Origin of the sequence: Aeromonas sp. ASNIH4, assembly GCF_002934425.1 — a bacterium.
Lineage (GTDB): Bacteria > Pseudomonadota > Gammaproteobacteria > Enterobacterales > Aeromonadaceae > Aeromonas > Aeromonas hydrophila.
Map to the genome: position 1 here is coordinate 4,360,001 of NZ_CP026217.1, position 57,671 is coordinate 4,417,671.

Here is a 57,671-nt window from a genome sequence, read left to right on the forward strand (position 1 = left end):
GTTAAAGAGCGTCACGCTTGTCGCGTTGAGGAGGCGCATATTACGCTTCTCACTTCGAAAGTCAAGCGATTGCTTTCGCTTTTCTTTCGGCGCCCACTTCGTAAGGAAGCTGGCTCATCAGGTTGACGTGTTCCGCCGTGCTGGTAGGGGCGCATTATAGGGAGCCGCGCCGCGATGACAAGGGCTTTTTCACCGAAAAGAACCGTTCGCTCAGATATGCAGCAAAGCGGTTCTATTTCACTCGCATCACCACCATTTTGGGCTTTCATTGGATTTAAATTGAACATTTGAAAAGCCACTTTATAATTGGCTTTTCAAATGTTCAATTTAGGTTTCATTCATGCACCAAATCCTGGATAGCCGCAAAGAGGAGAAAATCGTTCCTCTGTTCCGCCTCGGGTTTCGGCCTTTCTTCCTGTTCGGCGCCTTGTTCTCGGCATTGGCAATGCTGGGCTGGCTCGGGCAGCTCAACGGCTGGTTCGTCCTGCCGGGGATTGGCAACCCCATCTGGTGGCATGCCCATGAGATGCTGTTTGGGTTCGGAGCCGCGATCGTCGCGGGGTTCCTGCTGACGGCAGTACAAAACTGGACCGCTCACCCCGGGGTTAGAAGCTGGCCCCTGGTGCTGGTCGTCATGCTGTGGGCATTGCCGAGGGCCTTGCTGCCCTGGTTGGGCGAGCACAATACCCTGCTGATGACGGCAGACCTGCTCTGGCTGCCTCTTTGTGCCTGGTATCTGGCCAAACCCATCGTGGTAACCAGGCAGTGGCGCAACCTCTTCTTTGTGCCGCTGCTTGTCGTGCTGACACTGCTCAACGCCGCCAGCTGGCTGTGGCAGGCGCAGTGGGCTGATATGGAACATCTACTCATTACTACGGTGCTCTTGTTTACGACCCTGATCGCCGTAATGGGAGGGCGAGTCATCCCCTTCTTTACCGCCAGAGCTACCAGGATGGAAAAAGCTGCACCTATTCTCTGGCTGGAGCGGGCTGCCCTTGCCACGCTGTGGCTCACCCTGGTGAGCTGGCTGCTGCTGCCCACCCCATGGGCCACCAGCCTCTACTTGCTTCCTTTATATATAGTAGCGGCCGTTTTGCACTTGTGGCGCCAATTGCGTTGGCGGCTGCCTTCCACTCTTGGCCAACCCCTCTTGTGGTCGCTGCACCTCGCCTACCTGTTTATTCCTCTCGGCCTGCTCGCCCTTGGTGCTCTGGCTGCCGGCCTGCCCATCAGCCTGTCGCTGGCCAGCCACCTGCTCAGTGCCGGCTGCATGGGGACCATGATCCTGGGGATGATAGCCCGGGTCTCCCTTGGTCACAGTGGCCGGGCCTTGCAGGTGGGGCGCAGGATCCAGTGCGCGTTCGCACTGGTGATCATGGCCGCCCTGATCCGGGTTCTGATCCCGCTGCTTTGGCCGACCGATACCTTGCACGGCTGGAACCTGAGCGGCCTGGCCTGGAGCCTGGCGTATGGTCTTTTTGTCTGGGTCTATGCCCCCATATTGACCAGCCCCCGGGCTGATGGGCGCCCAGGCTGACCCAGGTGGGTCAAGATCTGCTGGCCGGATAGTGGATCAGATTGTGGAAGATGGCAGGAGCCACTCCCAGATTGCGATAGCCATGGGGGCGGTCGGCCGCGAAGCGCACCGCCTCCCCCTGCGTCAAGGAGCGCCACTCCCCCTCAACCAGCACTTCCATCTGGCCACTGATGACGATGACATGTTCGGTCACCCCGGGTTCATGGGGTTCTGATTCTCGCTGATAACCGGGCAACAGAGTCAGCTCAAACAGTTCGAATCCAAAGCGCCCCTCATAAGGGAAGAGAGGGGCGACCTGCATGCCCTCTCCCGCCGGCTGCTGGCGAATCGCATCTGCGGTGCGATAGAGCACCTCCCCCTGCTCTGCCGGGGTCGGCTCGATGAAGCTGGAGAAAGAGACCCGAAAGCCGGTGGCAATCTTCCACAGGATGGCCACCGTCGGGCTCGACTCTCCCCGCTCAATCTGGCCCAGCATGGCCTTGCTCACTCCCGTCTCCCGCGCCGCTACATCCAGGCTCCAGCCCAGTTCGCTGCGCAAGCCCTTCAGACGTTGGGCCAGATGCTGATTCATCTCTTGCATGACTGCCTCTTTATTGTGCTTGCTTGAATCGCCTTGTGCGCTATAGCGCACAGCGATATAGTCTGAAGCAATATTGTACGCAATAACGCTCAAACCGTCACAACTCCACAAGGACGTCACCATGCCCTTTGCCCTTCCTCATCTGGTCGCCGGCTTCATCGCCGTGATGGTCGGTTATACCAGCTCGGTCATCCTGATCATTCAGGCAGCCACGGCAGCGGGGGCCGATGCTGCCCAGCTCGCGTCCTGGCTATGGACGCTGGGCATCGGCATGGGTATCAGTTGCATCGGCCTCTCCCTCTATTACCGCATCCCCGTCTTGACCGCCTGGTCGACCCCGGGTGCCGCCCTGCTCATCACCAGCCTGGGTCACTTCACTCTGGCCGAGGCCATCGGCGCCTTCGTTATCTCTTCTCTGCTGATCACCCTGTGCGGCATCAGCGGCTGGTTCGAGCGGCTGATGCGTCATATCCCGGCCCAGCTGGCGGCGGCCATGCTGGCCGGGGTATTGCTCAAGTTCGGGCTGGATCTGTTCAAGGTTGCGCCAGCCGATCCCTTGCTGCTAGGCAGCCTGCTGCTGGCATTCCTGCTCGGCCGCCATCTCTGGCCACGCTATACCATGGTGCTGGTACTGGCGACCGGCATCCTCATCTGCCTGCTGAGAGGTCAGCTGCAGCTTGACACCATCCACTGGCAACTGGCCGGCCCGGTCATGACCTGGCCAGAGTTTTCCCTTGGTGCCCTGTTCGGCATTGCCTTGCCACTGTTCATCGTCACCATGACCTCCCAGAACATGCCGGGCATTACCATTTTGCGGGCCCACGGCTATCAGCCCGCCACCTCATCCCTCATCACCTGGACCGGCCTCACCGGTCTGCTGCTGGCGCCCTTCGGCGGCTATGCCTTCAACCTGGCGGCCATCACTGCGGCCATCTGCATGGGGAAAGAGGTGGATCCGGACGCCAACCGGCGCTGGCCCGCGGCGGTGTGGGCCGGCGGCTTCTACCTGCTGACCGGCTGTTTCGGGGCCACGGTCGCTGCGCTGTTCACGGCCTTCCCGGCGACACTGGTGACCTGTGTCGCCGGGCTGGCGCTGCTCGGCACCATCGGCAGCAGCCTGCACACCGCATTGCAGCACGACGATGCCCGTGAGGCCGCCCTGCTGACCTTCATCATCACCGCCTCCGGCATCAGCCTGCTCGGTATCGGTGCCGCCTGCTGGGGACTGCTCGTCGGCATCATCCTGTATCAAGTCAACCAGCGGAGAAACTGACCTGACCATCTGGGGAGCCCCCCGTGAGACACCGCACATAATTCAGAAAAATTGGTTCACAGCTGAAACTAATTGCCATTAAGTGGTGCCGAGGCACTTCTTCTTCCCCGATGCGTGCCTCATGTCAGACTCATAAACTGGAGAATAATAATGAGGAATCAGGCTGTCATTTTGTTACTGGCACTGCTGGGCGCCACCACCGCCCACGCTGCCGACACCGATCGGGAGCTGGCACGCCAGCTCGCGCTGCAGCAGAAGAACCTGCTGCCGCTGCTGAGCAATCAGGAGTACCAGAGCCCGCTGCCCAACTTGTTGCAAAAGGCCAGTCCGCGCCTGAAACGCCAGGCTCGGGATGCCAACCAGGCAGCTATCAGCCGGCAAGGGCTGGACGGCGAGGTCAAGGAGCTGATGCAGTTGCGACTGGCCAACCCGGAGCAGGCCGCCGCGCTGCAGCAGGGTGTCGAGCCGCTGGTCGCCTATGTGCCGAGCGGCGATGAGAAGAGCTGGAGCGCCATCGAAGCCTTCGACAGCGCCGGCAACCCCGTCTATCTGGATGTGGACAAGGCACCTGCCCGTCCAGTCCTGGTCGTGGAAGCTGATCCCGTCAAGGCCAAGAACGCCGGCCTCAAGGTGATCCGCAAGGCGCTGGCTGCCGCCGACATGCAGGTGGCTCCCCGTGCGGCTGCCAGCACGGCACCGCTCAAGACCAGCATCCTGAAGAAAATTCGGTTGAAGGATGATCAGGAGCCCTGGCTGCTGGGTGCGGCCGAGGTGTATGCGGTGGTCGCAGGGGTCAATCCCAGCCGGGATGAGCCCGTGGTCGACATCGTCGACATGCCCTATCTCGACTATGACAACACCGACTACACCCCCAACCAGATCCTGGTCTACTGGGATCGCTATCGCTGGGGTGCCGTCGACATCGTCATGATGGAGCAGGACGACAACGTCAACTACAAGGAGCTGAGCGGCCTGTTCATCGATGCCCTCAAGCTGGCCTTCACGGCTGGCGGCGTGCCCGAGGCACTGCCCTTCCTCGACCTCGGCGGTCGCATCGTCAAGGCGCTGCCCGACTCCTGGATGACCAACAACGATGACTATCTGGATACCTTCTACACCCTGGAGCAGGATCAGAGCTATCACCAGTATCCAGGCGCAGCCGGCAATGCGGTGATCGACCTCGAACCCAAAGAGATCGCCCCCACCAGACCCTGATTGGTCGCCATAACAAAAAAGCCAATGAGCGACTCATTGGCTTTTTTTGTACCCGCGATCCGTTACTGCTGGCCTTTCGGCCTCACCCCCAGGGTGTGGCAGATGGCGTAGGTCAGCTCGGAGCGGTTCAGGGTATAGAAGTGGAAATCTTTCACACCTTCCTGACTCAGCACCCGTACCTGATCGATGGCGATGCTGGCCCCCACCATGTTGCGGGTCATCTGATCATCATCCAGCCCCTCGAAACGTTGATGCATCCAGCGCGGGATCTTCACGTTGGTGAAGCCGGCAAACTTGGCCAGGGTCTGGTAGTTGGAGACCGGCAGGATCCCCGGCACGATTTCGGCATCGATGCCGATGGCGGCACAGCGATCCCGAAAGCGCAGGTAGGTCTCGACGTCAAAGAAGAACTGGGTAATGGCGCGGTTGGCACCGGCATCGATCTTGCGTTTGAGATTGAGCAGATCCGACTGCGCGCTGCGCGCTTCCGGGTGGCCTTCCGGGTAGGCGGCCACCGAAATATCGAAGTCCGCTTCGGCCTTGAGCAGTGCCACCAGATCGGTCGCATACATCTCCGGCTTCTCCAGCCCCTGGGGCAGGTCGCCGCGCAGCGCCACGATATGGCGGATGCCGCTGTTCCAGTAATCGCGAGCAATGGTGCGCAGCTCGTCGCGGCTGGCGTCGATACAGGTCAGGTGCGGGGCGGCGATCAGACCGGTCCGCTCCTTGATGTCCTTGATCACCTTGTGCGTGCGATCCCGGGTGCCAGAGTTGGCGCCATAGGTCACCGACACAAACTTGGGCTCCAGTACTTTCAGGCGCTCGATGGATTGCCACAGGGTATTTTCCATCCCTTCGCTGTTGGGCGGAAAAAACTCGAAACTGACCGATATGTCGCCACTCAAATCTGCCAGACTCTGGTTGAGTGCCTCAACCTGACGTGCGCTGTGAAATCCCATCTGCTCTCTCCCTGCCCTGCAATCCATTTCTCTACGTCAAAACGGATGTTTGGACGTCTAAACGTCTTTATATCTTTATGAGAAAATGGCACAAAGTCAACCCTGTTTTACAGCGAGAGGAAGGCCGCCGATTTTTATTTGGCAATAAAGCCAAAGTAACGATTGGCACCCCATCCCAAAATCCGACGAGTCGCGTTATGATGAACGCAGATCGTCCTGGACGTTCTGAATCTGCGTGTGATTGTTTGGCCGGAGGTTTCTCCGGCCCCTTTTCAACCTCTTCCCCTTCCTGCCGATAACCAATTGAACCATTCGCAGGAGCATCATCATGGACACCCATCCCGGCTTTGCCACCGACTTGCTGTTCGATCGCTATCAAGGCAACGTGGTCGACCATGAGCAGTTCTGGGCCGTGCGCACTCCCGATGCTCCCGATTACTACTTCGGCAACTATTTGCTGCTCCCCTTTCCCCCCAGCGATCACGACAAGGGCTGGCTCGAGGCCAGTTTCGACAAGCTGATCGGGCAGGATCCCCGGGTCAGACACCGCACCTTCCAGTGGCCTCTCGCGGCCGGCCAGAACAGCCGGGTTGCCGGCTTCGTGGCGGCGGGATACCAGTACATGGAGTGCGTGGTACTGGCACTGGAGGCCGCAGACTGGCAACCACCAGCTGCGACGGTGGCTGCGCGTCCCTTTACCCCGGCCGACTGGGACGAGTGGCTGGCCTTTGAACTGGAGGAGCGGGACCCCGGTCACTCGGAGCAGAGCTACCTGCCCTATCTGCAGTCACGCCGCCAGTTGTACGAGGCGATGATCGGGGACGGGCTGGGTCAGTGGTGGGGGATCTGGCAGCAGGAGCAGCTGGTCGCCAGCTGCGGCCTCTTCTTCACCGAGACTCTGGGCCGCGCTTCCAGCTGGTGCGCACAAGGCAGGCATGGCGCAATCAGGGGTTGTGCCGTCAGTTGCTGAGCCAGGTTGCCAGGCACGGGCTGACACGGGTCGACCGGCTCATCATAGTGGCCGACGAGCACTATCACGCCCAGCGCGTCTATCGCTCGCTCGGGTTCGCCCCGGTGGCCCGCATCGGCAGCCTCTGTCGCTGGCCCCACCCGGTGCAGTGACATCGCTGATTGGCGGCAGCAAAGAAAACGGGAGGCTGATGCCTCCCGTTGTTTATCTGCCGGCAGCTATTGCTGCGGTGTTTCCAGCTCGTTGGAGAGCGCTTGCTCCACCTCGGCCGACGGAGCCGGCAACGGCGCGGCCGCGGCAGATGCCGCTGCGGCAGGCGTTGCTGACGGCGCCGGGGTGGCAGGTGTCTCTGTCATCGCCGGCGTCGCGGTGGATACAGCAGCAGGAGGCTCGGTGGTCGCAGCAGCGGCCGATACTGCGGGCGCGGCGGCCGGGACATCACACTGGCAATCGGCCCCTTTCACCTTGTTGCCCTGATGAGGCGGATACCAGCCCTTCAGGCCCTGCTCCAGCCGATCGGCTGCCGCCTTGGGCTCCATCTTGCCGAGCAGCACGGCCTGACTCACCTCCGCCAGCTCGTCGCCCAGCTTGGGCGTACCGCGAGAGAGGATCTGGGTGGCCACCCGGATGGTGGAGTCGCACTGATCCCGCCACTCCATCATCTCCTTCGCCGCCGGGTTGGTGACCTCGAAGAAGTGATTGGAGAGGGAGAAGAAGCCGGGCAAAGAGTTGGTATAGAGCTCGGCGAACTGCGGCGTGGTCAGCCACTGCAGGAAGGCCATTGCCGCCTCCTTGTTCTTGCTGGCCGGGTTCATGCCCATCCCGATGTCGGTGTGATCGGTAAAGAAGCAGCCATCGCCCTGTTTTGCCACGGGCGGGCGCATCACGCCAAAGTCCACCTTGTCGGTGAAGGGGGCGATCTCCCAGGAACCCGCCACGTAGAAGGCGGCCTTGCCCGAGGTAAACAGCTCGTTGGTCGCAGCATAGTCGCGACTCTCGCCGCCTTCGCCGAGGTAGGGACGCCAGCGCGCCAGCTCCTCGAACACCTTGACGTAGGGCGGGTTGTCAAAGCGCTCCTGCCCCCCGATCAACGCCAGCCGACCATCCTCCCCCTTCCAGTAGTTGGGGCCTATGTTCTGAAAACCGAGCTCTGAGGATACCCAGCTTTCCGAGCCGCTCATGGCGAGCGGCACATAGCGGCCATCGGCCTTCACCTTGTCCAGCGCCGCGAAGAAGGCATCCCGGGTTTGCGGCACGCTCAGCCCCAGCTCACTGAAAATCTTCTTGTTGTAGAAGAAGCCGTGAATCACCGAGGCCATCGGCACGCAGAAGGTCTGGGCGCCGGAGTCAGTCTGCCAGGGGGACTGGGCAAAACTTGGGAAGTTCTCCATCCCCGACATCTCGGTCAGCTCCGCCAGGTGGCCCGCCTTGAACAGGGCGAGCGAGTCATCAAACGGCCGGCAGGTGATGAGATCCCCCGCCTTGCCCTCTTTCAGACTGGCCCACAGGGTCGGCATGTAGTCGACGTTCTGCACCCCGTTGAACTTCACCTGGATGCCCGGGTGGGAGGCCTCGAAGGCAGGAATGATCTTCTGCTCCCACAAGGCCTTGTCATCAATCCGCCAGCTCTCGATCACCAGCTCGCTGGCCATCAGCTGACCACACAACAGGAGACTCAGGGCCCCGATCCACTTGTTAGACATAAGCCCTCCTAAACCTTGAAATGTGCGATCAATTGCTGCTGCTTGGCGACCAGATCCGCCAGCACTTCACTGCTGCCGGCCGACTCCCGCGCTTCCCGTTCGGTCTCGTAGGCCACCTCGGCGATGCCGGAGATGTGGCGGGCCACCCCCTGGCTGACCGAGATCTGCTCCTGGGCCGCATGCGCCACCTGATCCGCCATCGCCTTGATGGCGCTCATCCGGTCGGCGATGGATTGCAGGGCCGCATCCATCTCCCGGGTCTGCTCGACACAGTTGTGGGTCTGCTCCTGACTGCGTCCCATCACCTCCACCACCAGCTTGCTCGAGCTCTGCAGGTTCTCGATCATCGCCTGGATCTCTTCGGTCGAGGTCTGGGTCCGGTTGGCCAGTGCCCGCACCTCGTCTGCCACCACGGCAAAGCCACGGCCGGCATCGCCGGCCCGTGCCGCCTCGATGGCAGCGTTCAGCGCCAGCAGGTTGGTCTGCTCGGCAATGCTGCGGATCACATCGAGGATGCTGCCGATGTTGTTGCTGAACTCACCCAGCTTGTAGGTGATGCCAACGGCCTCTTCCATGGCACCTGCCAGTTGCTCCGTGATGCGACGGGTGGTCGCCACCTTCTGGCGACCGCTGCGGGCTTCATCATCAGCCAGATCCACTTCCCGCTTGGTGCCATCGGTGGAACGGGCCACCTCGGTGGCACTCACCTCCAGCTCGGTGATGGCGGCAGCCACCTGATCGGTCTGGCTCTTCTGGTCCTGTACCCGGGACACGGCCCTTTCGCTTATCTCGGCGGCGCGGCTTGCCTCCTCCACCAGATGACGGGAGCCGGCATTGATCTGGGAGAGCAGCTCGCCGGTTTTGCCGGCCAGGGTATCGATGGAGCGGGAGAGTGCGCCGAATTCGCAGCTGCTGCGATAGTTGATGCGGCGGGTCATATCCCCGGCCGCCATGTAATCCAGCTCCTTGTTGATCATCTGCAGCGGACGCTGAATGCTGCGCGCCGTGGTATAGCCGATGATGAGGGCGGCGGCGGCCGAGATGGCGGCCACCACCAGGATCCAGAAGCTGGCGCTGCTGACCGCATCATCCGCCGTGGTGCGGCTCTGGCTGGCAATCGAGCCGGCCGACTGCCCCATCTCGTCGAGCAGGCCCAGGCTGTTGATCAGGCTGGCATCAAGTTGCTGATTGAGGGTCTGCAGCGAGGCGGCCAGCTGCTGGGCATTGCGCATGGTCGCCAGCAGCCCCTGCTGGCCAAGTGCCAGCTCCTGCATCCGGTCGAGGTTGGAGACGAAGCGCTGCTTCACGTCATCCGGCACCAGCACCCGATCGAGCCGCTTGCGGGCCATCTCGATGTCCTTGCTCAGCACCTTCTCCAGCTCGTTGAGATCGGTCTTGGCATCGGCCCGGCGAATGTTCTTCAGATCGCGCGCGATGCCCGAAGTGATCAGCTCAGCCTTGTTGCGCATGGAGCGTTTGCTGGCGGTCTGCTGCAGCAGCAGATCGGCAGCCCACTGGTAGGTGTCTTCCAGCCGGATAAAGGCAATCTCCAGCTTGTGGCGCTGATCCTGGGCATTGACCCACTGGCTGTGCTGGGAGAGCACCTGTTCAGCCAGGCCGTAGAACTGCTTGGTGGCGGTATCGACCTGCTGAAAACGAGAGCCGGCCTCGGCCACCCCGCTAAACCTGTCCATCTCCTGGCTCAGCTGACTGAAACGCGCCTGCTGCTCCTTGAACTGGCTGGCCAGCTGCGGCAGCTGGCTTGCATCCTCGTTGGTCCGGTAGACCAGCACCCAGCGGTTGCTGTCCTGCAGGGCGCCTTTCAGGCCGGCCACCGCAATCACCAACGGGGTTGCCCGGTCGGAGACCTGTGACAAGCCGTCATTGATGCCCCTGATCTTCAGGGTGCTGATCACACCCAGCAGGATCAACAGCAGCAGCATCAACACAAATCCGGCGATGATCCGCTGCACAATAGATAAACCCATGGAGACATCCTCACTCGTGGGGGAAAGGTAACGTGAACATAGACACTATCGGCACAAGGGGCGAATTATAGAGGGGAGACCGAGGGTATTTTATTGATCTATATGGGGTTGGATCACAGTTGATGGGGGACGCTTTGCGCGTAAAAGGGCCCGGACTGTGCCGGGCCAAAGAGACATGCTAGCTGTAACGGCCCGTGGGGGGGCCAACCCTGTGTCCTATCAGAAGCGATAGCCGACACCAAACATGAAGGCCATCGGATCGATGGAGGTGTTGATGGTACCCACGGCGGTGTGCACGTCGGTATCGATATCCATGATCCAGGCGGAGGCGTTGACGAACCAGCGATCATTGATCGCCATGTCCAGGCCGACCTGACCGGCCATGCCCCAGGAGGAGTCCACGCTCACGTCGGTGCCATCCAGCGCGCCGCGGCCCTGCTCATCAAAGAAGGTGGTGTAGTTGATACCGGCACCGATATAGGGGCGTACCTTGCTGTTGGCATCACCGAAGTAGTATTGCGCCATCAGGGTCGGCGGCAGGTGCTTGACCTTGGCCACTTCACCCAGACCGGCGGTGGATACCGAGTGGGAGAAGGGCGTGGCTGCCAGCAGCTCGACACCCCAGTTGTCAGTGATCAGATAAGAGAGCGTCAGACCCAACTGCATATTGCTGTCGATTTCCAGCTCGCCGGTACCCAGCACGTTGTCACTGCTCGTTTGCGGAGAAACAAAGGCCAGGCCGCCACGCACCAGAATATCACCAGCCTGGTGGGCCATGGCGACGGGAGAAGCGAGCGCGGCCGCGATCATCAGAGGAAGGATCTTTTTCATCACGTTTTCCTTTTAGTTTTCGTTTTATATGTTGCAAGCCTGAAAACTATAAAGGGATGTGAATGCAGAGTTATTGATTTAGCTCAAAAGTTACCAAGAAATAGATAGATGTGTACAGCAGCTTAAGACTCACAAGATATGGCTGATAATTGGAGAAATAAACAATAAAAACATACTGATACGTCAATTCAAAATCAAACCAGCCACATTAAAGAATAATTTAAATGCATCTTATTGGGGCTTTAAACGGCTAAAAACGGTTGTTTCACTCGCCCAACCAGAGTATTTTTGCGAGCCATGTAGCCGGGCTGTAAGAAATTCTTTATGAAACCACAAACCAGAAGGGACAAAATAGTAGCCATACTGGCGGCCATCTGGGGTATTGGCTCCTTCCTGTTTATTTTATTGGGATTCGTTCTCGGCATGGCGCTATTAATTCTGACCCACTAGGCCGACTGGCTGGTGTGAGATGCCTGACACCGCAGCCACTCCCCCGCCACAATCTGCTCCGGGTTCAAATCCCACTGCGCCGGCCCTAGCTCCCCGCTATATCCGCGCCAGCGATTCCTGCCCTCCTGCTTGGCCCGGTACAGCGCCATGTCCGCCAGTTTGAAGCTCAGATTCCAGAACGAATCCTCCAGCTCCCGATGCAGGGGGTAATCGCAGAATCCCAGTGAAGCCGTCATCCAGAGCGGCAACTCTTCGCGCCCGAAGCGGCAGTCGGCAATCTTGCGGCGCAGACGCTCGACCCGCTGGGCAACCCGTGTCGGCTCATCGCCGGTCAGCAGCAGCAAAAACTCCTCGCCACCCAGCCGGATCAGCGGCTCCTCCTCAGCGAGGGCCCCCCGCAGCAACTCCGCCAGCTGGCATAACAGCAGATCGCCGATGTCGTGGCCGAAGCGATCGTTGACCTGCTTGAAGTGATCCAGATCCAGGATCAGCAACACCCTGCCTGCCGCCAGCGCATCGCGATTGAGCAACCATTCATCGAGGTAGCGCCGGTTGAAGGCGTGGGTCAGCGGATCCGTATAGGCGGCGGTCTCCATCCGGGATGAATAAGCCTGCAAGGCGCTGTGGTGCAAGCTGATCCTGGCTGCCATCTCCCGGAACTTGCGACTGAGCAGCGCCATCTCCTGACTGCTGTCGATGATCGGCAACACGCTCACATCCTGCTTTTCGGCAAACTTGTGCAGCGCCCCCACCAACTCGCCGATCGGCCCGAGCACAATGGCGCGCAAGCGGGCCAGCGCCATCAGAATGCAGGCGAAGCTTATCAGCAGCATGCCGATGAAGGTCCAGATCGCTCCCTCCATCGCCCCCCGCAACACGTCACGCTCCTCTTCCACAATCAGGGTCAAGACGGGGGTGCCGTCGTTGTCCAGCAGCAACCCCTCTCCCCTGACACGCTGCAACCCCAGATCCACCAGCCGGTAGCTCATGTATGGCTTGAACGGCTTGAAAGAGCCCAGATGCTCGCCAGATCTGGGCTGGGCAATGGTCAAGGCGAGCGCGGTCCGCGCCGCCAGATCGTCCAGATAGCGTTCATCCAGCCAACGGGTCGCCAGCAGATAGCCATTGGGTTTGGCATCGCCGAGGGTATTGGTCACCGGCTGCAGCGAGAAGATGAGCGGCCCCCATAACGAGCCTCTCACCCCGCTCAGACTGTGGATCCCCCCCTGCCGCGATTCACGCAGCAGTTGCAGCTTGAGGTCATCCAGAAAGAAGGGAAGCAGGGTGGTGTCCGTATCAGGTGCCTCCGGCAGCAGGGTGCGAGTCCAGATTTCAGAGCCCTGCAAATCCATATAACTCAGCACGTTGAGCTCAAAGTCCCGCATCGGGGTGTCGACCAGCAGATTGGAGTGGATGTAGCCCTGATTGGGCCTGGCCAGGAAGTGGTAGCTCTCGTCCCAGATCCCCCAATCCCGGGTGAAGGCATTGATGGCATTGATGTCACCCTGCACGGCCCTGACCACCCGTTGCAGATGATCCTGCATCCGCCGCTCCTCGACCCGCTGCGCCGCCGGCACCTGGGCCAGCGCGATCACGATGAGCAACATCAGGATGGCGCCTGCCCAGACGGGGAACATGGAGTAGGCCAGCAAATGATCGATGGAGCGGGATGGTTGAGCCATGGACGCCAATATCCTTTGAATGGCAATGCGAAACGGGAAGGGCCTTGCCCCAAGTATGGAGTATCGGCCCGTCTGGAGGTCACTGAATTACCACAATAAAAACAAGGGGCCCAGGGCCCCTTGTCACATTATTGAACGGATTATCGCGCCAGCAGCGGCGCCAGGAAGCGGGCCGTATGGGAATCCTCGCAACGGCTCATCTGCTCCGGCGTCCCCGTCACCAGAATGCGGCCGCCACCGGCCCCCCCCTCCGGCCCCAGATCGACGATCCAGTCGGCGGTTTTGATGACGTCCAGGTTGTGCTCGATGATGACGATGGTGTTACCGCGATCCCGCAACTGGTGCAGCACCTTGAGCAGCTGCTGGATGTCGTGGAAGTGCAGCCCGGTGGTCGGTTCGTCCAGGATGTAGAGGGTCTGACCGGTATCCCGCTTGGAGAGCTCGCGCGCCAGCTTGACCCGCTGCGCCTCACCGCCAGAGAGCGTGGTGGCCGACTGGCCGAGGCGGATATAGGAGAGGCCCACGTCCATCAAGGTCTGCAATTTGCGCGCTACCGCCGGCACCGGATCGAAGAACTCGCGGGCATCTTCCACCGTCATCTCGAGGATTTCGTGGATGTTCTTGCCCTTGTACTTAACCTCCAGGGTCTCGCGGTTGTAGCGCTTGCCCTTGCAGACGTCGCACGGCACGTAGACATCCGGCAGGAAGTGCATCTCCACCTTGATGACGCCATCCCCCTGACATGCCTCGCAGCGGCCCCCTTTCACGTTGAAGGAGAAGCGGCCTGGCTGATAGCCGCGCGAACGCGCCTCCTGGGTGCCGGAGAGCAACTCGCGGATCGGGGTAAACAGGCCGGTGTAGGTGGCCGGGTTGGAGCGCGGAGTACGGCCGATGGGGCTCTGGTCGATATCCACCACCTTGTCCAGATGCTCCAGCCCCTCGACGCTCCGATAGGGCGCAGGAGTGGACTCGGTGGCCTTGTTGAGCTCGCGGTGAGCGATGCGGAACAGGGTGTCATTGATCAGGGTCGACTTGCCGGAGCCGGAGACGCCGGTCACGCAGGTCATCACCCCGATCGGCAGATCCAGGTTGACGTTGCGCAGGTTGTTGCCGCTCGCCCCCTTGAGTTTCAGCCACTTGCCGGTGAGCGGGGTGCGCTCGGCAGGAATGGCGATCTGCTTGCGACCGGAGAGGTAGTCCCCGGTCAGTGACTCTGGATTATTGATGATCTCTTCCGGCGTGCCCTGGGCGACGATGGCACCGCCGTGCACCCCGGCCCCCGGGCCGATGTCGAGCACATGGTCGGCAAGGCGGATGGCGTCCTCGTCGTGCTCCACCACGATCACCGTGTTACCGAGATCACGCAGGTGAGTGAGGGTCTTGAGCAACCGCTCGTTGTCACGCTGGTGCAGGCCGATGGAGGGCTCATCCAGCACATACATAACCCCCACCAGACCGGCACCGATCTGGCTGGCCAGCCGGATCCGCTGGGCCTCGCCGCCGGAGAGGGTCTCGGCGCTGCGCGACAGGCTCAGATAGTTGAGGCCCACGTTCACCAGGAAACCGAGGCGCTCGACGATCTCTTTCAAGATCTTCTCGGCAATCTGGGCGCGCTGGCCGGTGAGGTTCAGCCCTTCGAAGAAAGCGAGCGCATCGCCGATGGACTGCTCGGCGATGGCCGGCAGGTTGCGGTTGTCGACGAACACGTGACGCGCCTCCTCCCGCAGCCGGCTGCCACCGCAGCTGGCACAGGATTTGTTGGCGATGTATTTGGAGAGCTCTTCACGCACCGAGTTGGATTCGGTCTCCCGGTAGCGCCGCTCCATGTTGTGCAGGATCCCCTCGAACGGGTGCTTGCGCACCACCACGTCGCCGCGATCGTTCATGTAGCGGAACTCGATCTCGGTGCGACCGGAACCGCGCAGGATCACCTCCTGGGTCTTGATCGGCAGATCCTCCCACGGCGTCTCCAGATCGAACTTGTAGTGCTCGGAGAGGGATTTGAGCATCTGGAAGTAGTAGAAGCTGCGCTTGTCCCAGCCGCGGATGGCGCCATTGGCCAGGCTGATGGCCGGATCGCCGATCACCTTGGCCGGGTCGAAATATTGCTGCACCCCGAGGCCGTCACAAGTCGGACAGGCACCGGCCGGATTGTTGAAGGAGAAGATGCGCGGCTCCAGCTCCGACATGGAGTAACCGCACTCCGGGCAGGCGAAGTTGGCGGAGAAGGTCATGGGGGCAACCCCCTCCTCCCCGTCCATCGGCACCACCAATACGATGCCACCGGAGAGGGTCAGCGCCGTTTCGAACGACTCGGCCAGACGCAGCGCCAGGTCATCGCGCACCTTGAAGCGATCCACCACCACCTCGATGGTGTGCTTCTTGTGCAGCTCCAGCGCGGGCGGGTCGGAGAGATCGCACACCTCGCCATCGATGCGGGCACGGATGTAGCCCTGGGCCGCCAGATTCTCCAGCAGCTTAGTGTGCTCCCCCTTGCGATCGCGCACCACCGGGGCCAGCAACATCAGCTTGCTCCCCTCCGGCTGGGCCAGCACCTGATCCACCATCTGGCTGATGGTCTGGGCGGCGAGCGGAATGGCGTGAGTCGGGCAGCGCGGCTCACCGACCCGGGCGAACAGCAGACGCAGGTAGTCGTAGATTTCGGTGATGGTGCCGACGGTCGAACGCGGGTTGTGGGAAGTGGACTTCTGCTCGATGGAAATGGCGGGCGAGAGCCCCTCGATATGGTCGACGTCCGGCTTCTCCATCAGGGAGAGGAACTGGCGGGCATAGGCGGAGAGTGACTCCACATAGCGGCGCTGCCCCTCGGCATAGAGGGTATCGAACGCCAGAGAGGATTTGCCCGAACCGGAGAGGCCGGTGACCACGATCAGCTTGTCGCGGGGCAGGGTCAGATTGATGTTCTTGAGGTTGTGGGTGCGAGCACCCCGGACCACGATCTTTTCCATCTTGTTGCACGCTCGATACGGAAACCTGAGCGAGTCAGTATGGCATAGAGACTACTGGATGAATAGACAGGTTTTATCCATCATCCCCATCGATTTCAGAGATACTCCTTGGCCCAGCTCACCGCCTGCAGGCGGTTCTTCACGTTCAATTTCTTGAAGACATTGTAGAGGTGGGACTTGATGGTGTGCTCGCTCACGAACAGGCTGTCGGCGATCTCGGTATTGGAGGCCCCCGTCATCAGGTAGCGGATGATCTCCTGCTCGCGCACGGTCAGCAACGTCTGGTTGCGCAGGTGGTGTTCCCCGCCCTTGCGGTAGTAGTTGACCAGATCGCACAGCAGATGGCGCGGGATCCAGTACTCCCCCTCCAGCACCTTGCGAATACCGAGCACCAGCCGATCCAGCGGATCCTGACAGAAGAAGAGCCCGCTGGTATGGGGCCACATCAACAGCAGCTCCCGATCCGTACTGGTGGGGGCATTGAGCAGCACGGTATTGGCTTCCCCGAAGCGGCTGGAGATCTCCCGTGGCCACCCCGTTTGCTGGCTCGACTTGAGGTAATCCAGATCCACCAGAAACAGCGGATGCGGCTCGAGTTCATCCACTTGAGGCAGGGCTTCCAGTGCGCTCACCAGCAGGATGGGCAGAGCCAGCTGTTCGACCAGGTAGCTCTGAAAGCTGGTCGCCTGCGCATTGTCTTCGGTTACCAATACGATGGGATATGGGGTGATCATGAAGCGCTGGTCCTTGAACATTCCGGCCATGGTGTTTTTCGGCAGCAGAGAGTACCAAGCCCCCCCGCAGGCTGCAGCATTAAAAAAGTATTAGACGCCGATGCGCCTCCTTTGAAACTCACCAATTTTCCAAGCAATACAAATAACTAGCCGCCCCCCCCCATTTGGGTGAAATACTGGCCCCTGGCCGGACAGAGGCTGTCACACCGGCCTCCGGCCCCCCTTCTCGCCTCGACCGTTCGATGATATGACTCCCCGTTGCTGTTCACTTGCTGGCCAAGGTCGGCCTCGTGTAAGTTAATCCTTCGTTCGGCGGACACGGGATGGCGCGTCAGGAAGATGTGCGCTCTTTCTCCCCAGCTGTTACTATTGCGGGCAAAATCTGAAAACGGGGAGACGGCCAACTGGCGCGCTGAACCGGACACAGTCATCACATGATGTGGCGGGGCCGCCCAGCAGCGTCGCCTATCTCACAGAAAACAAACGATATGTTGAATTGGCCCGGGCATATGGCTCGGCCGGTATATAAAGGGTGGAAGAGAGATTATGGCCAGTCGAGGCATCAATAAAGTCATTCTGATCGGTAACCTGGGGCAAGACCCGGAAGTGCGCTACATGCCGAGCGGCGGTGCCGTGACCAATATCACCCTGGCCACCTCCGACACCTGGCGCGACAAGCAGACCGGTGAGCAGAAAGAGCGTACCGAGTGGCACCGCGTTGTCTTCATGGGCAAGCTGGCTGAAGTAGCTGGCGAGTACCTGAAGAAAGGCTCCCAAGTCTATGTTGAAGGCAAGCTGCAGACCCGCAAGTGGCAGGATCAAAGCGGCCAAGAGCGTTACACCACCGAAGTGCTGGTCGATGGCTTCAGCGGCGTGATGCAGATGCTGGGTGGCCGCCCGCAAGGCGGTGCCGGCCAGGGCATGGGTGGCCAGTCTCAGGGCAACTGGGGTCAGCAGCAGGGCATGCAGTCCCAGCAGCCGATGAACCAGGCGCGTCCTGCCCAGGCTCCGCAGCAGAACATGCAGCAACAGGGCGGCTACGCTCGTCCGGCCCAGCAGCCGCAGTCTGCACCGCCGGTGTACAATGAGCCACCGATGGACTTCGACGACGACATTCCGTTCTAAGCAACGTCAGATCCCGGAGGCCCTGTTCATGCAGGGCCTTTTTTTGCCTGTTATTGACGCAGACGTGGCGCGCAATCCAGCCTCCTGGCCGGTCTTGCCAGCCATACGTCCCCATATCATTCGCCTTGGGATTATGATCGGGGCAATCCAGTTGCCAGAGAGAACGCATGGGGTCTTGGTATCGAATCTTGTTGTGCGTGGCGGCTTGCGCCACTCTGTTGCTGCCATCCTTGCTGCTGGCCGGCGAGCCATTGCGAGTGGGGGTCAGCTTCGCCATCCCGCCCTATGTGATCGAGGAAGAGGGTCGCGGGATCGAGCTCGACCTGATGAGAGAGGCCTTTCGGGACAGCGGCTATGAGCCTCAATTCGAATATCTGCCGCTGGAGCGCACCTTCCGCATGCTGGAGTCCGGCAAGCTCGATGCCATCATCAACGTCAAACCCGGCATGTTGCACGATGTCTTCCTGTCGCAGCCGGTGATCGCCTTCCACAATCGGGTGTTCGCCCTCGGCAAAACCCACATCAGCACTCTGGACGACATGAAGACGCTGAGGGTGAGTGCCTTCCAGCGTACCCGTCAGGTGTTGGGAGGTGCCTTTGCCAGCATGGCTGACCAGAATCCCCGTTACGAGGAGGTCGCCAAACAGCAGGGGCAGGTGCACAGGTTGATGCTGGGGCGGGTGGATGCGGTGATCCTGGAGCAGCGGGTTTTCTATTACTATCTGGCACAGCTGGCCAACAGCAAATATGGGGCCGAGCTCTATGCTCCCGGCCGGGTCCGGCAATACGATCTGTTTGCGCCGACTCACTACCATTTTGCCTTTCGCCAGGCGGCGCAGCAGCGCTGGTTCGATCGCCGGCTCGATGCCATGCGGGCCGATGGCCGTTATCAGCAAATATTTACCCGCTACGGGGCCACTCCCTGAGCCTCCTGAAAACATAAAAGCCAGCCCGAAAAGGCTGGCTTTTTGTTACTGGCTCCAAAGGAACTACAGCATGGGGAGCGTTACTTCATCGCGCCGCCATTTTTCAGATCTGCTTTCTGACGTTTGGCTTCGCGCTTCTCTTTCAGTGACATCTGCGGTTTTTTCTTGGCATCTTTGCCGTTGTGATGTTCTTTGTTACTCATCATCAAACTCCAAAAATGTTACCCAGACAGTTGGAACCCAGGTTCCAGCATGCCATCCGAATCGTAGACTACAGTACGCTTTCAGTGACGATCCTGCGATCGCACTCAGTCCAGCATACCCCTAATCTTGCGCAAGAATCCACCCTCATCCCATCACCCAGTGGCAGCAGGTGTTCACCGGCTTCCGCTGACCCGATCCGGGCGGGGAATGAACGGCCGGAGAGGCGATATATTCCTTATAAAATAACGCCACACAGATTTATTTCATGGCGGCATGAAATAAACCACTGAAAACCAAAATGAATTATTTTTAAATAATGAGAGATAATTTAGATAAGCATTCTCACTATCGTCAGAAACAAAAAGTTACAACCCAAAGCAGCACCACTCTGGACAAGCTGATATTATCCATCCCTATTTGTGAAAATATTCCAGCGAGAATAAGGACGTCCCATGACCAGAAAAACCAGAGCGGCCTTGGTCTCAGTTTGCTCCAATATCACCTTGATTATCATGAAGATATTTGCCGGCATACTGAGCGGATCCGTCAGTATTATTTCCGAGGCCATTCACTCGGCCATGGACCTGGTGGCAGCGTTGATCGCGCTGGTGGCCGTACGCAAATCGGATATTCCCCCCGACCAACGCCACCCCTATGGTCATGACAAAATTGAAAATGTCTCCGGCGTGATCGAAGCGCTGCTGATCCTGCTGGCAGCCGGCTGGATAATATTCGAAGCCGTCGGCAAATTGATCACGCCAACCCCGATCGAGGGGGTGGGTCTCGGTGTGCTGGTCATGTTGTTCTCGGCACTGGTCAACAGCGGTGTCTCCGCCTACCTCTACCGGGTGGCCAAGGAGGAAGAGTCCGTGGCCCTGGCCGCCGATGCACTGCATCTGAAGGCTGACGTACTGACCTCGCTCGGGGTCGCCGTCGGCCTGCTCGGTATCTGGATTGCCGCCAGACTGGGCTACAACCTCTATCTGCTTGACCCCATTGTTGCCATCTGTGTCGCCCTGTTCATCCTCAAGGAGGCGATCGCCATGCTGAAGCAGGCCTTCCAACCCCTGCTGGACCACAGCATGAACGAGGAAGAGCTGGCCATCACCACCAAAGTGATCGAGGAGTGCTGCCCGGAGCATGGCGGCTTTCATGATCTGCGCAGCCGTCAGGCCGGACGCCGTCGTCACATCGACTTTCACCTGACCTTGCCAAAAGAGATGAGCATAGAGCACTCCCACGCCATCTGCGATCGGATAGAGCAGGGCATCATGCGACACCTCCCCCACGCCGTCGTGCTGATCCATGTTGAACCGAGCGGGCATGGGTAACGGCGATGAGCCGTGCGGGGGGATGCGATGGGCCATTCCCTTCGACAACGACCATCCGGTGGAGCGGTATTCGAAAACGGCATCGATTGTGCAATAAACGGCCGGCAGGTGTGGTAGGGTGGACTATTCCCGCCATCAGGAGCACGCCGTGAAAAAGTTGGAAATGAAGGACCTCACCGACGCCGAAAAGGCCGAGATCACCCTGCTGCTCCAAAAAGCACAGGCCAATGCAGATCATCAACTGAGCAATGCCGAGCGCAACCGCATCCGCGAGGAAGGTAGACTCAAGATAGTCGCAGACCGTGCTGCCGCCGCCAAAGTGGCCGCCAAACTGGCACGGGAAAAGGCCAAGGAGAGAGCCAGCAAGCAGGTGTTGCCAGAGACATTCAGCTGGGTGGACTCCGTCAGCAACAAGTTTCGCAGCAAACGCTGACGGCCAATCCTCTCCCTCAAGCGCCGCCTACATCAGCCAGCCAACTCGCACCATGGCGGAAAACCGCCCTCTGCCATGGTGCGTCCAGCGACCTGCAACGCCGCAGGATCCTGCGCTGCAGACACCCACACCGGGAGTGGCTGCGTCGATATCCGACCACTCGCAGCGAGATAAAATTTGCTTTAAGAAAATGGGCATGTTTTAATCTTTTGCGATGGTTCGGTAGTTCAGACCTGGTTATGTTAGGCAGTCATTTTAGTAAAGCAGCGATTAGTATAAGAATTATCCATGATTCTTCTTATCAAATAATTCTCCTTCTTTAGTGCTCCCCATACGTATTGCTGACGAAAAATCATAGATTGCCATTTGGCACTTTAAACACTATTTAAGGAAATTATCATGTCCAACAAAATGACTGGTACCGTCAAGTTCTTCAACGCCGAGAAAGGTTTTGGCTTCATCTCCCCGACCGACGGCAGCAAAGACGTGTTCGTTCACTTCTCCGCCATCCAGACCCCGGGCTTCAAAACCCTGGACGAAGGTCAGCGCGTTGAGTTCACCATCGAGCAAGGCCAGAAAGGCCCGGCTGCTGCTAACGTAGTAGCTCTGTAATTCAAGCCGGGGATCCGGTCCGCCTGCTCATGCCGGCTGGTACGATCCGCTGCAAGAATTGAAAAAACCCGCTTCGGCGGGTTTTTTATTGTCTGCTATTTGCCATTCCCCCTCTGCCGACCCTCTCAGCCTTCTCACTGTCCCGCCCCCGCTTCCTCTCACCGCGCCACACATGCTCCTCATCCCGTATCTGCTGGTGAGAGGATAACCGCACAACATTAATGAGATTAATTATCATTTACACATCATCCAGCGATCACTACAATGCCTGCCGACCGACTTGGTGATTATCCAATTGAACCTTTTCTGGTCCTGGTTTCACGCGGGATGCGATGAGACCGCCCCATCGATTCACCCAAAGGATGAATGCATCTTCTTACTAAAAGAGTTCAGGCCAACATGATAACAATGCACCGCAACAAGCTGACCACGCTCATTCTCGCCGCCCTCGCATCACACGCTTATGCCGCCGAGCAGGAGGTCATGGTCGTGACCGCCTCCGGCTTCCAGCAGAAGATCGAGGATACCGCCGCCTCCATCTCGGTGGTGACCCGCGAGCAATTGGAGAAACGCGCCTATCGCGACGTGACCGACGCCCTGAAGGATGTGCCTGGGGTGGTGATCACCGGCGGTGGCAGCAGCAGCGATATCAGCATTCGTGGCATGGGCTCCAAGTACACGCTGATGCTGGTCGACGGCAAACGGGTCGACAGCCGTGGCACCCGTCCCAACAGCGACGGCCCCGGCATCGAGCAGGGCTGGCTGCCGCCGCTGCAGGCGATCGAGCGGATCGAAGTGGTGCGTGGCCCTATGTCCTCCCGCTACGGCTCTGACGCCATGGGCGGCGTCATCAACGTCATCACCCGCAAAACCGCCAGCATGACGGCCTGGCAGGGCTCGCTGCATGCCGACTCGACCTTCCAGGAGAACAAGGAGTCCGGCGACATCTTCCAGACCAACGCCTATACCGCCGGCGCCCTGGTGGATGGACTGCTGGGGATGCGGGTGAACGGCCAGCTCTCCCACCGTGGCGAGGATCAGTTCCAGAACGGTTTCGCCGAGCAGGAGATGCGCAGCGGTACGGCCGTCTTCAGCCTGACCCCGGACGAGCACAACCGCTTCGATTTCGAGGCCAGTCGCGGTCTGCAGGATCGCAACCGCACGCCGGGTGAATCACTCTCGGCCAAGTCAAAAACCAGCCTGAGCACCTACGAGCGCACCAACTTCGCCATCACCCACGACGGCCGCTATGACTTCGGCTCCTCCACCAGCTACCTGCAGCGGGAAGAGAACACCAACCCCGGCCGTCAGATGAAACTCATCAACACCATCGCCGATACCCACACCCAGTTTGAACTGGGGGCTCACTATCTGAGCGTGGGCGGCCAGTACCGCTACGAGGATCTGCAGGATCAGGGCAACCAGCTCAACGTGGCCAACCGCGCCAATCAGCTGACCCGCTGGAGCTGGGCCATGTTCGTGGAAGATGAGTGGTCACTGACCGACACCTTCGCCCTGACCGGTGGCGTGCGGATGGATCAGGACCAGAACTACGGCACCCACTGGAGCCCGCGTCTGTACGGGGTTTGGCACCTGGCCGAGTCCTGGACGCTGAAAGGGGGCGTCTCCACCGGCTATCGTTCACCGGATCTGCGCATGTCGGCCGCCAACTGGGGCCAGGCTACCGGCGGTGGCACTCAGGACGGCATGCTGGTCGGCAGCCCGGAACTGAAACCAGAAACCAGCGTGAGCCAGGAGATCGCCCTGCTGTGGGATGGTCAGCAAGGCTTGAACACAGGGCTGACCCTGTTCAATACCGACTTCGAGGACAAGATCTCCGAGATCCGCCGCTGCACCAGCAAGAACGACCCCTCCTGCACCCTGAACGGTCACACCTATGACTTCATCAGCGATCGCATCAACGTCGACAAGGCGAACATGCGCGGGGTGGAAGGCACGGCCAACTGGACCATCAACAATGCCTGGTCGCTGGCCTCCAGCTACACCTTCACCCAGTCCGAGCAGAAGAGTGGGGCGATGGAAGGCAAGCCGCTGAACCAGATGCCGCGCCACATGTTCAACACCACGGTCGACTGGCAGACTACCGAGACCGTCAGCCTCTGGTCACGGGTCAACTTCCGCAGCAAGACCTCCGATTACCTGAGCCGGGTCAAGATGGCCGAGGGCACCCCCTCCTACACCTTCTTCGACACCGGTCTGGTCTACAAGGCCAACGAACACCTGGATGTCACCGCCGGTGTCTACAACCTGTTCGACAAGACAGTGGATTACACCAGCTTCGGTACCGTGCTGGATGGTCGTCGCTACACCCTGGGCATGACCTACAACTTCTGATGTCAGGCCGCCGCCCGCTCTGGGCGGCGGTTTTTTATTTCCCCCCCTCGCCAGCCGCCTCTTTCACGTAGCTTGCCGCCTGCCAGGTGTTGCGCCCCTGCGATTTGGCGCCATACATCAGCTGATCCGCCTGCAACAACACCCGTCGACCTTCCGCCCCGCCCCCTGCCGGCACCCACACAGCCCCCGTGCTGATGGAGATGCCGAGCGCTCCGGCACTGGTTGGCAACTTGTGGCTATTGACCTCCCGCCCGATCCTGGCGGCCCACTGCTGCAGCGTCGCCATGTCCGCCACCAGCAGGCTGATGCAAAACTCCTCCCCGCCGATGCGGGCAAACAGGGCGCTGGCGGGCAGCACCCGCTGTACCTGCGCCACCATGGCCGACAATACCTCGTCCCCGACCCCGTGACCGAAGTGATCGTTGATCCCCTTGAAGCGATCGAGATCGAACAGCAGCAGGGCCGAGGCCTGACCGCTGGCCAGCCGCTGCTCCAGCAGTGGCAAAAAGGCGCGCCGGTTGAGGATGCCGGTCATGGAGTCGGTGCCGGCAAGGCGCTCCAGCCTGGCGTTGGCCTGGATAAGCTCCGCGGTGCGGCTCGCCACCGCCCGCCGCAACTGGATGATGTAGGCCATCAGCACCAGGCCGCCGATGGCCAGCAGCCAGGGCCAGAGATGGACCGGGTAGACGGTCTCGATGTGCATCCACTTGCGGACGATCCGTTCCCGATCCGCCTCGCCGATGCGGGAGAAGCCCTGCTCCAGCTCCTGCTGCAACGCCTGGTTGCCCTTGGCGACGGCGAAGCGGATCTCGTCGCTGTAGAGGTGGCGCACCGGGATGAAGCGGGTGGGATCCGCCGAGGTGTAGATGTAGAAGTTGGCCACCTGCAGATCGGCGATGAAGGCATCCAGCTCGCCGCTGAAGGCCGCCCGCAGCATGGCGTCGTTGTCATCGAAGGTGCGCAGGCGCGTGGTGGGGAAGTGCTTGCGGGCGTAGTACTCCTCGTAGCCCCCCGTCACCACCCCCACGCTCTCGTGCAGCAGGTAGTAGTTCACGTCCGAACCGCGCAGGGAGTTGGCGAAGAAGAGCTGGGAGTCGACATGGGAGAGGGCCTGACCGTAGTCGTAGACCAGATTGCGCTCCGGCGACCAGAGCAGGCCGCCATGGACATCGGCCTGGCCGTTGCGAACCAGGTCCAGCGAGGCCTGCCAGTCCACCAGCTTGAACTGGATCGGACGACCGGTGACCCTGCCATATTCGCGCCACAGATCGATCAGCAGGCCATCGGGCTCCCCCTCTTCATTGAGGTAGGAGAAGGGCTGCCAGGCCTTGGAGTTGGTCACGATGAGCGGCTTGAGGGGCGTATTCGCCAACACGGGCCACGCCTGTGCCAAGAGCAACAACCACACCCCGCACCAGACTCGCCACCGAAAACCAGAATCGCCCGCCATCCCTGCACCAACCTTGCTGTTTGGCCGTCTGTGCGGCCATCGATTATCGCCACCTTCAGCATAGAAGAACAAGCATGAGCGAGTATGAAATAGGCGTGATTTCAGTCAGATAAGTGCAAGATAAAAAACGGGGAGGCGGCTGGTCGCCATCCTCCCCGCCGTGCTCCCACCGCTCTTACAGCGGCAGGCTGATGCGCGCTTCCAGTCCGCCCTGTTCCCGGTTGTGCAGGGTCAGTTCGCCGCCGTGCTGGTGCACCAGGGTGCGGGCGATGGAGAGCCCCAGCCCCACGCTGCCGGATTCGGTGTTGCGGGCCTCGTCGAGTCGCACGAATGGCTTGAACACGTCCTCCAGCCTGGCCGGATCGATGCCGGGCCCTTGATCGCAGACCCGGATCACCAGCTCGCTGTCGGTGCGCTCCAGCGACACTTCAGCGCTGCCGGCGTACTTGATGGCGTTGCCGATGAGGTTTTGCAGCACCCGGCGCAGGGTATTGGCGCGGCAGGCATAGACCTGCTTGCCCTCGGCCAGGCAGGTAACCGGCTGGCCGGTGTCGGCATAGTCATCGCACAGGCTCTCCAGCAGGCTGACCAGATCCAGCTCCCGGGTCGCCTCCTGCTGCCCCTCCTCCCGGGCAAAGCTGAGGGTCGCCGCCAGCATCTGCTCCATCTGCTGCAGGGTCTGCTGGATCCGCTCCTTGTCCTCCCCCTCGTCCAGAAACTCGGTGCGCAGCCGCAGGCTGGTGATGGGGGTGCGCAGATCGTGGGAGATGGCCGCCAGCATCCGGGTGCGGTCCTGCACGAAACGATCGAGCCGGGTGTGCATGCGGTTGAAGGCCTGGATGGATTCGCGCACCTCGGTCGGCCCCTCTTCCCGCAGCGGCTCTATGTCCTCGCCACGGCCGAGCCGGTCCGCGTTGGCGGCCAGCTGCTTGAGCGGCAGGGTGGCGCGGCGGAACAACCAGATCATCAGGCCGATCACCAGGCTCGCCACCAGCATCAGGTTGAGGGTGGTCTGCCAGGACCAGCTGGCCGACTCCTTGTCCACCAGCGAGCTGAACTGCAGCCAGCCACCGCGCGGCAACTGGATGGATCCGTACAGCCGCATGTCCTGCGGTGGCGGCATCCCCTTGCGATCCTTCATCATCCGGCTGTGGTGCTGCCAGGCGCGGCTGCGCTGGGCATCCTGCTTGAGCTCGGCGCTGATCTCCACCATCAGGGTCGAGGGGTAGCCCAGCCGGGAGCGCACCAGCTGCTCGAAGCGGGGGCTGCGGTTGTCCGGTTGCAGCGGCTCGTCAGCGATGCGCAGCAGCAGGGTCTCGCTGCGGCTGGCCTTGATGATCTCGTCATAGAGGGAGGGGGGCGAGAGGGCCAGCAGCCGCACCACGGAGACGATACGCTGCATGGCGTTGCGGCTGTTGATGTAGCCGAGCGCCTCCTCCCGATCCGAACGGTAGATCTGGATGCTGAGCAGCTGGATCAACACCAGCCCGGCCAGCGCCACCAGGATGATCTGGCCGGTCAGCCCCTTGGGCCACAGTTTCGACCAGCCACGCTTGAGGATCCCCACGGCCTTATACCTGGGTCACATCGGCGGCGAACAGGTAACCGCCGCCCCAGATGGTCTTGATCAGCTCCGGATTCTTGGGATCCCGCTCCAGCTTGCGCCGCAGCCGGCTCACCAGGGTGTCGATGGCCCGGTCGAACGCCACTGCCTCGCGGCCACGAGCCAGATCCAGCAGTTGATCCCGGCTCAGCACCCGCTGCGGCCGCTCCAGAAAGACCCGCAGCAGGTCGAATTCGGCGGTGGAGAGGCTCAGGCCCACCCCTTCCTCATCCACCAGCTCGCGCCGGTTGATGTCGAGCAGCCAGCGATCGAAGCGCAGATCCCGGGTCAAGGTTTCGGCCGCCGGCTGCGGCTCGACTTGGGTGCGACGCATCACCGCCTTGATGCGGGCCAGCAGCTCGCGCGGATTGAACGGCTTGGCGAGGTAGTCGTCGGCCCCCATCTCCAGCCCTATGATGCGGTCGGTCTCCTCCCCCATGGCGGTGAGCATGATGATCGGCAGGCTGGACTTGGCCCGCAGCTCACGGCAAAGGGTCAGGCCGTCTTCTCCCGGCATCATCAGATCCAGCACCAGCAGATCGAACTCCCGCTCCTCCAGCAGCCGCTTCATCTCCTTGCCATCCCGGGCACAACTGACCCGCAGGCCGTGCTGCTCCAGAAAACGCTTCAGCAGATCGCGGATCTCGCTGTGATCGTCGACCACCAGAATGTGGGTGCTGCTTTGGTTCATGAGGCCTCTCCTGTTAGAGCTGGCACGAGTATACGAAAATCTGCCGGGTGGTTTGTGTCAAAGTGTGCCAGATCAGCAAGATGCCACACTCTGCTACAAAAAAGCGCCCGTTCGGCAAAGTTGAGACACAAGCCGGCTGTTTACTGTGGCCATCCCATCGGTTGCAGGAGTAGACAGGCCATGCTGGCCCTCACCACCCCCTTGCTGCTGGCCTTTGCCGCCAGCGAAGCCCTTGCCAGAAAGGCGAGCGGCAGCTCACCCCAACCGGCGAGCCCCCCGGACCATAAGCAGACATCCCCCGCCGACAGGGCCCCCGGCCGCTGCGACGCCAAGGGTGCGACCGAACCCCCTTCGTCATGATGTGCGGCCGCCAGGTGGCGGCTGCGCACCCTGACTTTTCTGCCGCCATCTTGCGGCGAGTCATACCAAGGAGACCAATATCATGATCAACAAGAGCCTGACTCTGTTAATGCTGGCTGGCCTGGCCCACACCGGCCTGGCCCAGGCCGCCCTGCCCGCCGACGTCAGTGCCGCCCCCGGCCTGCTGTTCGTCAACTGGCACGATGCCGTCAGCAGCAATGAGGCGCACCCCACCCTGGTGATCCGCAACGCCACCGGCGACGTGCTCAAGCGGGTGCCTGCCGAGTTGCAGGGGATGCAGCAGGTGCGTCTGCCGATGCGGGCCCAGGGTGACCTGACCCTCAGCCTGGACGGCGAGAGCAGCAGCTATCGCATGCCCTACAGCGTCGGCAGCGGTCGCCAGCGCTAAGCCGGCCCCAGCCTAAAAATACCCCGCCAGCGGACGACGCTGACGGGGTATTTTTATTTCCCGTCCGGCATGCACCCGGTCAAGCCCTGTACAGCGTCACCGTGTCACACTCTGCTACAAAATAGGCTTCAACTGGCAAAGTTCAGACACCAGTCTGGTGTTTACTTAGGGTCAAGGCGAGCAAGCCGACCCCGAACTCAATCCGCAAGGAGATAGACCATGAAAAAACTGACCAAGACCCTGCTGACCGCCACCCTGATCCTTGGCCTGCCGCTCGGCGCCTATGCCGCCAGCGAAGCCGTCACCACCGCCCAGCCCGGCATGATGACCGACTGCCCGATGGATGGCAGCGGCATGATGGGCGGCAAGCACCATGGCGGCCGCCACGACAAGATGGCCCGCATGCAAAACATGACGCCGGAGCAGATCCAGACTCACCTGCAGCAGCGTTACGACAAGATCGAAGACCCGGCCAAGAAGGCTGAATTCGTAAAAAACCTGAGCCTGCGTGCCGACGGCATGACCAAGCACGCCGAAGCGATGAAGCAGTTCGCCGAAGCGCATCAGTAAACGCACTTCGACCCGAAACAGGGTGGCCTCGGCCACCCTTTTTTCGTTCCGCCCTCCCGCTCGGGTGGTTGCCCGCCGAAATCCACTCCAACATCCCTCACTCTCTTCGTCCCTGCTCCGGGTTCTGTGAGCGATAACAAACGTTTTATGTTCGAAATAGCTAATAATGGCGCCTCGCATAACAAGGTCGCGCATCGGCGAACCAACAAAAGACAGGAGTCGTTATGGGGTGGAGTCTGGGGACAATCAAGGGGCGCTATAGCGCCGTTTTTGTGGGATTCATGGCGCTGGTGTGTGCCCTGACGGTATTTGGCATCCAGCTCTGGATCAAACCGGCGCTGCAGAAGGCCGGTGAACAGAACGTGGCACTGCGGGTCAGCGAGATCGCCACCGACATCCGCGATCAGCTCAACGGGGTGCAGAGCCAGTCCCGCAGCATCACCCAGCTGGTCGCCCAGCTGCCGAGCGAACAGATCGATGCCCTGCTACCAGCACTGATCGACCAATACGGCAATGCCATGGTGTTTGGCGGCGGCATCTGGCCACTGCCGGATCAGCGGGAAGCCGGTCGCGCCAAGTTCAGCACCTTCTATCACAGGGATGCGGCCAACAAGCTGATCCCCAACACCTACTGGAACTCGGCTGAGGCCCCCAACTACTTCGAACAACCCTGGCATAAGGCGGGACAGCAAGCCCCTCAAGGCATGTGTGCCTGGGCCGCCGCCTACAAGGACGGCGCCAGCCAGCAGCCGAGAACCAACTGCGCCATGGGGATCTACCGCAATGGAGCCCTCTACGGGGTGTCGACCATAGACGTGACCCTGGGCTTCTTCAACGATCTGGTGGCCAGCAAGGAGCAGGAGATCGGTGGCCAGGTGATGATCGTCGAGGCTGACGGCAAGATCCTGAGCCGAAACGCCCGCCTGAACGGTGATGTGGTGCTGGGCAATCTCTCCGCTCACGCCGATTATCCCTTCGCCAGCGCCATTGCCGGCCTGCTCGGTCAAGCCCGCAGCCAGGCGCAGTTGCGCACCACTTTCCAGGATCAGGGGGAGGAGCAGACCCTGCTGCTGCAAGCCATCGAGGGGACGCCCTGGTTGCTGGCGACTGCCCTGCCAACCAGCCTGCTGACACAAGACAGCAGGGACGTGCTCACCACCCTGGCCTCTATCCAGCTGCCACTGGTAGGACTGCTGTTCGGGCTGATGTTGCTCGCCGTCAGTCAACTCGGCAACCGGCTGCAGACCCTCAAGCAGAATATTGATGCCCTCAGTGCCGGTGATGCCGACCTGACCGCCCGCATTCAGGTGAAGGGGCACGATGAGCTGGATCACATCGCCCTGTCGGTGAACCGCTTCATCGCCTATCTGCAGCAGATGATGGTACAGGTGACGGACGCCACCGACCTCATCACCCAGGAGCTGGCACGCCTCGATCAGCAGACCGGCCAGGCCAGACGGATCCTGAACGAACACGCCGCCGAAACGGAGCAGGTAGTCACCGCACTCACCGAACTCAGCTCCACCGCCGACAGCGTGGCGCAACACGCCAGCGATTCGGCCAGCTTCACCGAAGCCGCCAACGGCCAGGCCGCCAATTCACGCACCGTGGTGGGATCGGCTTCCGCCAGCGTGGTGGCCCTGATCGACGAGGTGGATCTGGCGGCCGCCAAGGTGCTGGAGATGCAGGAAGATGCCCAGCAGATCGGCAGCGTACTCGGGGTGATCGGCGGCATCGCCGCCCAGACCAACCTGCTGGCGCTTAATGCCGCCATCGAGGCGGCGCGGGCCGGTGAACAGGGACGCGGGTTCGCAGTGGTCGCCGACGAGGTGCGCGCCCTGGCCGCGCGCACCCAGAACAGCACGGCCGAGGTGGGCAGCATGCTGTCACGCCTCACCCAGGGCGTCGCCGAAGCCGTGGTCGCCATGGAACATACCAAGCGCAGCTGTCAGGCGGCAGCGGATACCACGGGCCAGGTGACGGGGGGGCTCGACAACATGGCCGACTCAGTGGTGCGGATCCACGACCTCAGCAGCCAGATCGCCACCGCCGCCGAGGAGCAGAGCCGGGTAACCGAGGAGATCAACCGCAACATGGTGAGCATTCGCGACATGCTCAACCTGCTGCTGGAAAACGGCCAGCACACCGAACAGAGTGCAGCGGCGCTGCTCAGCTCCAATCGCCAGTTGCTGGCGCTGGTACATCGCTTCAAGGTTTGATGGCCGCATCAGGCAGCAAAAAGGGGCCCGCGGGCCCCTTTTTTCATGCACGTCGTTCAGACTCAAGCCTTGGTCTTGTCGACCAGGTTCAGGGTCTTGACGGTCTCGCCTTCGAACTTGATGAGCACGTTCTTCTGAGCGGCTTCGGCATCCTTGAACAGGGTCTTGGAGGTCTCTGCCAGCATGGGAGAAACCTTGTTCAGGGCGCCCAGGTCATAGGTCCACACTTCCAGACCAGCTTCGGTCTTGGTGCTGGCCGGTGCGCCCAGCTTGTCCTTGATGGCCTGCTTGTTGGAACCGCCTTCCTTGATGTCCAGCGCCTTCTTGATCGCTTCATTGGAGGCGCTGTCCATGGCGGAGCCGGCCATCTCTTTGGCAGTGCTGGTCACGCTGCTGGTCACTGTGTCGGTCAGGGAATCCATCAGACCGGCGTTGGCCATCAGGGGCAGTGCAGTCAGGGCAACCAGGATGCTCTTTTTCATCGTTTCATGTCTCGCGGGGGATTAAAGAGCGCGCATCAGACCAGCGTACTCGTACGGAGTCAAGATGAGGGTGCGGTCAAGACGCATTCGGGGGGGGGATAACCAGAATAATCCGACATGACAACGAGCTCGCCGGACCATCGACGCCGGCTATGGGCGGACTACTCGCAGATCTGGTTCTTACCCGTCAGCTTGGCCTGGTAGAGGGCCCGATCCACCCGCACCATCAGCTGGCTCATGGGCTCGTCCGGCTGGTACTCGGCCAGCCCGAAGCTCATGGTGATATCGAAGTGCTGGCAGACCCGCGACTGCACCAGCAGCTCCCGCAGCTTGTCGGCCACCAGCCGGCCATCAAGCCGGCCGGTATTGGGCAGCACCACCATGAACTCGTCGCCGCCCCAGCGGGCAATCAGGTCGATTTCACGGATATGGCTGCGCACCAGCGCCACTATGTTGATCAGGGTCTGATCCCCGGCGTGGTGGCCGTGGTTGTCATTGATCTGCTTGAAGTCATCCACGTCCATGGCGATGACGGAGAAGGGCTGATGAAAGCGCTTGGCCCGCTCGCACTCCTGGCGGATGGCCCGCTCCAGCCGGTAGCGGCTGGCGGCACCGGTCAGGGCGTCGGTCTCCGCCAGCTGGCGGTTCTCCTCCGCCTTCTGCTGCAACGCCTCGTTGAGCCGCACCAGCTCGGCGGTGCGCTCGGCAATCTGTTGCTCCAGGGTGTGATTGCGCCGCTCCAGCTGCTCCAGCAGCAGCTTCTGGGCGTGGATGTTGCGATGGGCGCCGATCATCCGGGCCACCGACCCATCCGGGTTGCGGGCGATGACGCGGCCGCAATCCTCAATCCAGATATAGTCGCCAGCGCGACTGCGGCAACGATACTCGACCCGGTAGTCGGGGGCGGCGCCGCTCAGGTAGGCATCGAAGCTGGCCATCACCCGATCCATGTCGTCGGGGTGGATCACGCTCTCCCAGGTGAAGACGTTGTTGCCAAGGGAGTGAGGCTCGTAACCCAACATCTGATACCAGCCCGGGTTGCGATAGACGAAGCCGGTGTTGGCATTCCAGTCCCAGATCCCGTCGCTCACCACCGCCAGAATGCCGTGTATCACGGCCTCGCTGACATCCGAGATCCTGATCGTGTCGCTGTCCTGCAGCATGGGAGACCATCCTTGTCTTGCCGCCCCGCAGGATGCGGGGCATTCCAGCCTGATGTTGAGAAATGACAGCGGCAGACGGCTGCACAGCCCGCTATCCGTTGATCGATGAAAACCGCCACCGCTTGTTCCGGTTATCGGCCGCCATCGGGTTCGTCTGAATAACAGTAGCAACCAGTGTGGCTCAATATTTCACCCTTGTCCGGTTTTAAAGGCGGGATGATGCAGGCTGCGATAGTGGCTGGGCGCCAGGCCGTGCTGGCGTTTGAAGGCGGTGGAGAAGTGGTACTCGTTCTTGAAGCCGCACTGCTCGGCCAGCAGCTTCACCGAGTCGGCCCGGCTGGCCAGCAAAAGTGCCGCCCGCTGCAGCCGCAGCCGTTGCAGCAGCGCCATGGGCGCCAGCGCGAAGTGCTGCTGGCAGAGCCGGTAGAGCTGGCGCTCGGAGAGGTGCAGGGCGCCGGCCATGCGCGCTATGTCCCACGGCTCGGTCAGCGCCTCTTTGAGCAGCAATTCGAGGCGCAGCGCCAGCCGCTCGCCACGCCGTTGCCCCTCCCCCTTCTGCAGCAGCCGGCGCAGGTAAAAGCCGAGCTGCTCAACCAGCAGGGCGCTGAGCAGCGGGTCCTGATGACGTTCCTGCTCCGCATAGAGGTTCTCGAGCGTGCGCAGCACGGTGGCCTGCTGGGAGGTGCAACCAAGCCGGGGGTGGCTGGCGAAGGCATCCCAGGGGGAATCCTTGTGCAGCAGCAGCCATACCAGCTCCCACTCGCCCGTCTCGTTCAACGGCTGATCCAACGGCTCGTTCACCTGCTCACTAAGCTGCTCACTAAGTTGATAGCAGAGCGGCTCCCCGGCCGGGATCAGCGCCCACTCGCCGACCTGCAACCGCTCGCGGCGATCACCCACCTGCACCTCCCCCTCGCCGCCCAGGGTCAGCAGAAAACAGTGCACATCGGCAAAGCGGCGCGCGATGCGGTAGCGGGTCTTGAGGCGGGAATAGCCCGCCAGCCACACCCGCTCCTGTGCGAGGGCCGGCAGCAGGCTGTCACAACAGATCTGCTCGCGGCAGTCGGGGGAGACATCGACAAGATCGGTGTTGGCAGTTTCAGACATCATCAGGACGGGCTCAGCCATGTCGAAGGGACAGGCCCCAGCATAGCATTAAGGGCATCAAGTCACAGGAGACCAGCCATGCATATCAACCACGTCGCCATCTGGGCGCAGGATCTGGAGGCGCTCAAGGCATTCTACTGCACCCTGTTTGGCGGGCAGGCCAATGAGCGCTATCACAACCCGAGCAAGCAGTTCAGCTCCTACTTCGTGCGCTTCAAGGGGGGCGCCAGCCTGGAGCTGATGCACACCCCCATCCTGTTTCCGACGGATCTGCATCTGCCACACCCGTTGCAGGGACTGGCCCATCTCGCCTTCTCCCTCGGCAGCGTGGAGGAGGTGGACAAGATGACCGCTCGCCTCAAGCTGCTCAAGGGCGCCGAGGTGAAACACCTGGACGGCCCCCGCTGGACCGGCGACGGCTATTACGAAAGCACCTTCCTCGACCCGGAAGGCAACCGGCTGGAGCTGACCATCTAATCCCTGAGATCTCCCCTCACCCTGCCCTCTTCCAACGGGAGAGGGGATAAAACTGCATCGGGGATATGATCGCCAGCCAGGTAGGTTCGATTAGCGAAGCTTAATTGGGGAGCGGTAACGAGATTGATCTCTTATTTTCTTGCAGGAGAGACGCTGGAAGTGAGGGGATAGAAAAATAAGATTTTTCTGGATATACCTTGTAGCTCTCTAGGTATGACCCAGCCTCATTGACCCGTGTTTTCACCCACACCACACCATAATCCCCAATCCGTTCCTTTCCAAGTTTATTATTACTGTAACAAATATTGAACCAATACCCAGTATGCTTATCTTTTATCTTTAAGCCAGCCTCACAATGCCCGCTTTTACCTTTGGATGGTCCGGGGTGAACCACTTTATATTCCGTGTCATAACTAATAGTTTTATCTGGATAAAAATAGACGTACATATCATAGCCACTCCATGACGATATAAACATCATAAAAAAACAATAACCAAAGGCTTTTGTGATATGTTTTAATGCGTCGCGACTGGGACATCGAAAAGCAGTGAATATCGCACAAACCAACCCAAACAGCGCACTAATAGTAATATAGGTGAGCAACTCTGGAACCGACTCAGCAATCACTGTCTTATCTGACAAAACCCATTGAAATAATATGTTTGCCAGCCATATAAAAGACAAGAATATAACACTAGCACCAAGCAACTTTGCTTTGCGCCGCTCGTTTTCAAAACTATAAATTGTCATTTTACTGCCTGATTTATCATTAAAAAAAGAACAGCATTTGACAATTTTGCATGATAAATATGAGCGGTGCAATTCACTTCGTTCATTGCACCCTACCCGATTTTACGAAATGAGCATTGTGTCAACCTGCTCCCCTCACCCTAGCCCTCTCCCGGAGGGAGAGGGGATCATCCAGCATCAGGGATATGGCGTTGGCAATAGCGTGTGAAGCGACGGAACCAAATCTCCCTTCTCCCCTTGCGGGAGAAGGGTCGGGGATGAGGGGGAGGAAAAAAGAGATGACGCGGTAAACGTTGGGCTTCGCAACGCGAAGCACCAACCTACGAGATAAACTACAAACCATGAAATAATCAGAATGGAATCTCATCATCCCATACATAAAATTTATTTCTAATATCGGATATTTCATTTCTAATTTTTTCTATCTCATCAAGTTTCTCATTGCTTACCACTCTATTTTCAAGTGAATTCAATGCCTTGTCTAGATTATTAGCAAATCGTCCAATATAATCTTTTTGCTCTGAATCCTGTGCTGACAAACGCTTATTTAAATGCTCCAGTTGTACAATGGAAAGACTTAATTTATTGTTCTCTGCACGGAACTCTTTTGATTTAAGTTCGAAGTCAGAAAGCAACTTAGAATATTTCCCCTTCAGGTTTATTATTTCGCGAATGAGCTCTAGCTTTTGCTCTGCCCATAGCTCCAGTTCCTTGTCTTTTAACTTAACAACATATTCATCTGTCGACTCAATTTTTGCGCATACGGTCTCCTTTCTTCTAATAAAGGCATCTTTTTGTGCTTTATTGCTATTTCTGTCTCTAACTTGATCAATGCAATTGTCATGTATAAAGCTGTAGAGCGTATTTAAAATAGGAAGTATTACTAAATATCCAACAGATACTGAAAATGGGATTAACAGATCATCTGTAAACCCCCAACTTTTGCTCTTTATAATGTCAAGCTTCCCTTGGTTACTTTCCAATATAAACCTAGCCACTCCATTTATATTCAAAAACATCCAAGACAAGACGAACGCGCCGATAATAGGATTGTTTAGTCTAGATGTTGCATTATCTTTCAATGACTTAAGTAAATCCTTCATCAATAACCTCTAATCAGAATTGATTCGTGATAATAAGTAGTAAACTTCTTTTCTCATGGCGGTAAATCCCTTACCGCCATCCAATCAATCACTCCCCCAACCTCTCCGCCAATCCGGAATAACGCTCGGTCTTTTTCCGCACGGCCTGTGCCAGCAGGGCGCGATCGCCGTAGAGATCGAGGCGAGCTTTGGCGCGGGTGATGCCGGTATAGACCAGTTCGCGGGTCAACAGCGGGCTGGAGCTGTCGGGCAGCACCAGCACGGTATGGGCAAACTCCGATCCCTGGGATTTGTGGATGGTCATGGCGTAGACAGTCTCGTGGGGCGGCAAGCGGCTGGGCAAAAGCGCCCGCAGGGTGCCGTCCGGCTGCTCAAACCATACCTTCAAACGGCCACTTTCATCGGGCAGGCAGAGCCCCATATCGCCGTTGTAGAGGCCGACCCCGTGGTCGTTGCGCACCACCATCACCGGGCGACCGGCATACCAGTCGCCGTCGCGGGCAATCAGGCCAGCCCGTGACAGGGCCAATTCGAGCCGTTCATTAAGCCCCAGCACCCCGAACGGGCCATCACGCAGGGCGCAGAGGATCTGGAAGCCGTTGAATGCCTTGAACACGGCGGCGGGATCTTCCCCCGCGCGGGCCGCCTTCAGATAGCTGCCGTAACCGGCCACCCCCTGGGCAATCAGGGCGTCGTAGGCCTCACCGGCCCAGGGGTGCAGGCTGATATCGGCGAATCCTGCGCCCCAGACAGCCTCCACCGCCGTGGCATCGCCGCTGTTGCAGGCGCGCGCCAGCTGGCCGATGCCCGAATGCTGATCAAAGCGCCAGCTCTTGGCCAGCAAACAGAGGCTGTCGCGCACCGGTGCCCCCGCGGGCGAGCCCTGCAGCCGGTAGCCGGTCTGGCGGGAGAGCCAGTCCGCCTGCGCCGGGCTGATGCCCTGTTCGATAAAGCTGCAGATATCGCCGAGCACGGCCCCCGCCTCCACCGAGGCGAGCTGATCCTTGTCGCCAAGCAGGATCAGGCGGGCGTGGCTTGGCAGCGCGTCGAGCAGCCGCGCCATCATCGGCAGGTCGACCATGGAGGCCTCATCCACCACCAGCAGGTCGAGGTGCAGCGGGTTGCCAGCGTGGTGGCGGAACTGGCTGCGCCCCGGAATGACCCCGAGCAGCCGGTGCAGGGTGCCCGCCTCGGTGGGGATGGCTTCCACCCATTCGGGGGGCAGATCCAGGGCCTGCAGGGCAGAGCCGATACTCTCGGTGAGGCGCGCCGCCGCCTTGCCGGTGGGGGCCACCAGCCGGATCGCCGGGGCCTTGCCTGCCTGCAGACCGGTCTCCACCAGAATGGCGAGCAGTTTGGCAACCGTGGTGGTCTTGCCGGTGCCGGGGCCACCTGAAATCACCGCAAAGGGGCGTGCCGCCGCGGTGGCCGCCGCCAGCTTCTGGCCATTGCAGCAGAGCGCCTCGGGCACCAGCGCATCCAGCTTGCTCAAGTCGCTCGCCGCCTGGGCGCTGGCCAGCAGCGCCTCGATGGCGGGCCAATCCACCTCGTTCGGGAACACCAGATCCAGGTACTTCAGGGTAAAGTGGCGGGCCGAGAAGTCAGGGGCGAGGCGGGCCTTGAGCAGCGCCGCGAACACCAGGCCGTAGTCGCGGGCAAACAGCCGCGACAGGGCGGGGGCAATCTCCGGCCATTCGGCGCGTTCACTCAAGGCGCGCAGGTGGCGAGCCACCCCCAGCTCAAAGTCGTGGTAGCGGGTGAGGTAGAGCCGCCCATGCCAGAGCCGCAGCGGCCAGCGCGGAGCGAGCCCCTCATCCTGCTCGGTGCCAACCAGGGGACTGGCTGCAAACAAGGCGGGCCAGCGGGCAGGATCCGCCAGATCGGCCAGCAGATCCCGGCTCTGCTGGGGATCCAGCCCGAACGGGCGCAAGGATCCCTTTTCGTTACCGGAATGTGCCAGCATCTCCAGCGGCAGACAGACATGGCCGCGCCCCAGCTCGAAGCAGGTGAGCGCAGCCCCCAGCACCAGCTCGGGGCTGCCGCCAAGATCGGCCACCAGTTTGGCAAATTGCAGATCCAGCTGGCGAATGCGGCCGGCCAGCGCCAAAGCCTTGAGCCGTTCAATCATCATGGTGCCGTTCATGCTTCTACCCCGTTATCCGATACCCCGGCGAGGGCGGGCGCCGCCCCCTCGCCAAACAACCGATCCAGCCCCAGCACCAGCTCACGGCTGGGGCGGGTATGGAAAATCCCCCCCTGCGGCATGCCGCGCAGGAACAGATAGAAGACCCCGCCAAAGTGCTGCTCGAAGTCGTAGCCCGGCAGGCGCAGGGCCAGCAGACGGTGCAGCGCCAGCGAGTAGAGCTGGTATTGCAGGTCGTAGCGGTGCTCGGCCATCGCCTGCTCCAGCGCCGGACGGCTGTAATCGGCGGGGCTCATACCGAGGTGGTTGGATTTGTAGTCGAGCAGATACCAGCGCCCCTGCCACTCGAACACCAGGTCGATAAAGCCCTTGAGCATCCCCTGCACGGTGGCAAAGCTGAGCGGCTTGTTGCCCCGCGACAGCGGGTCGTGCTGCTGGCAGAGCGCGGTCAGCGCCGGTGCCGTCACCCGCCCCATGGGCAGGAAGAACTCCAGCTCCACCTGCTTGCGCTCGGGGGCCAGATCCCGCAGCCGCACCGGCTCGCCAAAGCCCGTTTCCAGCGGGGTATTCAGCACCGCCTCCACCTGCTGTTGCAGTACGGGCGCCCAGCTTTCGTCGAAGCCATCCTGCGTCAGCAGGGTGGCGATGTGCTCCGCCAGCGGCTCGCCGCCGGCGCTTTGAAAATCGATGGTCTCGAACAGGCTGTGCAGCAAGGTGCCGGGGCGCGCGCCCTTCGGGAAGGTGAAGATGGAGGGTTGTAGCTCGTCCTCTTCGTGTACAACAGCCGCCTCGGCAACGACCTCCACATCGAAGCCGGGATTGGCCAAGACCCCCTTGCTGTGGCCGTGCCCCTGCGCCGCCAGCCCGGAGTAGGAGCTGATCCACCAGTCCCGCTCAAGGGTGCCGGTAAAGCGGCGCACCTGCGGCTCGCCCAGTTGCTCCTCCTCCGCCGCCATGGGGGCCGGGCGGGTGAGCGAGGGCTCACCGACGGCCACTCCGGGCAGCGCCTGCGCCAGCTCGGTCAGAGCGGTCGCCAACGTCGCGGCATCCCCCTCCTCGCCCTTTTGCAGCAGGTAGCCGATGGCGGTCTGGTGCAGGTCGGTCTTCTCCGACTTGCCATTGCCGGAGCGAACCGGTGCCAGCCCCAGCCAGGTGGCGTAGACGCCCCGGGTCAGCGCCACGTAGAGCAGCCGCAAATCTTCGGCAAGCCGCTCGCGGTCGGCCTCCGCCAGGGACGCTTCGGCACCGGTCAGATCGAGCACGGTGCGATTGCCCGCGCCGTCCGCTTCGTGGAACAGCGGAGTATCGGCAGCGCGGTGGCTGCAGATAAAGGGCAGGAACACCAGCGGGTACTCCAACCCCTTGGATTTGTGGATGGTGACGATCTGCACCAGCTTGCGCTCGGATTCCAGCCGCAGTACCTGCTCAGCATCCTGGCCGTCGGGGCGGCTCGCTGCCTCCCCCAGCCAGCGCAGCAGGGCATATTCGCCGTCCAGCTCGCAGCTCACCTGTTGCAGCAGCTCGCCGAGGTGGAGGAAATTGGTCAGCCGCCGCTCGCCATTCGGGCTCGCCAGCAGGGAGGAGGCAAGATTGCGCCGGTGCAGCAGGGCGCGCAGCATGGCCAGCACGCCGCGCTTGTGCCAGATCTTGCGGTACTCCATAAACTCCTGCACCGCGCTCTCCCACGCCCGCTCGTCACTGGCGAGCTCGTCGAGCGCCTTGGCGTCCAGATCGAACAGCCCGGTGGCGAGCGCCGCCCGCAGGCTGCGTTCCTCACCCGGGTTCTGGCAGGCGTGCAGAATGAGCAAAATTTCCCGCGCCTCCACCTGCGCCAGCACGCTCTCGCGATTCGACAGGTAGACGGAGGCGATGGCGAGTCGCGCCAGCTCCTGCTGCACCAGCTTGCCCTCGGCGCCGGTGCGCACCAGCACGGCGATATCCCCCGCTTTCACCGCCTTGTCGCCAATCTGCGCCTTGCCCGCGCGGGCCAGGGTCAGCAGGCGGTGGATCTCCACCGCCGTGGCGCGAGCCGTTCGGATCTGATAATCCCCCTTGTTGAAGGTGGGCTGGCCGCTCAGCTGCCAGCAGTGGAGCACGGGAGCGGCGTCGCCATCCAGCTGCAGCGCCTTACTCTTGCCCTGCGCCTCCACCGGCAGGAAGGGGATATCCGCCTCGTAGATAAAAGGGTCTTTGGCCCGCTCGAACAGGCCGTTGACCGCCCCCACCAGCGCCCTTCTGGAGCGCCAGTTACGCCCGAGGGTGTAGTGGGCGCTCACATTTCGCCGCGCCTGAATGTAGGTAAAGATGTCGGCGCCGCGAAAGCCGTAGATGGCCTGCTTGGGGTCACCGATCATCAGCAGCGCCGTGTCGGTGTGGCCACCGTAAAGACGGTGGAAGATGCGGTACTGCTGGGGGTCGGTATCCTGAAATTCATCGATCATCGCCACCCGGTAGGTGGCGCGAATGCGCTCGCACAGCCGCTCGCCAAGGCCGGAGCCGAGCGCCCCGTCGAGGTCTTTGAGCAGGTCATCGAACGAGAGCTGATGGGCTTGGCGCTTGCTGGCCTGCATCCGGCTGCGCACCACCACCGCCGCCCGTTGCAGGATCAGATCCCGAATGCCGGGGCGGCTCGCCAGCAACTGGTCGATCTGGCTAAAGAGCGGTAGGGTCGGCACTGCGCCCCCCTTCTTGAGGTTCTCCTCCAGCACCGTCTGGCCGAAGCGCTCCAGCTCCTTGGGAATGGCGTAGCCGCTGTGCTCGTCCTGCGCCCAGTCGGCTATCTTGGCAAGCCAGCCTTCGTAATTCTTGCCGGTGTAACGGCTGATCTGGCCGTCGGTCTGGCGGCGGATCTCGTCCCCTTGCGCCAGCCATTCGCGCTTCACCGCCTCAATGCGGGCCATGGCCGCCTGATGGCGGGCGGCCAGGGTTTCGTCCCCCGCCGGTGGGCGCATCTCCAGCTCGCTGTTGTCGAGCCAGCTACCCATCTCCCGCAGCAGGGCGGCGGGGCTCGGCCAGAGCGCACGCACCGCGCTGGCGAGGGGCTTGTCCACTGGATAGAACTCGGATCGCCAGTAGTCGCTCACCGCCTGCAGCCTGAGCTGGCTGTCGTCGGTGAGAAATTCGGTTTCAAAGAGAGCGCCCGACTCGAAGGCGTTCTGTTTCAGCATCCGCTGGCAGAAGCCGTGGATGGTGAATACCGCCGCCTCGTCCATCTGGCGCTCGGCGGCCAGCAGGCGGCGGGCCGCCAGCTCGTGATCCTCCACCTCCGCCAGCAGCTGGCTCAGCAGGGCGTCCTTGCTCTCACCGCGCATAAAGGCGAGGCGCGCCTCGTGAATGCGGGCGCGGATCCGCCCGCGCAGCTCGGCGGTGGCCGCCTCGGTAAAGGTCACCACCAGGATCTCGGTCACCGAGAGCGGCCGCTCGTGGGCGCTGGGTTGACCGGCGTCTTCCCCCTCTTCAATGAGCGGGCCGTGGCCCAGCAGCAGACGCAGGTAGAGCCCGGCGATGGTGTAGGTCTTGCCGGTGCCGGCAGAGGCCTCGATCAGTCGTTCACCATGGAGGGGAAAACGTAATGTATTGAGCGAGTTAGCCATGATTACATCATCTCCATGGTGGTCAGCAGCGGGGTCAGGTGTTCACGGGCCAGCGCCTGCAACTGGGCCAGCACGGCCTCGTCGAGTTCCGGGAAACAGCGGGCGACATAAGCGTCTTCCCCCTCCCCCTTGGCCATGTAGCCGCCGTTGAAGCGGGTGAGAGCCGCCTTGTCGGCCGCCTCCGGCTTCTCCGGATCCTTCTCGATCGCCTTGAGCCAGTCCCAGGCGGTGCTCGGGAAGAAGGGCAGCGGCCGCTTCATCCCCTGCATCCAGAGCGCCACCAGCGCCGCCAATTTGGGCCGCGCCTCGTCAGCCGGGAGCCTGGCCAGCCGCAGACTCTGCTTGGCGTCAAACAGCAGGGTGTCGCCGGGGGCGTCGCTTAAGGAGAGGCAGAGGTGCTGGATCCAGCCCAGCAACAGATCCTTGCCGTTGAAGCTGCCGGGTTTGACCACCAGCAAGCGTCCCTTCTGGGTGTCGATCCACCCTTGCAGCTGACCCTGGGCCAGCGCGATATCGACCTCCACCGCCTGTTTCTCCGCCTCATTGGCTGCCACCCAGGGCCGCAGCCGCTCCGCCAGCTTGCCCATCTCGGCATCCAGATCCTCCAGCAGCAGGCTGCCGAACCACCCTTGCGGCAGCAGGCCGGTGAGCTGCAGCCGCTCGCGCCGCACGGCACTGTCCCCCTGTGCCAGGTGAGCATCAAGCAGCAGGTCTTTCAGCTGATAATGTTGCAGGCCGTCCAGCTCGAACGGCTCGCTCTCCTCGATGTTGGCTTCGTTCAGCTCAAACCACACCTTGAGGCGGCGGTTGAGGAAGTAGCGGGCTGGCTGGCGATAGAAGCGCAGCAGCTCCGCCAGCTCCAGTCCCTGCTCCTTGCCCCATTCGGGAGGGAGCGGCAGCTCGCCGCTCTGGAAATTGGCCGCGCCGCGCTGCGGATGGAGGGCCGGCAACCAGTCGGCGGCATAGGTAAAGAGGCCGGAGCCTGCAGCCGGATAGAAGTAGGCGTGGCTGTAGGGGGTGAGCGGATGCTGGGTGATCAGGTGCGCCAGCAGCCGCTTGCCGGAGCTCTCGTCATCGAGCTTCTCATCCCCCACCAGCACGAAACCCTGCCGCACATAGTCGATGAGTTCGGCCAGCAGCACCGAGGGCACCTTGTCGCTGTTGTCCTGCGCGCTGAAGCCCTGATAGCTGATGTAGAGCCCCTGCTGGGCACTCAGTAGCGCCTCGAGAAACAGGTAGCGGTCGTCATCACGACGGGAGCGATCCCCGCGCCGCGACGCCACCGCCATCAGATCGAACCCCATGGGTGGCAGGGTGCGCGGGTAGACGCCGTCGTTCATGCCGAGCAGGCAGACCTGCTTGAAGGGGATGGAGCGCATCGGCATCAGGGTGCAGAAGTTGACCTGACCGGCGAGGAAGCGCTGGCTGGAGCGGGACTCCCCCAGCACGCTGCCAAGGTAATCCTGCAACAGGTCCGCACTGATGGGCTGCTCGAAGCGAGCCTCGCCAAGCTGGGCAAGCCAGTCGGCCAGCTGGCTGCGGATCAGTTGCAGCTGGCGCTCTTCATCCTCGTCGGCCAGATAGAAGCGCTCCAGCAGCGCGTTTAGGCAGGCGACCCACTCCCCCAGCGGCTGCGCCTGTTGCAGCCGGGGCAAGAATTCGGCCAGCGAGTCGACGAACCAGGCGAGCTTGCCGAGCGCCAACCCCTGCTGACCTTCGATATCGGCGTAAGGCAAGATGCCCGCCACCGGCTCACCGTCGCCCATGGCAAAACCGAGCAGCATGCGGCGCAGGCCGAACAGCCAGCTGTTGCCAGAGAGGCGCGGCAGATCGAAGCGCTCGGGGTAGCCGTCATCCAGCCCCCAGCGGATGCCGGTCTCCTGCACCCAGACCCGCAGCTGGTTGAACTCCTCGTCATCCAGCTCGAAGCGGCGCAGCACGGCGGGCACCTCGAGAATGGCGAGCAGCTCGCCCGCCCCGAAGCGGGCGTTGGGCAGCCTGAGCAGGGCGAGGAAGCTCTGCAGCAGCGGGCTCTCCTGACTGGCCGCCCGATCCGATACCGCGAAGGGGATCTGGCCACGCGCGCCAAACACCGCCTGAATGTAGGGGCCGTAGCTGTTCACGTCCGGCATCATCACCACCACGTCTTTCGGGGTGAGGGAGGTGTCCTGCTCGAACAGCGCCAGCAGCCGGTCGTGCAGCACCTCGAGTTCACGCATCGGGCCGTGGCAGGCGTGGATCTGCAGGGATCCATCGGTCGGATCAAGCGGGCTCTTGTGGTGGCTGGCGTCGAGATCGAATGACCCTGCACCTCTGTTACGCAGGTCCAGCACATCTCCCTGGATACAACGCAGTAGGCTGTTTTCTGTGAGATCAGAAAAGACATCGACCTCAAAACAAGGCAGATCTATTAATTGGTGAACATAGTCACGACCTAGCTTGCCCATCGATGCAAGAAGTGGGTTGATGCTGGTGTCATCGTAAGTTTCTGGTGTGATCCCCGGCTTGAGGCGATTCTCGAGCTTTGCCATCGTCTTTCTGTCACGAATATCACCCCAGTAATGGCGACAGGGGTTAGAGAGAAAAAGGTGCACATCTACGCGTTCACTTAGGGCCAGCAGCGCCTCCACATAGCGCGGCGGCAGTGCCGAGATGCCAAACACGAAGACCCGCTGCGGCAGCTCGCCCGGCAGCGTGGCGGTACGCTGCAGCTCGTGGATGAACTCCTCGTAGAGGTTGGCACGGTGGTAGCCGCTTGGAGAGAGCGCCAACGTGCGGGCCACCAGCTCGCGCCACAGCTCCGGCTGCCAATCCTGACCGCTCACTCCGGCCAGCTCCTGGCTCAACCCCTCCCCCTGTTCCCAGCGGGCGATCCAGTCCGGCCGGTAGACCAGATACTGGTCAAACAGATCCGCCACCTTCTGGCAGAGCTGCCACAGCCGCACCTGCTCGGGATCCTTGGCAGGATCCGCGTCCTCCCCGCCCAGATAGGCGGCCAGCGGCGCAAAGGCCGGACGATCGAGCAGGGCGGGCAGAATGGTCATCAGCTGCCAGCTCATGGAGCCCTTGTTGTAGGGGCTCTGGCGCGGCACGTCCGCCAGCACCTGGGTGAACATCTCCCAGATAAAGCTGGCGGGCAGCGGAAAGTCGATATTGGCAGCAATGCCGAAGGCCTTGGCCAGCTCCAGTTTGAGCCACTGGGCCATGCCTGGGCTCTGCACCAGAATTTGCTCGCGCTCGAAGGGGTGAGAAAGGGGGGCCTGCCGGATGCGGCTCACCAGCAGCTCTTTGAGCAGATCCAGCTGATTGGAGTGGTAGAGGGTAAACATGGGCAATTCCCGCCAGAGCAAAAGAGGGGTCAGCGCGGGAAAACCTCAAGGATCCCCGTCACTTCACAGGTATCGGGATTGTCGAGGATCGGGGGAGAAGATGCAAAAGGCGCTTGTTGTCGCCGATCACGTCGCCGTCATCTGCCGCAGGCAAATGTGACAGGCATAAAAAAGCCGGTGCAATTGCACCGGCCAAAAGGCGTTGGAAAACTCTCGCTATCCGGGTATTACCAGTTCTTGCCGAAGCGGGCATCCAGGCTGAAGGCCCCTGCACCGGCCGCCGCCAGGGCCAGGAAACCACCGGCCACGGAGACGTTCTTCATGAACATCAGCATCTGCATCTGGTCGGCAGGCTGATAGTGGAAAATAAAGGCGGCCATCAGGGTGAAACCGGCCATCAGCACCGAGAGGCTGCGGGTAAACAGGCCCAGCATGATGGCGAGGCCACCGCCCAGCTCCAGCAGGATCACCAGCGGCAGGATGAAACCGGGCACGCCCATGGCTTCCATATACCCCTGGGTACCGGCGTAACCGCCGATCTTGCCCCAGCCCGCAATCACAAACATCAGAGCCAGCAGAACGCGACCCACCAGCAGTGCCAAATCTTTCATCTTGTCCATTTCAATATCCTCGTTTTGCGTCACATCACCGCTGACTGCTTCAGGGTAGGTCAAATAACAGGGCTTGGCTGGCACTCGCGGCCACCAGATCCCATTTGGGCTCATCACGACTGAGAACCCCGTCGCCGGGTCGGGCAGCCAGACCGTTGGCAGTCAGCTCCCCTGAAATCATCTGCAGGTAGCCGTGTCGGCCGGCCAGCTCCCAGGTGAGGCTCTCACCCGGTTCAAGCTGCAGCCGCCAGACGCGGGCCTGCTGGCGGATCCTGAAGGATCCTGCTTCGCCGTCCGGCGACGCCACCAGCGTCATGCCCGGATTGGCTTCAATCTTCTTCTGCTGATAGCCGGGTGTCGTGCCGTGTTCGTTCGGCTCGATCCAGATTTGCAGCAGGGAGAGCGGCTCGGTCTGCGAGGGGTTGTACTCGCTGTGCCGGATGCCGGACCCCGCGCTCATCAGCTGGAAATCCCCCGCCGGGATCTGCTCGGCATGGCCGAGGCTGTCCTTGTGCTCTATGGTGCCTTGCAGCACGCAGGTCAGGATTTCCATGTTGGCGTGAGGGTGGGTCGCGAAACCGCCACCCGGCGCCACCAGATCCTGATTGATGACCCGCAGCACTGAATGCCCCATCCAGTCCGGGTCGTAGTAGTGCCCGAAGGAAAAGCTGTGGCGCGCATCCAGCCAGCCGAAGTTGGCCTTGCCGCGCGCTTCTGCGGCTCTCAATTTCATCATGGTGTGCTCCTCACGTACCGATACGGTTGATTAACGCTGCTTGCCGCTACCGATGCCGAACGGAATGCGGTAGTCGCTGCTCTGCTCACCCAGGCTCACGGTCAGGTTGCCCTGGGTGCGGCTCGGGATCTGTACCTGCTGGCTGCCCATCAGGTTGGCATGGACGGAGGCAACCAGATCGCCAGACTCGTCACGCACTTCCAGCATGGGGTTGCCCTTGCCTTCCACCGCGGCGGTCGCGTGCCAGTTCACAAACAGCACACCCGGGGCGGCGTTGAGGTCAGCCGGGACGGAAGCCTGAGCAAAACCTGCGGTCATCAGGCCTGCAACGGCCAGCATCTTGATTACGTTTTTCATGTTCATTCACTCTCTTGGTTTTATGTCATTGCCAAGGCCGCTGTGGCCAGAATCAATGCATCCATGCAAGAGGTCATTCAAATAGTGTGTTGTTCTTTCACCGAAGTCAGACTCCCTGATTGATGGAGTCACAGTCTGGAACTACCCGTTTATTTGGCTGCTTGGCGTTCCTGCCTAAGCGTTGATTGAATATTAAAGACACTTGGCCTAACTTGTTAGCGAGATAAACTGGCAAACATGTTCAAAAAAATTGAAGGCAATTTATGGCCAAGGAACTGAACAAGGAACGGGCGCTGACCCTGGAAGCCATCCGGGTGCTGGATGCCATCGACCGCCGTGGCAGCTTCGCGGCGGCGGCCGACGAACTGGGCAAGGTGCCCTCGGCACTGAGCTACACGGTGCAGAAGCTGGAGGACGAGCTGGACGCCATGCTGTTCGACCGCAGCGGCCACAGAACCAAGTTCACCCCGGCTGGCCGCATGCTGCTGGAGCGGGGCCGGGTACTGCTGGAAGCGGCAGAGCACCTGGTGGGCGAGACCCGGGCGCTGGCCCGCGGCTGGGAGACCGACATCACCATCGCCGTCGATGCCCTGGTGCCGCTGCAGGCGCTCTACCCGCTGGTGGAGCGGCTGGCCGAGCTGACCGATACCCGGCTGAGGTTTCGCGCCGAGGTGCTGGCGGGCAGCTGGGAGTGCCTGGAGGATGGCCGGGCCGACCTGCTCATCTCCTCCCTCAATCCCGACATCATGATGACCGGTATCAAGCACCAGCCGCTGCAGGAGGAGGTGATGCTCTACGTCGCCCACCCGGATCATCCCCTGCATCAGGAGCCGGAGCCCCTGGCGGACGATACCCTGCGCCGCTATCGGGCCATCGCGGTGGCCGATACGGCGCTGCGCAAACCGGTGCTCACCTATCGCCTACTCGACAAGCAGCCGCGCCTGACCGTCAGCACCATGGGCGAGAAGCGCGACGCCCTGCTGGCGGGGATAGGTGTCGGCACCATGCCGCTGAGCTGGATTGAAGAGGACATCCGGGCCGGACGGCTCAAGGTGATCAGCCCCGAGTATCGCCACCAGATCCAGGTCGTGCTGGCCTGGCGGCGCGACACCATGGGCAAGGCCAAAAGCTGGCTTATTCGGGAGATCCCCAAGCTGTTTCCCTGCAAGGGAGAGTAAGACGGGCGGTAACAGAAAGGAGGGGGCAAGCAGCGACAGTGGACTGCCGGTGCCCCGCCGCTTGACGGCGGGCGCAAATTCGGAGAAAAGAAAAAAGCGGCCCTCTTGCGAGTTCCGCTCAATGCCAGGAAAGAATAAAAACCTTGCGGTTTAAAAAACCCTTAAATTGGAAGCAAACAATCGATTTCTCAACCAGGAAGGTCTTGAATCCGATTCGTGTTGAATTATGCGCGATGTTTTATGCGCCACCAGCAAAATGTTGAATGGTTGAAGGATATGCACCGCAGAGTATCACTATCTGCAACCTTCCACTCAGACTGGTCTGGCCATTTCCATCGATTACGCCGGGTTTGTTTCCTCTGGTTTTTTTAAGTGTCAGTATCTGAGCCCATAACGACAAAAGAACTCAGTTTCTGACACAACATAAAGATGCAGATAAAGGAATAGTTGCATGACCTACAGCCAGACCCTGGCCAACAATATTCTCGACACCCTGAAGAAGACCCTGACTGACAAGGGGATCCGCTATCAGACCCTGGCAGAAGCCATGGGCGTCTCCATCGCCACCGTCAAACGGATGATGAACAAACCCTCTCTGCCGTTCGATACCCTGCTGGAGATCTGCCACCTGGTGGGGCTGTCGTTCGAGGAGCTGCTGGACCGCACTCAGGATGCTCAGAGCCGCCGTGCCGTCTTCACCCAGGAGCAGGACGAGGCATTCCACAAGGAGCCCGGCCTCTACGCCTTTCTCGCCAACATCTTCTGGCGCGACAAGACGTTAATCGATCTCAAGCGGGAGTACGGCCTGACCGATGCCTCCTGCTACCTCTATCTGCGCAAGCTGGAGAAGCTCGGCATCCTGCAGCTCGGTATCGACAACAGCTACCACTTCCTCATCAGCGAACGGATCAGCTTCGAGCAGCACAGCCGTTTCGCCCGTCAGCAGGCGCGCCAGGCCATGTCCGTGCTGGGGGACTATCTGGTGGAGAACATGCACAAGTCCAACAACTACATGGCGCTGTGCCAGCTCCATCTGGACGAGAGCGAGGCGATGGCGCTAATCGAGCGGATGAAGGAGTACTGGCACCAGGAGCTCAAGCTCAACCGCCCCGCTATCGGCCAGCGCGAGGGCAGCAAGACCTACACCATGTCGCTGCAGCTGGCCGACTGCGGCTACCAGAGCTTCGACGACCTGATCCCCAATATCGACAACTGATCCCGGCGGATCCTGCGGGATCCGCCTTCCCTCCTTTCCACGCAGGCATGGCCCGTCAGAGCGCGCTGGATCACCCCTGATCCGCGAGCTGGATCTGCGCCGGCCTGTCGAATGCAGGCGGCAGCAATGCTCGCGTATCGAGACAGATACGGATGGCCACTGTACCCGCCAGTGCTCTGGATATCCCCTAGTCGGCGAGCCGGGTTTGCTGCAGCTTGCCTGCGAGGGACTGCAATGCTCGCGTATCGAGGCAGATACGGATCGCATCCGGTCGCCAGTGCTCAATGTCGCAATCCACCAGCGCACCTCGCTCGTCGTAGTTGACCCGCACCAGCCGCAGCACGGCGCTCCCCTCCGCCAGATTGAGGGCGCGGGCGATGGCGCCGCGCGCCGCCGAGGGAGTGATCTCGAGGCTGGCCCCACCCTGGCCTATACCATAGCGCTGCTGATAGAGCTCGGTGAGGGAGCTGGCCAGCGGCGCGCTGGCGATATCGGGAAAGCGGCTGGCCAGCAGATGGTGACTGACGTGGAGCACCGGACGACCGTCGATGAGACGCAGACGGCGGATTTCATACAGCGGGGTAAAAGGATCCAGCCCCATCCAGCGGCAGAGCTCGCTGCTGGCCAGCTCGCTGCCGTGGGCCAGCACCCGGGTTTCGGCGGTGCGCTGCTGCTCGCCGATCCACTGGTGAAAGTGGGTGTGGATGGCAGGATCGTAGGTGAGGCGAGGCGGCGCCACGAACCAGCCGCGCCGTTCGGCCCGGTAGATAAGGCCGTCTGCTTCGAGGCTCGAGAGCGCCTCCTTGATGGTGATGCGGGTGGTAGCGAAGCGCTCGCTCAGCGCCCGCTCGGCGGGCAACTGCTGCCCCGCCCCCAGCTGGCCGCTGCCGATATAGCGGCGCAGGGTCTGGCAAATCTGTTCACACTTGGAGGCGCGGCCATCGGCCGCGACCCGCTCGCTCAATCTCGATTCAATCACGCTCATGTCCCTGTCGCTCATCCTGACTGCGGCGGCTGGCTTAGCCCTTGCTGGAGTAGTCCAGCTTCACTTGGGTTCAGAGTTGTAACCGCTGTGGATGACAGCGCCATGACAGGGCGATTGTCATCAAACTGCCATCAAAGCGCCCCGCCACCGTCATATTTCCCCTCTAGCATCCCTCTCGAACCTTAACTGACCTAGTCCAGAGGGATGGGATGATGAAAAGCGTGATCGCAAGTGCACTGGCCCTGGTGGCCATCAGTCAGCCACTGTTTGCTGCCGAAAATATCGCGGATCTCGAGAAGGCCGCTCGCGGCGAAGGCCAGCTCAGCAGCATCGGCATGCCCGACAGCTGGGCCAACTGGAAGGATACCTGGCAGCAGCTCGGCAGCATCTACGGCATCAAGCATCAGGATACCGACATGAGCTCGGCGCAGGAGATCGCCAAGTTCGCCGCCGAGAAGGCCAATGCCACCGCCGACATCGGCGACGTGGGCGGCGCCTTCGGCCCGGTCGCGGTCAAGCAGGGGGTCACCCAGCCCTACAAACCCTCCACCTGGGCCGACATTCCCAACTGGGCCAAGGATGCCGACGGTCACTGGATGCTGGCCTATACCGGCACCATCGCCTTCCTGATCAACAAGGATCTGGTCAAGGCCGCCCCCACCAGCTGGCAGTCTCTGCTGGGCGGCGACTACAAGGTGACCCTGGGTGACGTCGGTGTTGCCTCCCAGGCCAACAACGGCGTGCTGGCGGCGGCCTATGCCACCGGTGGCAGCGAGAAAAACCTGAAACCCGCGCTGGAGCTGTTCGGCCAGCTGGCCAAGCAGGGCCGTCTGTCGCTCAATGACCCGACCATAGCCAACATCGAGAAGGGCGAGGTGGAAGTGGGGGTGCTGTGGGACTTCAACGCCCTCAACTACCGCGACCAGATCGACCCCAAAAAGTTTGAGGTGGTGATCCCGAGCGACGGCTCCGTCATCGCCGGCTACACCACCATCATCAACAAGTGGGCCAAGAACCCCAACGCCGCCAAACTGGCGCGGGAATACATCCTCTCCGACGCCGGCCAGATCAACCTGGCGCGCGGCTATGCCCGCCCCATTCGCAGCAACGTGACCCTGCCGGACGACGTCAAGGCCAAGCTGCTGCCGGCCGAGCAGTACGCCAATGCCAAGCCGGTACAGGATCACGCCGCCTGGGAGCAGAGCTCCAAGGCCCTGCCGCGCCAGTGGCAGGAAACCGTCATGATCAACATGCAATAAGGAGCGGCCAGTGCAACACAAGGTGATAGTGGTACTTGTGGATGGCCTCTCTGCCGAGGTAGCCCATTGCATGGGCTACCTCGCGGGCATGGTGGAGGCGGGCCAGGGGTTGCAGGCAACCCTGAGCTGCGCCCTGCCCTCCCTCTCCCGGCCACTCTACGAGTGCATCCTGACCGGGGCGACGCCAGTGGAGAGCGGCATCACCCACAACGGGGTGAGCCGTCTCAGCCGGCAGGAGTCCATCTTCCATCTGGCCCGGGCGGGTGGTAAACGCACCGCGGCGGCGGCCTACCACTGGGTGAGCGAGCTCTACAACCAGAGCCCCTGGCAAGCGGCCCGCGATCGCTTCACCCATGACGAGCGGCTGCCGATCCAGCACGGCTGCTTCTACTGGGATGACGGCTACCCCGACAGCCATCTGCTGATGGACGGCGAGTGGCTGCGCAGCCAGTACGACCCCGATTTTCTGCTGATCCACCCGATGGGGGTGGATGACGCGGGCCACCAGTTTGGCCTCGATTCCCGCCAGTACCGCAATCAGGCACGCCGGATGGACAGCCTGCTGGCCGACCTGCTGCCCCAGTGGCTGGCGGAGGGGTATCAGGTGGTGATCACCTCGGATCACGGCATGAACAACGACTTGAGCCACGGCGGCACCCTGGCCGAGGAGCGCCGAGTACCGCTCTGGCTGTTTGGCGATGCGTTTGTGGCCCAGTGGCCCGCCGGCCCCGCCATGCAGCAGACTCAGCTCTGCGCCCTGATGGCCGATCTGCTGGGGGTGCCCCACGACAAGCCGAGCGGCCCGCCGCTGCTCAAGGCCGGCAACCAGCCGGAGGTGCACTGATGATGCCTGCCACCACCGAGATCCTGGCGGCTCAACCCGCCATCATCCGACGCCGGCTGCGCCGCCACTGGCTGCCCGCGCTGGTGCTGCTGCCGTTTATCCTCTTGATGATCCTGTTCCAGCTCGCCCCCATGGGGTGGGTACTGGTGTGCAGTTTTCAGACCCCCGATGGCTGGGGCCTCGCCTACTACCGGGAGATCCTGAGCTCCCCCTTCTACCTGCAATCGTTCGGCAACTCGCTGCGCATCGCCGGTATCGCCAGTCTGGCGGGGCTTGCCATCGGCACGCTCGGGGCCGCCGCGCTGCGCCACAGCGGCGAGCGGGTCAAGCGGGTGCTGCTGGCCTTCGTCACCATGACCGGCAACTTCAGCGGCGTGCCGCTGGCGTTCGCCTTCATCATCATTCTTGGCATCAACGGCGCGGTGACCCTGCTGCTGAAATCCTGGGGCCTCATCGACGGCTTCAACCTTTACTCGGGCAGCGGCCTCATCCTCATCTACACCTACTTCCAGATCCCGCTCGCCCTGCTGCTGCTCTACCCGGCCTTCGATGCGCTGCAGGATGAGTGGCCGCAGGCCGCCGCGCTGCTCGGGGCGAGCAAGGGGCAGTATGTGTGGCACGTGGCGCTGCCGGTGCTCACCCCCGCCCTGCTCGGCACCCTGATCATCCTGTTTGCCAACGCGGTGGGGGCCTATGCCTCCGCCTACGCCCTCACCACCGGCAACTTCAATCTGGTGACCATCCGGGTGGCCAGTCTGGTCTCCGGCGACATCTTCCTCGAGCCCAACATGGCGGCGGCGCTGGCGGTGATCCTGATGGTGCTGCTGGGGGTGGTGACGGCCGCCAACCAGTGGCTGTTGAAAAAGAGCTATGTGAACAAGGGGCAATCCCATGCGTGATCTGCAACCGAGCTGGCCGCGCTGGGTGCTGGGGGCGCTGGTCGCCACCCTGCTGCTGCCGCTGCTGGCCACCTTTCTCTACTCCATCTCCACCCGCTGGGGCGCGACCCTGCTGCCGGACGGTTTCACCCTCGACTGGTATCTCAAGCTGTGGGGCGACCCGCGCTTTCTGGCGGCGTTTGGCCGCAGCCTCCTGGTCTGCTTCGCTACCCTGCTGCTGGGGACCCTGGTGCTGGTGCCCACCGTGCTGGTGGTGGCCTACTACTTCCCCAGGCTGGATCCCTGGATGAACCTGCTGATCCTGCTCCCCTTCGCGGTGCCGCCAGTGGTCTCCTCGGTCGGGCTGCTGCAGATCTACGCCGATGGCGTCCTGCCCATCATCGGCACGCCGTGGATCCTGATCGGCACCTGGTTCACCGTGGTGCTCCCCTTCATGTACCGGGCGCTGGCCAACAGTTTGCAGGGGGTGCCACTGAAAGATCTGATGGATGCCGCCCATCTGCTGGGGGCGAGCAGCGCCCGCGCCTTCCTGCTGGTGGTGATCCCCTGCCTGCGCAAGGGGCTGCTGGCGGCGCTGTTTCTCTCGCTCTCCTTCCTGCTCGGCGAGTTCGTGTTTGCCAACATGCTGGTGGGCACCCGTTACGAAACCCTGCAGGTCTACCTCTACAACATGCGGGCGACCTCGGGCCACTTCACCAGCGCGCTGGTGATGAGTTACTTCCTGCTGACCCTGCTGCTCACCTGGGCGGCGAACAGATTTCATCGGTGAATCAACATGTTCCATCTAGAAGTGAATCAACTGCACAAATCCTACGGCGACACCAGAGTGTTCGAGGGGATTGAATTCGGCATCCGCAAGGGGGAGCTGGTGACCCTGCTCGGCCCCTCCGGCTGCGGCAAATCCACCCTGCTGCGGGCGCTGGCCGGGCTCACCCCGGTGGATGGCGGTCAGGTGCGGGTGGCCGGTGAGGACATCACCTGGCAGGAGCCCCAGAAGCGGGGCATCGGCATGGTGTTCCAGAGCTACGCGCTCTTCCCCAACATGACGGTGTGGGACAACGTTGCCTTCGGCCTCAAGATGAAGCCCCAGCCGGGACGGGATCTGGCCGCCAGCGTGCAGGAGGCGCTTGAGCTGGTGGAGCTGACCGGCTTCGAGCGCCGCTACCCGGCCGAGCTCTCCGGCGGCCAGCGTCAGCGGGTCGCGCTGGCCCGGGCTTTGGTAGTGCAGCCGCGGATCCTGCTGCTGGACGAGCCACTCTCGGCGCTGGATGCCCGTATCCGCCGCAGCCTGCGCCAGCAGATCCGCGAGATCCAGCAGCGCCTCGAACTCACCACCATCTTCGTCACCCACGATCAGGAGGAGGCACTGACCATGTCGGACCGGATCTTCCTGATGAACAAGGGATCCATCGTCCAGAGCGGGACGCCGGAGGAGATCTACACCTGCCCCGCCAGCGAGTTCGTGGCGAGCTTTATCGGCAACTACAACCTGCTCGATGGCGAGCAGGCCAGCTCCCTGTTCGGCCCCCGTTTTCAGGGCAAGCTGGCGCTGCGACCGGAGTCCCTCACCCTGCTGCCGGCCGGTGCCCGCAGCGATGAACCTCACCTGCCTGGGGTCATCAGCGAGCAGCAGCTGCTCGGCAACGTCATCCGCTATCAGGTGAGCTGCGCGGCGGGCCTGCTGACGGTGGACTGCCTCAACCGCTCCGCCGGCGAGCTGCTGCCGGTGGGCACCACCGTGACCCTGGTGGTGGCCCGGGATCAGCTCTGTGAGGTAGCATGACACCGCATTTCATTTCCATTTTTACTGCAAGGAGCGCCCATGGCACTGGCACTGTTTGATCTGGACGAGACCCTGATTGCCGGGGATTCCGCCAGCCTCTGGCTGGCGTACATGGTGGCCGAGGAGCTGGCTCCGGCCAGCATGATCGCCGAGGAGCAGGCGATGATGTCCCTCTACCATCAGGGCAAGATGGACATGCACCAGTACATGGCCTTCACCCTGCAACCGCTGGCAGGCAAGACACGCCAGTGGCTCGACTCGCTCTGTACCCGTTTTGCCGAGCAGGTACTGCGCGATCGTATCTACCCGGAGGGGTTGGCACGCATCGAGTGGCACCGCCAGCGCGGCGACGAGCTGGTGCTCATCTCCGCCTCCGGCGAGCATCTGGTGGCCCCCATGGCGCAGATGCTGGGGATGGATCACTGCGTGGCCATCCTGCTCGACGAGGAGGCTGGCATGCTGACCGGCCAGACCCGCGGCACCCTCAGCTTTCGCGAGGGCAAGGTGGCCCGCATCAACCAGCTGTTTGCCGCCAGCGCCAACCCCTGGCGAGAGAGCCACGGCTACAGCGACTCCCACAACGACCTGCCGCTGCTGCAGGCGGTGGCCCACCCCCACGCAGTCAACCCGGCGCCCGGTCTGCGCCAGATCGCCATCGAGCAGGCCTGGCCCACCCTCGACTGGCAGCTGGCCTCCTGAATGAAGAAGAGGCCCTCAGGCCTCTTCCTTGCTCAGCAGTGCATCGTCGGCAGGGGGTGCATCCTCCTGTCTCTTCGCCTCCGGCTTGCCCAGATAGATGCGGTTCTTGCCGTCGCGTTTGGCGCGGTACACCTCGGCATCGGCGATCTCCAGCAGCGTCTTGCCATCCATCCCCGCCTGACTGGCCACCAGCCCGCCGCTGAAGGTGATCCTGAGCTCGGGCTCGCGCCAGTCCAGTGACTCCACCCCCTTGCGGAACTGCTCCAGCAGCATCTGGCAGAAGTGGATGTCCGGGTTGACCAGCAGCACCACCAGCTCCTCGCCGCCGTAGCGGCAGACCCAGCCGTGATCCCCCAGCAGTCGCATGCCCAGCTTGGACACCCGCTTGAGCACCACGTCCCCGGTCTGATGACCGAAGGTGTCGTTGACCCGTTTGAAATCGTCCAGATCCACCATGGCCAGGCAGAACGGCTGATGCTCGAACAGCAGACGATTGACGCGTTCGTCGAAGAAACGGCGGTTGTAGAGGCCGGTCAGCTTGTCGAGGTTGGCCTGCTGGCGCGCCTCGTGATAATCCTTGCTCACCTCCGCCAGCTCGGCATAGACGTGCCTGAGCTCACGCATCCCCCCCTGCGGCACCTCATCGGGCTGCATCCGGCTCGCCCGGATCATGCTGGAGATCTCGTCGAGCATGCGCCGAAAATAGCGGGACCAGACCAGCGCCAGCAGCACGTAGAGCACGCAGGCCAGCGCCACCATCAGCTGCACGTTGAGGGAGACCCGCCCCACCACCGCCATCACGCTGGCCGCCGGCTGCACGCTGATCAGCACCCAGTTGCGCTCGGGCAGCTTGCTGTAGGCCACGAACTGGCTGGAGGCCTTGTCCAGAAAGATGCCGTCCTCCTGGCTGAAGCGGGAGAGCCACTCGGGATGGGCCATGGGTTTGAGCAGTTGAGCGGTGTCAGGATGTGCCAGCACCTTGCCGGACTGGTTGACGACCATCTGGTAGCCATCTCCCAGCTGGCGATTCAGCTGGGCGGAAAAGGGGGCCAGTATGGCATCCATCGCAAACACCCCGCGCACCTTGCCTTCCTTGTCGGTCAGGGCCCGCGCCAGGGCGATCACCAGATTGCCGTTGGTATAGTCGTAATAGGGCTCGGTCCAGACCATCTTGCCCACGTGCTGGCTGGCCAGCTGATACCAGGGGCGAACCCTGGGATCGAAGTTGGCATCCGCCTGCCAAGCGGGGTAGATCAGCATCTGGCGTTCGGCGGTACCGATGTAGATGTAGACCAGATCGGCCATGACCCCCTTGTAGAGCTGCCACTCCTTCAGATAGGTCTCGGTGTTGTGCAGACGGGGGCCGCTGATGTCCGCCACCTGTACCTGGTCGTAGATGAGGGTGAACTGGCGCTCCATCTCGTGCAGATAGGGTTCGATGAAGACGTGGCGCAGCTGGTGATTGGTGGCGAGCAGGCGCTGCTGCAACTCGTTTTGCAGGCTGCGCTCCATGTGCAGGTAGTAGATCCCCCCCAGCATCAATACCGGGATGAACAGCAGAAGCAGGCCCAGACGCATCCGGGCAACCAGGGACCAGGTTTTTTTGGAGACCGCTCGTTTATCCAATCCTGACTCCTGCTATTGCCAGACAACGCGTAGTGTCAGAATATCAGCAGCGCGAGATGGCGTCCAAAGGGAAGCTGACCATCTGCTCAACGAGAGGTAATCGACAAGGATGCTGAACCCGGATCTGTTGATGGCGCTGCACTACTGCGCC

At 61.5% G+C, this 57,671-nt stretch carries 47 protein-coding genes and 1 pseudogene (1 of these 48 cut by a window edge); 23 read left to right on the forward strand and 25 right to left on the reverse strand.

Features of this window, described 5'->3' with window-relative positions; all coding sequences use genetic code 11:
- Positions 1-340 precede the first annotated feature (340 nt).
- Complete coding sequence (locus C2U40_RS20440) at positions 341-1,537, forward strand: NnrS family protein (protein WP_103828016.1); 1,197 nt, start codon at positions 341-343, stop codon at positions 1,535-1,537.
- Positions 1,538-1,547: 10 nt separating this feature from the next.
- Here the strand turns inward: C2U40_RS20440 and C2U40_RS20445 are convergent, their stop codons facing one another.
- Positions 1,548-2,117: a helix-turn-helix domain-containing protein gene (locus C2U40_RS20445; RefSeq protein ID WP_181014824.1), complete on the reverse strand. Its 570-nt coding sequence runs from the start codon at positions 2,115-2,117 to the stop codon at positions 1,548-1,550.
- 121 nt (positions 2,118-2,238) lie between these two features.
- On the opposite strand from C2U40_RS20445, the gene C2U40_RS20450 reads away from it, so the two are divergent.
- Both C2U40_RS20450 and C2U40_RS20455 read left to right on the forward strand, forming a co-directional pair.
- Positions 2,239-3,390: a benzoate/H(+) symporter BenE family transporter gene (locus C2U40_RS20450; protein ID WP_103828014.1), complete on the forward strand. Its 1,152-nt coding sequence runs from the start codon at positions 2,239-2,241 to the stop codon at positions 3,388-3,390.
- A 150-nt stretch (positions 3,391-3,540) separates the two neighbouring features.
- A complete protein-coding gene (locus tag C2U40_RS20455) occupies positions 3,541-4,605 on the forward strand; it encodes a DUF3103 family protein (RefSeq protein WP_011707631.1) in 1,065 nt (354 codons plus the stop codon).
- A 62-nt stretch (positions 4,606-4,667) separates the two neighbouring features.
- Here C2U40_RS20455 and metF read toward each other — a convergent pair whose 3' ends face one another.
- The gene (gene metF / locus C2U40_RS20460) at positions 4,668-5,564 is read right to left on the reverse strand and encodes a methylenetetrahydrofolate reductase (RefSeq protein WP_019838601.1); all 897 of its coding nucleotides are present in this window, start codon (positions 5,562-5,564) and stop codon (positions 4,668-4,670) included.
- A 328-nt stretch (positions 5,565-5,892) separates the two neighbouring features.
- Between metF and C2U40_RS20465 the strand changes: the two are divergent.
- A pseudogene (locus C2U40_RS20465) lies at positions 5,893-6,686 on the forward strand (GNAT family N-acetyltransferase).
- Positions 6,687-6,752: 66 nt separating this feature from the next.
- Here C2U40_RS20465 and C2U40_RS20470 read toward each other — a convergent pair.
- From C2U40_RS20470 to C2U40_RS20495, 6 genes are all read right to left on the reverse strand, one after another.
- Complete coding sequence (locus C2U40_RS20470) at positions 6,753-8,237, reverse strand: ABC transporter substrate-binding protein (protein WP_103828013.1); 1,485 nt, start codon at positions 8,235-8,237, stop codon at positions 6,753-6,755.
- Between the two features lie 8 nt (positions 8,238-8,245).
- Positions 8,246-10,225 carry a methyl-accepting chemotaxis protein gene (locus C2U40_RS20475; RefSeq protein WP_045788880.1) on the reverse strand — a complete coding sequence of 660 codons (1,980 nt, stop codon included), beginning with the start codon at positions 10,223-10,225 and terminating at the stop codon, positions 8,246-8,248.
- A gap of 219 nt (positions 10,226-10,444) precedes the next feature.
- Positions 10,445-11,056 carry an OmpW family outer membrane protein gene (locus tag C2U40_RS20480; RefSeq protein WP_011707635.1) on the reverse strand — a complete coding sequence of 204 codons (612 nt, stop codon included), beginning with the start codon at positions 11,054-11,056 and terminating at the stop codon, positions 10,445-10,447.
- Positions 11,057-11,502: 446 nt separating this feature from the next.
- Positions 11,503-13,188, reverse strand: coding sequence for a diguanylate cyclase (locus tag C2U40_RS20485; RefSeq protein WP_181014823.1), 1,686 nt, complete (start codon positions 13,186-13,188; stop codon positions 11,503-11,505).
- Positions 13,189-13,328: 140 nt separating this feature from the next.
- Positions 13,329-16,157, reverse strand: a complete 2,829-nt coding sequence (gene uvrA, locus C2U40_RS20490; protein ID WP_029302578.1) for an excinuclease ABC subunit UvrA — start codon at positions 16,155-16,157, stop codon at positions 13,329-13,331.
- Positions 16,158-16,252: 95 nt separating this feature from the next.
- On the reverse strand, positions 16,253-16,912 hold the full coding sequence (locus C2U40_RS20495) for a LuxR C-terminal-related transcriptional regulator (protein WP_103828012.1): 660 nt from the start codon (positions 16,910-16,912) through the stop codon (positions 16,253-16,255).
- A gap of 525 nt (positions 16,913-17,437) precedes the next feature.
- Between C2U40_RS20495 and C2U40_RS20500 the strand changes: the two genes are divergently transcribed.
- Both C2U40_RS20500 and C2U40_RS20505 read left to right on the forward strand, forming a co-directional pair.
- On the forward strand, positions 17,438-18,016 hold the full coding sequence (locus C2U40_RS20500; protein WP_011707639.1) for a single-stranded DNA-binding protein: 579 nt from the start codon (positions 17,438-17,440) through the stop codon (positions 18,014-18,016).
- A gap of 167 nt (positions 18,017-18,183) precedes the next feature.
- Positions 18,184-18,942 (forward strand): substrate-binding periplasmic protein, encoded by a 759-nt coding sequence (locus C2U40_RS20505; RefSeq protein WP_103828011.1) that lies wholly within the window; start codon positions 18,184-18,186, stop codon positions 18,940-18,942.
- Positions 18,943-19,022: 80 nt separating this feature from the next.
- Here the strand turns inward: C2U40_RS20505 and C2U40_RS26845 are convergent, their stop codons facing one another.
- Positions 19,023-19,148, reverse strand: coding sequence for a hypothetical protein (locus tag C2U40_RS26845; RefSeq protein WP_257721615.1), 126 nt, complete (start codon positions 19,146-19,148; stop codon positions 19,023-19,025).
- A gap of 450 nt (positions 19,149-19,598) precedes the next feature.
- On the opposite strand from C2U40_RS26845, the gene C2U40_RS20515 reads away from it, so the two are divergent.
- The 4 genes from C2U40_RS20515 (at position 19,599) to C2U40_RS20530 (ending at position 23,877) form a co-directional block, all read left to right on the forward strand.
- Positions 19,599-20,477, forward strand: a complete 879-nt coding sequence (locus tag C2U40_RS20515) for a cation diffusion facilitator family transporter (RefSeq protein WP_029305195.1) — start codon at positions 19,599-19,601, stop codon at positions 20,475-20,477.
- Positions 20,478-20,625: 148 nt separating this feature from the next.
- On the forward strand, positions 20,626-20,910 hold the full coding sequence (locus C2U40_RS20520; protein ID WP_024946369.1) for a DUF3811 domain-containing protein: 285 nt from the start codon (positions 20,626-20,628) through the stop codon (positions 20,908-20,910).
- 399 nt (positions 20,911-21,309) lie between these two features.
- Entirely contained in the window at positions 21,310-21,522 is a 213-nt protein-coding gene (gene cspE, locus C2U40_RS20525) for a transcription antiterminator/RNA stability regulator CspE (protein WP_011707644.1), read from the forward strand.
- 408 nt (positions 21,523-21,930) lie between these two features.
- Complete coding sequence (locus tag C2U40_RS20530; RefSeq protein ID WP_103828010.1) at positions 21,931-23,877, forward strand: ligand-gated channel protein; 1,947 nt, start codon at positions 21,931-21,933, stop codon at positions 23,875-23,877.
- Between the two features lie 34 nt (positions 23,878-23,911).
- On the opposite strand, the gene C2U40_RS20535 is transcribed toward C2U40_RS20530, so the two are convergent.
- The 3 genes from C2U40_RS20535 to C2U40_RS20545 form a co-directional block, all read right to left on the reverse strand.
- Entirely contained in the window at positions 23,912-25,399 is a 1,488-nt protein-coding gene (locus tag C2U40_RS20535) for a transporter substrate-binding domain-containing diguanylate cyclase (RefSeq protein ID WP_103828009.1), read from the reverse strand.
- Between the two features lie 103 nt (positions 25,400-25,502).
- Complete coding sequence (locus C2U40_RS20540; RefSeq protein WP_017410798.1) at positions 25,503-26,894, reverse strand: ATP-binding protein; 1,392 nt, start codon at positions 26,892-26,894, stop codon at positions 25,503-25,505.
- Positions 26,895-26,898: 4 nt separating this feature from the next.
- On the reverse strand, positions 26,899-27,621 hold the full coding sequence (locus tag C2U40_RS20545) for a response regulator (RefSeq protein ID WP_011707648.1): 723 nt from the start codon (positions 27,619-27,621) through the stop codon (positions 26,899-26,901).
- Positions 27,622-28,063: 442 nt separating this feature from the next.
- Between C2U40_RS20545 and C2U40_RS20555 the strand changes: the two genes are divergently transcribed.
- The 3 genes from C2U40_RS20555 (at position 28,064) to C2U40_RS20565 (ending at position 31,179) form a co-directional block, all read left to right on the forward strand.
- Entirely contained in the window at positions 28,064-28,390 is a 327-nt protein-coding gene (locus C2U40_RS20555) for a hypothetical protein (protein ID WP_011707649.1), read from the forward strand.
- Positions 28,391-28,609: 219 nt separating this feature from the next.
- Positions 28,610-28,960, forward strand: coding sequence for a hypothetical protein (locus C2U40_RS20560; RefSeq protein ID WP_011707650.1), 351 nt, complete (start codon positions 28,610-28,612; stop codon positions 28,958-28,960).
- A gap of 224 nt (positions 28,961-29,184) precedes the next feature.
- Positions 29,185-31,179, forward strand: coding sequence for a methyl-accepting chemotaxis protein (locus tag C2U40_RS20565; RefSeq protein ID WP_103828007.1), 1,995 nt, complete (start codon positions 29,185-29,187; stop codon positions 31,177-31,179).
- Between the two features lie 62 nt (positions 31,180-31,241).
- On the opposite strand, the gene C2U40_RS20570 is transcribed toward C2U40_RS20565, so the two are convergent.
- The 3 genes from C2U40_RS20570 to C2U40_RS20580 form a co-directional block, all read right to left on the reverse strand.
- Positions 31,242-31,661: a hypothetical protein gene (locus C2U40_RS20570; protein WP_011707651.1), complete on the reverse strand. Its 420-nt coding sequence runs from the start codon at positions 31,659-31,661 to the stop codon at positions 31,242-31,244.
- A gap of 161 nt (positions 31,662-31,822) precedes the next feature.
- A complete protein-coding gene (locus C2U40_RS20575; protein WP_103828006.1) occupies positions 31,823-32,824 on the reverse strand; it encodes a sensor domain-containing diguanylate cyclase in 1,002 nt (333 codons plus the stop codon).
- A 189-nt stretch (positions 32,825-33,013) separates the two neighbouring features.
- Complete coding sequence (locus C2U40_RS20580) at positions 33,014-33,934, reverse strand: helix-turn-helix transcriptional regulator (protein WP_181014822.1); 921 nt, start codon at positions 33,932-33,934, stop codon at positions 33,014-33,016.
- Positions 33,935-34,009: 75 nt separating this feature from the next.
- Here C2U40_RS20580 and C2U40_RS20585 point away from each other — a divergent pair, with 75 nt between their 5' ends.
- The gene (locus C2U40_RS20585; RefSeq protein ID WP_103828005.1) at positions 34,010-34,408 is read left to right on the forward strand and encodes a VOC family protein; all 399 of its coding nucleotides are present in this window, start codon (positions 34,010-34,012) and stop codon (positions 34,406-34,408) included.
- 100 nt (positions 34,409-34,508) lie between these two features.
- Here the strand turns inward: C2U40_RS20585 and C2U40_RS26265 are convergent, their stop codons facing one another.
- The 8 genes from C2U40_RS26265 to C2U40_RS20620 form a co-directional block, all read right to left on the reverse strand.
- The gene (locus C2U40_RS26265; RefSeq protein WP_146054374.1) at positions 34,509-35,159 is read right to left on the reverse strand and encodes a hypothetical protein; all 651 of its coding nucleotides are present in this window, start codon (positions 35,157-35,159) and stop codon (positions 34,509-34,511) included.
- A 350-nt stretch (positions 35,160-35,509) separates the two neighbouring features.
- Positions 35,510-36,262: a hypothetical protein gene (locus C2U40_RS20590; RefSeq protein WP_104467497.1), complete on the reverse strand. Its 753-nt coding sequence runs from the start codon at positions 36,260-36,262 to the stop codon at positions 35,510-35,512.
- A gap of 88 nt (positions 36,263-36,350) precedes the next feature.
- Positions 36,351-38,405 (reverse strand): exodeoxyribonuclease V subunit alpha, encoded by a 2,055-nt coding sequence (gene recD, locus C2U40_RS20595; RefSeq protein WP_103828003.1) that lies wholly within the window; start codon positions 38,403-38,405, stop codon positions 36,351-36,353.
- Positions 38,402-41,998 carry an exodeoxyribonuclease V subunit beta gene (gene recB / locus C2U40_RS20600; protein WP_103828002.1) on the reverse strand — a complete coding sequence of 1,199 codons (3,597 nt, stop codon included), beginning with the start codon at positions 41,996-41,998 and terminating at the stop codon, positions 38,402-38,404. The genes recD and recB overlap by 4 nt, the downstream gene beginning before the upstream one ends.
- Positions 41,999-42,000: 2 nt before the next feature.
- Entirely contained in the window at positions 42,001-45,327 is a 3,327-nt protein-coding gene (recC, locus tag C2U40_RS20605; protein WP_103828001.1) for an exodeoxyribonuclease V subunit gamma, read from the reverse strand.
- A gap of 227 nt (positions 45,328-45,554) precedes the next feature.
- Positions 45,555-45,947 carry a DoxX family protein gene (locus tag C2U40_RS20610; protein WP_016352231.1) on the reverse strand — a complete coding sequence of 131 codons (393 nt, stop codon included), beginning with the start codon at positions 45,945-45,947 and terminating at the stop codon, positions 45,555-45,557.
- Between the two features lie 40 nt (positions 45,948-45,987).
- Positions 45,988-46,674 carry a pirin family protein gene (locus C2U40_RS20615; RefSeq protein ID WP_016352232.1) on the reverse strand — a complete coding sequence of 229 codons (687 nt, stop codon included), beginning with the start codon at positions 46,672-46,674 and terminating at the stop codon, positions 45,988-45,990.
- A gap of 30 nt (positions 46,675-46,704) precedes the next feature.
- Positions 46,705-47,037, reverse strand: coding sequence for a hypothetical protein (locus tag C2U40_RS20620; protein ID WP_011707661.1), 333 nt, complete (start codon positions 47,035-47,037; stop codon positions 46,705-46,707).
- Between the two features lie 257 nt (positions 47,038-47,294).
- On the opposite strand from C2U40_RS20620, the gene C2U40_RS20625 reads away from it, so the two are divergent.
- Together C2U40_RS20625 and C2U40_RS20630 are read left to right on the forward strand one after the other, a co-directional pair.
- The gene (locus C2U40_RS20625; protein ID WP_016352233.1) at positions 47,295-48,209 is read left to right on the forward strand and encodes a LysR family transcriptional regulator; all 915 of its coding nucleotides are present in this window, start codon (positions 47,295-47,297) and stop codon (positions 48,207-48,209) included.
- Positions 48,210-48,660: 451 nt separating this feature from the next.
- Positions 48,661-49,425: a helix-turn-helix domain-containing protein gene (locus tag C2U40_RS20630; RefSeq protein ID WP_011707663.1), complete on the forward strand. Its 765-nt coding sequence runs from the start codon at positions 48,661-48,663 to the stop codon at positions 49,423-49,425.
- Between the two features lie 187 nt (positions 49,426-49,612).
- Here C2U40_RS20630 and C2U40_RS20640 read toward each other — a convergent pair whose 3' ends face one another.
- The gene (locus C2U40_RS20640) at positions 49,613-50,425 is read right to left on the reverse strand and encodes a UTRA domain-containing protein (RefSeq protein ID WP_181014821.1); all 813 of its coding nucleotides are present in this window, start codon (positions 50,423-50,425) and stop codon (positions 49,613-49,615) included.
- A 197-nt stretch (positions 50,426-50,622) separates the two neighbouring features.
- Here C2U40_RS20640 and C2U40_RS20645 point away from each other — a divergent pair, with 197 nt between their 5' ends.
- The 6 genes from C2U40_RS20645 to C2U40_RS20670 are packed head-to-tail and all read left to right on the forward strand — an operon-like array spanning position 50,623 to position 55,894.
- Positions 50,623-51,669, forward strand: a complete 1,047-nt coding sequence (locus tag C2U40_RS20645) for an ABC transporter substrate-binding protein (RefSeq protein ID WP_017410788.1) — start codon at positions 50,623-50,625, stop codon at positions 51,667-51,669.
- A gap of 10 nt (positions 51,670-51,679) precedes the next feature.
- The gene (locus tag C2U40_RS20650; RefSeq protein WP_103827999.1) at positions 51,680-52,513 is read left to right on the forward strand and encodes an alkaline phosphatase family protein; all 834 of its coding nucleotides are present in this window, start codon (positions 51,680-51,682) and stop codon (positions 52,511-52,513) included.
- Entirely contained in the window at positions 52,513-53,412 is a 900-nt protein-coding gene (locus C2U40_RS20655) for an ABC transporter permease (protein WP_103827998.1), read from the forward strand. The genes C2U40_RS20650 and C2U40_RS20655 overlap by 1 nt, the downstream gene beginning before the upstream one ends.
- Complete coding sequence (locus C2U40_RS20660; protein ID WP_042065496.1) at positions 53,405-54,181, forward strand: ABC transporter permease; 777 nt, start codon at positions 53,405-53,407, stop codon at positions 54,179-54,181. Before C2U40_RS20655 ends, C2U40_RS20660 begins: the two co-directional genes overlap by 8 nt.
- 6 nt (positions 54,182-54,187) lie before the next feature.
- On the forward strand, positions 54,188-55,195 hold the full coding sequence (locus C2U40_RS20665; RefSeq protein ID WP_103827997.1) for an ABC transporter ATP-binding protein: 1,008 nt from the start codon (positions 54,188-54,190) through the stop codon (positions 55,193-55,195).
- Between the two features lie 39 nt (positions 55,196-55,234).
- Positions 55,235-55,894, forward strand: a complete 660-nt coding sequence (locus C2U40_RS20670; RefSeq protein ID WP_103827996.1) for an HAD family hydrolase — start codon at positions 55,235-55,237, stop codon at positions 55,892-55,894.
- Between the two features lie 15 nt (positions 55,895-55,909).
- Here C2U40_RS20670 and C2U40_RS20675 read toward each other — a convergent pair whose 3' ends face one another.
- Positions 55,910-57,520 (reverse strand): sensor domain-containing diguanylate cyclase, encoded by a 1,611-nt coding sequence (locus tag C2U40_RS20675; RefSeq protein ID WP_103827995.1) that lies wholly within the window; start codon positions 57,518-57,520, stop codon positions 55,910-55,912.
- Positions 57,521-57,629: 109 nt separating this feature from the next.
- Between C2U40_RS20675 and C2U40_RS20680 the strand changes: the two genes are divergently transcribed.
- Positions 57,630-57,671, forward strand: partial view of a DUF2214 family protein gene (locus C2U40_RS20680; RefSeq protein ID WP_011707672.1) — the 5' portion only. 399 nt of this gene lie beyond the right edge of the window; the window shows 42 of its 441 coding nt (coding positions 1-42); its start codon is at positions 57,630-57,632; its stop codon lies beyond the right edge, outside the window.

Coding starts and splice junctions, on each gene's coding strand:
- C2U40_RS20440 (WP_103828016.1), top strand. CDS start 341: ATGCACCAAATCCTGGATAGCCGCAAAGAGGAGAAAATCGTTCCTCTG.
- C2U40_RS20445 (WP_181014824.1), bottom strand. CDS start 2,117: ATGCAAGAGATGAATCAGCATCTGGCCCAACGTCTGAAGGGCTTGCGC.
- C2U40_RS20450 (WP_103828014.1), top strand. CDS start 2,239: ATGCCCTTTGCCCTTCCTCATCTGGTCGCCGGCTTCATCGCCGTGATG.
- C2U40_RS20455 (WP_011707631.1), top strand. CDS start 3,541: ATGAGGAATCAGGCTGTCATTTTGTTACTGGCACTGCTGGGCGCCACC.
- metF (WP_019838601.1), bottom strand. CDS start 5,564: ATGGGATTTCACAGCGCACGTCAGGTTGAGGCACTCAACCAGAGTCTG.
- C2U40_RS20470 (WP_103828013.1), bottom strand. CDS start 8,237: ATGTCTAACAAGTGGATCGGGGCCCTGAGTCTCCTGTTGTGTGGTCAG.
- C2U40_RS20475 (WP_045788880.1), bottom strand. CDS start 10,225: ATGGGTTTATCTATTGTGCAGCGGATCATCGCCGGATTTGTGTTGATG.
- C2U40_RS20480 (WP_011707635.1), bottom strand. CDS start 11,056: ATGAAAAAGATCCTTCCTCTGATGATCGCGGCCGCGCTCGCTTCTCCC.
- C2U40_RS20485 (WP_181014823.1), bottom strand. CDS start 13,188: ATGGCTCAACCATCCCGCTCCATCGATCATTTGCTGGCCTACTCCATG.
- uvrA (WP_029302578.1), bottom strand. CDS start 16,157: ATGGAAAAGATCGTGGTCCGGGGTGCTCGCACCCACAACCTCAAGAAC.
- C2U40_RS20495 (WP_103828012.1), bottom strand. CDS start 16,912: ATGTTCAAGGACCAGCGCTTCATGATCACCCCATATCCCATCGTATTG.
- C2U40_RS20500 (WP_011707639.1), top strand. CDS start 17,438: ATGGCCAGTCGAGGCATCAATAAAGTCATTCTGATCGGTAACCTGGGG.
- C2U40_RS20505 (WP_103828011.1), top strand. CDS start 18,184: ATGGGGTCTTGGTATCGAATCTTGTTGTGCGTGGCGGCTTGCGCCACT.
- C2U40_RS26845 (WP_257721615.1), bottom strand. CDS start 19,148: ATGATGAGTAACAAAGAACATCACAACGGCAAAGATGCCAAGAAAAAA.
- C2U40_RS20515 (WP_029305195.1), top strand. CDS start 19,599: ATGACCAGAAAAACCAGAGCGGCCTTGGTCTCAGTTTGCTCCAATATC.
- cspE (WP_011707644.1), top strand. CDS start 21,310: ATGTCCAACAAAATGACTGGTACCGTCAAGTTCTTCAACGCCGAGAAA.
- C2U40_RS20530 (WP_103828010.1), top strand. CDS start 21,931: ATGCACCGCAACAAGCTGACCACGCTCATTCTCGCCGCCCTCGCATCA.
- C2U40_RS20545 (WP_011707648.1), bottom strand. CDS start 27,621: ATGAACCAAAGCAGCACCCACATTCTGGTGGTCGACGATCACAGCGAG.
- C2U40_RS20555 (WP_011707649.1), top strand. CDS start 28,064: ATGATCAACAAGAGCCTGACTCTGTTAATGCTGGCTGGCCTGGCCCAC.
- C2U40_RS20560 (WP_011707650.1), top strand. CDS start 28,610: ATGAAAAAACTGACCAAGACCCTGCTGACCGCCACCCTGATCCTTGGC.
- C2U40_RS20565 (WP_103828007.1), top strand. CDS start 29,185: ATGGGGTGGAGTCTGGGGACAATCAAGGGGCGCTATAGCGCCGTTTTT.
- C2U40_RS20570 (WP_011707651.1), bottom strand. CDS start 31,661: ATGAAAAAGAGCATCCTGGTTGCCCTGACTGCACTGCCCCTGATGGCC.
- C2U40_RS20575 (WP_103828006.1), bottom strand. CDS start 32,824: ATGCTGCAGGACAGCGACACGATCAGGATCTCGGATGTCAGCGAGGCC.
- C2U40_RS20580 (WP_181014822.1), bottom strand. CDS start 33,934: ATGATGTCTGAAACTGCCAACACCGATCTTGTCGATGTCTCCCCCGAC.
- C2U40_RS20585 (WP_103828005.1), top strand. CDS start 34,010: ATGCATATCAACCACGTCGCCATCTGGGCGCAGGATCTGGAGGCGCTC.
- C2U40_RS26265 (WP_146054374.1), bottom strand. CDS start 35,159: ATGACAATTTATAGTTTTGAAAACGAGCGGCGCAAAGCAAAGTTGCTT.
- C2U40_RS20590 (WP_104467497.1), bottom strand. CDS start 36,262: ATGAAGGATTTACTTAAGTCATTGAAAGATAATGCAACATCTAGACTA.
- recD (WP_103828003.1), bottom strand. CDS start 38,405: ATGAACGGCACCATGATGATTGAACGGCTCAAGGCTTTGGCGCTGGCC.
- recB (WP_103828002.1), bottom strand. CDS start 41,998: ATGGCTAACTCGCTCAATACATTACGTTTTCCCCTCCATGGTGAACGA.
- recC (WP_103828001.1), bottom strand. CDS start 45,327: ATGTTTACCCTCTACCACTCCAATCAGCTGGATCTGCTCAAAGAGCTG.
- C2U40_RS20610 (WP_016352231.1), bottom strand. CDS start 45,947: ATGGACAAGATGAAAGATTTGGCACTGCTGGTGGGTCGCGTTCTGCTG.
- C2U40_RS20615 (WP_016352232.1), bottom strand. CDS start 46,674: ATGATGAAATTGAGAGCCGCAGAAGCGCGCGGCAAGGCCAACTTCGGC.
- C2U40_RS20620 (WP_011707661.1), bottom strand. CDS start 47,037: ATGAACATGAAAAACGTAATCAAGATGCTGGCCGTTGCAGGCCTGATG.
- C2U40_RS20625 (WP_016352233.1), top strand. CDS start 47,295: ATGGCCAAGGAACTGAACAAGGAACGGGCGCTGACCCTGGAAGCCATC.
- C2U40_RS20630 (WP_011707663.1), top strand. CDS start 48,661: ATGACCTACAGCCAGACCCTGGCCAACAATATTCTCGACACCCTGAAG.
- C2U40_RS20640 (WP_181014821.1), bottom strand. CDS start 50,425: ATGAGCGACAGGGACATGAGCGTGATTGAATCGAGATTGAGCGAGCGG.
- C2U40_RS20645 (WP_017410788.1), top strand. CDS start 50,623: ATGAAAAGCGTGATCGCAAGTGCACTGGCCCTGGTGGCCATCAGTCAG.
- C2U40_RS20655 (WP_103827998.1), top strand. CDS start 52,513: ATGATGCCTGCCACCACCGAGATCCTGGCGGCTCAACCCGCCATCATC.
- C2U40_RS20660 (WP_042065496.1), top strand. CDS start 53,405: ATGCGTGATCTGCAACCGAGCTGGCCGCGCTGGGTGCTGGGGGCGCTG.
- C2U40_RS20665 (WP_103827997.1), top strand. CDS start 54,188: ATGTTCCATCTAGAAGTGAATCAACTGCACAAATCCTACGGCGACACC.
- C2U40_RS20670 (WP_103827996.1), top strand. CDS start 55,235: ATGGCACTGGCACTGTTTGATCTGGACGAGACCCTGATTGCCGGGGAT.